The sequence below is a fragment of the Rhodanobacter spathiphylli B39 genome, assembly GCF_000264295.1.
GTDB classification, from domain to species: Bacteria; Pseudomonadota; Gammaproteobacteria; order Xanthomonadales; family Rhodanobacteraceae; genus Rhodanobacter; species Rhodanobacter spathiphylli.
This window is the reverse complement of record NZ_AJXT01000015.1, coordinates 57,672-99,465: the sequence shown is the minus strand read 5'-3', so window position 1 is coordinate 99,465 and position 41,794 is coordinate 57,672. Positions and strand designations below refer to the sequence as shown.

The 41,794-nt window shown below is 68.0% G+C and carries 40 protein-coding genes (1 of these 40 running past the window's edge); 12 read left to right on the top strand and 28 right to left on the bottom strand.

Annotation, left to right across the window (positions count from 1 at the left end; genetic code table 11):
* The 3 genes from UU7_RS07900 to UU7_RS07890 all read right to left on the bottom strand — a co-directional run.
* On the bottom strand, positions 1-878 hold an 878-nt coding region (locus UU7_RS07900), incomplete at its 3' end, for an ESPR-type extended signal peptide-containing protein (protein ID WP_007807103.1).
* Positions 879-1,112: 234 nt separating this feature from the next.
* Positions 1,113-3,131 (bottom strand): PA domain-containing protein, encoded by a 2,019-nt coding sequence (locus tag UU7_RS07895; RefSeq protein ID WP_007807101.1) that lies wholly within the window; start codon positions 3,129-3,131, stop codon positions 1,113-1,115.
* On the bottom strand, positions 3,128-3,580 hold the full coding sequence (locus UU7_RS07890) for a post-PEP-CTERM-1 domain-containing protein (protein WP_007807098.1): 453 nt from the start codon (positions 3,578-3,580) through the stop codon (positions 3,128-3,130). The genes UU7_RS07895 and UU7_RS07890 overlap by 4 nt, the downstream gene beginning before the upstream one ends.
* 389 nt (positions 3,581-3,969) lie before the next feature.
* On the opposite strand from UU7_RS07890, the gene UU7_RS07885 reads away from it, so the two are divergent.
* Positions 3,970-4,767, top strand: coding sequence for a TatD family hydrolase (locus tag UU7_RS07885; protein ID WP_007807096.1), 798 nt, complete (start codon positions 3,970-3,972; stop codon positions 4,765-4,767).
* A 25-nt stretch (positions 4,768-4,792) separates the two neighbouring features.
* On the opposite strand, the gene UU7_RS07880 is transcribed toward UU7_RS07885, so the two are convergent.
* From UU7_RS07880 to UU7_RS07860, 5 genes are all read right to left on the bottom strand, one after another.
* On the bottom strand, positions 4,793-5,329 hold the full coding sequence (locus tag UU7_RS07880) for a pseudouridine synthase (RefSeq protein ID WP_007807094.1): 537 nt from the start codon (positions 5,327-5,329) through the stop codon (positions 4,793-4,795).
* Positions 5,330-5,362: 33 nt separating this feature from the next.
* Positions 5,363-6,316, bottom strand: a complete 954-nt coding sequence (locus UU7_RS07875) for a class I SAM-dependent methyltransferase (RefSeq protein ID WP_007807092.1) — start codon at positions 6,314-6,316, stop codon at positions 5,363-5,365.
* Between the two features lie 76 nt (positions 6,317-6,392).
* Entirely contained in the window at positions 6,393-7,055 is a 663-nt protein-coding gene (locus tag UU7_RS07870) for an NYN domain-containing protein (RefSeq protein ID WP_007807090.1), read from the bottom strand.
* Between the two features lie 82 nt (positions 7,056-7,137).
* A complete protein-coding gene (locus tag UU7_RS07865) occupies positions 7,138-8,250 on the bottom strand; it encodes an S-(hydroxymethyl)glutathione dehydrogenase/class III alcohol dehydrogenase (RefSeq protein WP_007807088.1) in 1,113 nt (370 codons plus the stop codon).
* A gap of 221 nt (positions 8,251-8,471) precedes the next feature.
* Entirely contained in the window at positions 8,472-9,392 is a 921-nt protein-coding gene (locus UU7_RS07860; protein WP_007807085.1) for a LysR substrate-binding domain-containing protein, read from the bottom strand.
* Between the two features lie 107 nt (positions 9,393-9,499).
* On the opposite strand from UU7_RS07860, the gene UU7_RS07855 reads away from it, so the two are divergent.
* Both UU7_RS07855 and UU7_RS07850 read left to right on the top strand, forming a co-directional pair.
* Positions 9,500-9,682: a hypothetical protein gene (locus UU7_RS07855; protein ID WP_007807083.1), complete on the top strand. Its 183-nt coding sequence runs from the start codon at positions 9,500-9,502 to the stop codon at positions 9,680-9,682.
* Positions 9,683-9,790: 108 nt separating this feature from the next.
* On the top strand, positions 9,791-10,735 hold the full coding sequence (locus UU7_RS07850; RefSeq protein ID WP_007807079.1) for an aldo/keto reductase: 945 nt from the start codon (positions 9,791-9,793) through the stop codon (positions 10,733-10,735).
* 13 nt (positions 10,736-10,748) lie between these two features.
* Here the strand turns inward: UU7_RS07850 and UU7_RS07845 are convergent, their stop codons facing one another.
* Both UU7_RS07845 and UU7_RS07840 read right to left on the bottom strand, forming a co-directional pair.
* A complete protein-coding gene (locus UU7_RS07845) occupies positions 10,749-11,768 on the bottom strand; it encodes a TraB/GumN family protein (RefSeq protein WP_007807077.1) in 1,020 nt (339 codons plus the stop codon).
* A gap of 122 nt (positions 11,769-11,890) precedes the next feature.
* Positions 11,891-14,116, bottom strand: coding sequence for an NADP-dependent isocitrate dehydrogenase (locus tag UU7_RS07840; RefSeq protein WP_007807076.1), 2,226 nt, complete (start codon positions 14,114-14,116; stop codon positions 11,891-11,893).
* Between the two features lie 199 nt (positions 14,117-14,315).
* Between UU7_RS07840 and UU7_RS07835 the strand changes: the two genes are divergently transcribed.
* The gene (locus tag UU7_RS07835) at positions 14,316-14,684 is read left to right on the top strand and encodes a hypothetical protein (protein ID WP_040673067.1); all 369 of its coding nucleotides are present in this window, start codon (positions 14,316-14,318) and stop codon (positions 14,682-14,684) included.
* 58 nt (positions 14,685-14,742) lie between these two features.
* Here the strand turns inward: UU7_RS07835 and UU7_RS07830 are convergent, their stop codons facing one another.
* From UU7_RS07830 to UU7_RS07810, 5 genes are all read right to left on the bottom strand, one after another.
* On the bottom strand, positions 14,743-15,264 hold the full coding sequence (locus UU7_RS07830; RefSeq protein ID WP_007807073.1) for a hypothetical protein: 522 nt from the start codon (positions 15,262-15,264) through the stop codon (positions 14,743-14,745).
* Between the two features lie 37 nt (positions 15,265-15,301).
* On the bottom strand, positions 15,302-15,604 hold the full coding sequence (locus UU7_RS07825; RefSeq protein ID WP_007807071.1) for a LysM peptidoglycan-binding domain-containing protein: 303 nt from the start codon (positions 15,602-15,604) through the stop codon (positions 15,302-15,304).
* Positions 15,605-15,773: 169 nt separating this feature from the next.
* Entirely contained in the window at positions 15,774-18,914 is a 3,141-nt protein-coding gene (locus UU7_RS07820; RefSeq protein WP_007807069.1) for an efflux RND transporter permease subunit, read from the bottom strand.
* A 227-nt stretch (positions 18,915-19,141) separates the two neighbouring features.
* Positions 19,142-22,381, bottom strand: coding sequence for an efflux RND transporter permease subunit (locus tag UU7_RS07815; protein WP_007807067.1), 3,240 nt, complete (start codon positions 22,379-22,381; stop codon positions 19,142-19,144).
* A gap of 101 nt (positions 22,382-22,482) precedes the next feature.
* Positions 22,483-23,736, bottom strand: a complete 1,254-nt coding sequence (locus UU7_RS07810) for an efflux RND transporter periplasmic adaptor subunit (protein ID WP_007807066.1) — start codon at positions 23,734-23,736, stop codon at positions 22,483-22,485.
* Between the two features lie 464 nt (positions 23,737-24,200).
* On the opposite strand from UU7_RS07810, the gene UU7_RS07805 reads away from it, so the two are divergent.
* The gene (locus tag UU7_RS07805) at positions 24,201-24,722 is read left to right on the top strand and encodes a c-type cytochrome (RefSeq protein WP_007807064.1); all 522 of its coding nucleotides are present in this window, start codon (positions 24,201-24,203) and stop codon (positions 24,720-24,722) included.
* Between the two features lie 285 nt (positions 24,723-25,007).
* Here the strand turns inward: UU7_RS07805 and UU7_RS07800 are convergent, their stop codons facing one another.
* The gene (locus tag UU7_RS07800) at positions 25,008-25,601 is read right to left on the bottom strand and encodes an acyl carrier protein phosphodiesterase (protein WP_007807062.1); all 594 of its coding nucleotides are present in this window, start codon (positions 25,599-25,601) and stop codon (positions 25,008-25,010) included.
* A 48-nt stretch (positions 25,602-25,649) separates the two neighbouring features.
* Between UU7_RS07800 and UU7_RS07795 the strand changes: the two genes are divergently transcribed.
* Entirely contained in the window at positions 25,650-26,339 is a 690-nt protein-coding gene (locus UU7_RS07795; protein ID WP_040673065.1) for an alpha/beta hydrolase, read from the top strand.
* Between the two features lie 35 nt (positions 26,340-26,374).
* Positions 26,375-27,496 (top strand): cell division protein ZapE, encoded by a 1,122-nt coding sequence (gene zapE, locus UU7_RS07790; RefSeq protein ID WP_007807059.1) that lies wholly within the window; start codon positions 26,375-26,377, stop codon positions 27,494-27,496.
* A gap of 15 nt (positions 27,497-27,511) precedes the next feature.
* Here the strand turns inward: zapE and UU7_RS07785 are convergent, their stop codons facing one another.
* The 3 genes from UU7_RS07785 to gpmA all read right to left on the bottom strand — a co-directional run bounded on the left by UU7_RS07785 (position 27,512) and on the right by gpmA (position 29,268).
* The gene (locus UU7_RS07785; protein ID WP_007807058.1) at positions 27,512-28,054 is read right to left on the bottom strand and encodes a CcdC protein domain-containing protein; all 543 of its coding nucleotides are present in this window, start codon (positions 28,052-28,054) and stop codon (positions 27,512-27,514) included.
* Positions 28,055-28,150: 96 nt separating this feature from the next.
* On the bottom strand, positions 28,151-28,522 hold the full coding sequence (locus UU7_RS07780; protein ID WP_007807057.1) for a cupin domain-containing protein: 372 nt from the start codon (positions 28,520-28,522) through the stop codon (positions 28,151-28,153).
* Between the two features lie 2 nt (positions 28,523-28,524).
* A complete protein-coding gene (gene gpmA, locus UU7_RS07775; RefSeq protein WP_007807056.1) occupies positions 28,525-29,268 on the bottom strand; it encodes a 2,3-diphosphoglycerate-dependent phosphoglycerate mutase in 744 nt (247 codons plus the stop codon).
* Positions 29,269-29,414: 146 nt separating this feature from the next.
* Here gpmA and UU7_RS07770 point away from each other — a divergent pair, with 146 nt between their 5' ends.
* On the top strand, positions 29,415-30,074 hold the full coding sequence (locus UU7_RS07770; RefSeq protein WP_007807055.1) for a DUF4097 family beta strand repeat-containing protein: 660 nt from the start codon (positions 29,415-29,417) through the stop codon (positions 30,072-30,074).
* Positions 30,075-30,149: 75 nt separating this feature from the next.
* Here UU7_RS07770 and hemF read toward each other — a convergent pair whose 3' ends face one another.
* Complete coding sequence (gene hemF, locus UU7_RS07765) at positions 30,150-31,067, bottom strand: oxygen-dependent coproporphyrinogen oxidase (RefSeq protein ID WP_007807054.1); 918 nt, start codon at positions 31,065-31,067, stop codon at positions 30,150-30,152.
* A gap of 113 nt (positions 31,068-31,180) precedes the next feature.
* Entirely contained in the window at positions 31,181-31,885 is a 705-nt protein-coding gene (locus UU7_RS07760) for a YdcF family protein (protein ID WP_007807053.1), read from the bottom strand.
* 150 nt (positions 31,886-32,035) lie between these two features.
* Here UU7_RS07760 and UU7_RS07755 point away from each other — a divergent pair, with 150 nt between their 5' ends.
* Genes UU7_RS07755 through UU7_RS07740 form a run of 4 tightly spaced genes read left to right on the top strand, consistent with a single transcriptional unit; the run spans position 32,036 to position 36,382 of the window.
* Positions 32,036-33,229 carry a beta-ketoacyl-[acyl-carrier-protein] synthase family protein gene (locus tag UU7_RS07755; protein WP_040673076.1) on the top strand — a complete coding sequence of 398 codons (1,194 nt, stop codon included), beginning with the start codon at positions 32,036-32,038 and terminating at the stop codon, positions 33,227-33,229.
* On the top strand, positions 33,226-34,017 hold the full coding sequence (locus tag UU7_RS07750; RefSeq protein WP_007807051.1) for a beta-ketoacyl synthase chain length factor: 792 nt from the start codon (positions 33,226-33,228) through the stop codon (positions 34,015-34,017). Before UU7_RS07755 ends, UU7_RS07750 begins: the two co-directional genes overlap by 4 nt.
* Positions 34,014-34,772, top strand: coding sequence for a glycosyltransferase family 2 protein (locus UU7_RS07745; RefSeq protein ID WP_007807050.1), 759 nt, complete (start codon positions 34,014-34,016; stop codon positions 34,770-34,772). Before UU7_RS07750 ends, UU7_RS07745 begins: the two co-directional genes overlap by 4 nt.
* Positions 34,773-34,801: 29 nt before the next feature.
* Positions 34,802-36,382 carry an NAD(P)/FAD-dependent oxidoreductase gene (locus UU7_RS07740; RefSeq protein ID WP_007807048.1) on the top strand — a complete coding sequence of 527 codons (1,581 nt, stop codon included), beginning with the start codon at positions 34,802-34,804 and terminating at the stop codon, positions 36,380-36,382.
* 4 nt (positions 36,383-36,386) lie between these two features.
* Here the strand turns inward: UU7_RS07740 and fabG are convergent, their stop codons facing one another.
* The 7 genes in view from fabG to UU7_RS07705 are tightly spaced (at most 16 nt apart) and all read right to left on the bottom strand, a layout consistent with a single transcriptional unit that may run on beyond the window.
* Positions 36,387-37,124: a 3-oxoacyl-ACP reductase FabG gene (fabG, locus tag UU7_RS07735; RefSeq protein ID WP_007807046.1), complete on the bottom strand. Its 738-nt coding sequence runs from the start codon at positions 37,122-37,124 to the stop codon at positions 36,387-36,389.
* Positions 37,125-37,140: 16 nt separating this feature from the next.
* Entirely contained in the window at positions 37,141-37,575 is a 435-nt protein-coding gene (locus UU7_RS07730) for a hotdog family protein (protein WP_007807044.1), read from the bottom strand.
* On the bottom strand, positions 37,559-39,928 hold the full coding sequence (locus UU7_RS07725) for an MMPL family transporter (RefSeq protein WP_193385058.1): 2,370 nt from the start codon (positions 39,926-39,928) through the stop codon (positions 37,559-37,561). The genes UU7_RS07730 and UU7_RS07725 overlap by 17 nt, the downstream gene beginning before the upstream one ends.
* 2 nt (positions 39,929-39,930) lie before the next feature.
* Entirely contained in the window at positions 39,931-40,587 is a 657-nt protein-coding gene (locus UU7_RS07720; RefSeq protein WP_007807040.1) for a LolA-related protein, read from the bottom strand.
* Positions 40,514-41,467: a lysophospholipid acyltransferase family protein gene (locus UU7_RS07715; RefSeq protein WP_007807038.1), complete on the bottom strand. Its 954-nt coding sequence runs from the start codon at positions 41,465-41,467 to the stop codon at positions 40,514-40,516. Before UU7_RS07715 ends, UU7_RS07720 begins: the two co-directional genes overlap by 74 nt.
* Positions 41,464-41,769, bottom strand: coding sequence for an ApeI family dehydratase (locus tag UU7_RS07710; protein WP_007807036.1), 306 nt, complete (start codon positions 41,767-41,769; stop codon positions 41,464-41,466). The genes UU7_RS07715 and UU7_RS07710 overlap by 4 nt, the downstream gene beginning before the upstream one ends.
* Positions 41,766-41,794, bottom strand: partial view of a COG4648 family protein gene (locus UU7_RS07705; RefSeq protein ID WP_007807034.1) — the 3' portion only. It continues 688 nt past the right edge of the window; 29 of the gene's 717 nt are visible here — the last part of the coding sequence; its start codon lies off the right edge, out of view — the gene reads right to left on this strand; its stop codon occupies positions 41,766-41,768. The genes UU7_RS07710 and UU7_RS07705 overlap by 4 nt, the downstream gene beginning before the upstream one ends.

The window sequence follows — 41,794 nt, the reverse complement described above, 5'->3', positions numbered from 1 at the left end:
TTGTCACGGTCGGCGATCGAATTTGAGCCCAGCGCGACGGCCTCGTACGCACCGCTCTCCACGTGGGAGCCCGACCCCAGCGCGATGCCGTTGTAGCTGTCCGCCTGGGCCATGTAGCCCACCGCCGCGGCCTGCTGGCCGGAAGACTGGCTGGCCGTTCCCAGCGCCGTCGAACGCAAGCCGGTGGCCTGCGTTGCGACCGTGCCGTTTTCGCCAATGCCACCCAGGGCCACGCTCTCGCCACCCGACGCAACGCTGTAGCCGCCCACCGCCAGGCTGTTCGCGCTGGACGCCTGGGCACCCAGACCCAGCGCCATGGAGCCGGTACCCGATGCTTCGCTGTTCACGCCGAGCGCCAGCGACAGATCGCCCGTTGCCCTGCTTGAAGGACCCACGGCGATCGCCAGCGCGCCGGTCGCCTTGCTGTCGTTTCCGATCGCCGTCGCCACGCTGCCGCTGGCGTCACTCGCCGCACCCAGCGCCATGCTCGCGGCGCCTCCGGCCTGGCTGCCATTGCCGACCGCGACAGCCAGCATGCCCAGGCTCTGCGCGTTCGTACCCATCGCCAATGAATAGATGCCGGTGGCCTGCGCCTCGTAGCCGATTGCCGTGGCGAAATCGCCGGCTTCGGCCGACTGACCGCCTGCGGTGCCACCCATGCCGACAACCGGAGCAACCACCGGGTTGCCAGCCGGGTCTGCCTCGAACTGCGCCGCCGATACCTGGCCGGCGCCCAGCGCCAATGCCAGGCCAGCTGCTGCGACGCTGGCGCGCAGGCGCTTCGAGGCGCCGCCCTTGCCGCTCGCGCTGGCCAGCTCGGAAGCGACCACGAGCATGCCCAGCGACTTGTTCCATACCTTGCTGTAGATCTTGTTCACATCGTACCCCTGCGGTGGTGACAACCGGTCAGATGACTGGCGCCGGACATTTCTGCCGGTGCGTGAAGGTCCCCGCACCTCATGCGGGGGTGCATGCCGCACGTTGCGCGCGCTCATGCATGTCATGGACGTCCAGACGTCCATATGAATTCCTGGTTCCAGCATGGGCGGCGGGCTCCCATGCCGCGGGAGCCCGCTACCGCAACACGCGCCGGCAAGGCCGGCGCGTGCGACTTACTGCGGTGGCGCGACGAAACTGCCCTGCACGTTCACGCCGGCGTACGGCTTCACGCCGATCACCTTGATGAGGTACGTGCCCGCATTCGGCCTGGTCAGCACGACCGACTCGGTGTTGCCGGCATGGACCGACTTGTAGCCATAGTCGGCACTGGTCGGCTCGGCATCGACCGAAACGAACACCGAGACGTCGCCAGTGCCGCCGAAGGTGCGGATGCTCAGGCCGCGCGCACCTGCCGGAACATCCAGCGAGTACAGGGTTTCGCCACCGGCAGTGCCGGTCTGCCCACCCAGGGCCACGCCGTTGGTCAGCTTGATTGCGTCGGCATCACCACCCGGGCCGCCCGAGTTGTCCGGACCCCAGGCGTCATACTGCGCCTGGGTCTCGGCATCGCCCAGGCAAGCCGCCAGGCTGCTTGCCTGGCCACCCGTGATCAGGCCATCGCTGGCCAGCGCGGCGGCGTAGTTGCCCATCGCGGTGCGATAGTCACCCACGTTCGCGGCGGCGGCGGCGATGATCTTCGCGTTGGCCACCACGTTCGCGCCGACCACCAGGCCACCGGGTACCCAGGTCGGGATGCCGGTGTTGCAGGTCAGCAGCATCTGGCTGCCCTCATTGAGCTTCCAGCCCTCGTCCTTCAGCAGCGCCGGGGTGAGATCGAGATCGATCTGCCCTTCGAGATCCTGGTTGATCGCGTATTCCATGATCGCGTTCGGGGTCAGGCGCGTGTCGTAGTGCGAGAACGACGAACCCTGGGCCAGCACGGTGGGCGCGTACAGCTGCACGTTGCCTTCCGCATCGGTGCCGCCGAGGCGTGCCTGCGGGTCAGGCGTGAAAGCCACCATCAGGTTGGCCAGGTTGGCCTTGAACGTGTTGCCGTCGGCCTGGGTGATGCCGATGACCGGAATCGTGATCGAGGCGTCCTCGCCCGCCGGAATGATGGCACCGGCCGCGTTGTTGGCGATGATCACGCCGGTGGCCCCGGCGTTCTGCGCGTTCTTCACCTTGATCACGAACGAGCAGGTGCCCCGGTCGATCAGCGCGATCTTGCCGCTGACGCCGGCATCCACCGCGTTGCAGGCCAGCGGATCGGTCGGAGCCGCCACGCTGCCGGCGAAGTTCGCCGGGGTCGGCGCCGCGCCGAACGCCGCCGGGTTGTAGTCGTAGCTGCCGGCGATGCCTGCCGGCGCAGTGACATCGAAGGTCACCAGCGGAGCCAGCGACAGCGACGCCTCGCCCTTCACGTTGCTGCCGGTGAACACGACGTGGGTGTCATTGAGCGCGGCGGTCTTGCGCTCCGCGTCGGTCATCGCCGTCCACATCTTGCCCGTCGAGTTGTCCTTGACGAAGGTCGAGTAGATGTCCTGCTGGTCCTGGTTCTGCTTGCCGGTTGACAGGTTGTTGAACCCGGAGAAGCCCAGCCCGTGGGCCATTTCATGCAGCACCACGTTGAGGAAGTTGATCTGTCCGGCCGGCGTGTTGCCGTCCAGGCCGAAGTACCAGGCCGAGGTCTGCAGGCAGCCGGTGCTGCCCAGCTTGCTGTTGAAGCGGCTAACGATGTCCGGGGTATTCGCGGGCAGGTCGTTTTCCGTCGCCGCATCCGTGCCACTCAGCGCATCGGTGAGGGCGGAGTGGTACCAGGTGTCGGGAATCGCGCCGGCCGGCGCCGGGCTGTTGAAGGCGAAAATGTAGTTGGTGCCCGACGAACCCAGCACGCCCGAGGTGGCGTCGCAGCTCAGCGGAGTGAAGGTGACGGTGTTGATGACCGGCACGTTGCTCTGCAGCACCGCGCCCCACAGGTCACCGGCGAACTGGAACACGTTCAGCGCCTGCTGACCGCGCGTGGTGCCCGGGTTGCCGCCCACCGGCGAAACCGGCGTGGCGTCGTCCAGGCCCTGACCGGTGCCGGCATCGAGGTTGACGATCTTGATTTCGCCGGCAAACGCGGCGGTGCTGGCGAAACTGCACATGCCCAGGGCCAGCAGGGCGGCGAACAACTGCTTGCGGCGGATCATTGCAGCACCTCCTGCACGGGCTGGCTGCTGGTGGCAGCTTCGTCCTGGTGGTGAATGGCCACCGAACCGTCCGCCCGCGTCTGGGCGACCAGGCTGCTCACCAGGGTCTCGGGCACCTGCATCACGGCCGCGTACTTGCCGGTCTTGGTCCGCTTAAGGGTCTTCACCGCCTCCAGCTCGTTGCGCGGGCGTTGCGACAGCGCGTTGGCGGTTTTCAGGGGAGCCGCGTTGGCCTGCTTCAGCATGGCCGCGGACAATGCCGCGCGCTGGGCCGCCGACGGCGCGACCATCCTCCCGGTCGCCGGGTCGATCGCCACCTGCACGCCCTGGACGTTGACCGAGGTCACCTCCGGTTGCGCCACTTTCTGTTCGGCTGCGTTCGCCGCGCCCGCAACCAGCACGCCAGACAGCACCAGGCCGATTGCCCGTGCCACGACTTTCTTCTGCATGAAAACCCCTCCGTTGAGTGCCGCATCGTCAGCCGATGCCAAAATTTCGGGACGCTCCCCCGAGCGCCCCTGCACAGCAAGAATTTTTCGCGACGGAAGCGGGCCTGGGAGATCGACTTGCCGAAACCCGGTTAGCGCCCTGGGCAAGACCGGACGGCAACTTTCCACCGCGCAAAACCGACCACCAACCGCTATCGGGCGAACCCGCCCTAGCCGAACCGAGAATTCAATTCTGCGGACGACGTCATGGAAGCTATCAGCAAGTTCTTGCGAGCGTCAACGTAATTTCCTGTGGCCACGGAATGGCCTTTGCTGCCCTGCAAGATGTATCGGGCTTGCCTGTCCGCAGGGGTCTGCCAGAATGGTCCGCTCCATCGCGACCCGGACCCATGCGACTGCTCGATATCGGTGCCAACCTCACCCACGAGTCCTTTCACCACGATCTGGATGCTGTGATGCAGCGTGCGCAGGCGCACGGCGTGGACCGGATGATCGTCACCGGCGCGTCGCGCGACGGCAGCGCCAGCGCCCGCGTCCTGGCGGCCCGGCATCCGGCCCGACTGTTTGCCACGGCTGGCGTCCATCCCCATCACGCCGTTGAATACGACGATGCGACCGACGCGGCGCTGCGCGAGTTCGCGCAGGACCCCGCGGTGGTGGCCATCGGCGAAACCGGCTTGGACTACAACCGCAACTACTCGCCGCGCGGGGTGCAGCTGGAGGTGTTCGAACGGCAACTGCAGCTGGCGGTGGACGTGGGCAAGCCGCTGTTCCTGCACCAGCGCGACGCCCACAGCGACTTCGTCGCCCTGCTCGCCCGCTACCGCGACAAGGTTCCGGGGGCGGTGGTGCACTGCTTCACCGATACCGGCGAGGCGCTGCGTGACTACCTGGCGCTGGACTGCCACATCGGCATCACCGGCTGGATCTGCGATGAACGCCGGGGCACCCACCTGCGCGAGCTGGTGCGCGGGATTCCGGCGAACCGGCTGATGATCGAGACGGATGCACCCTACCTGCTGCCGCGCACGGTGCGCCCGCAGCCCGCGCACCGGCGCAACGAGCCAATGTACCTGAAGCACATCTGCGAGGAAATCGCCCGCGATCGCGGCGAGAGCGTGGCCGTTACGGCGGCGAACAGCACCGCGACCGCCGAGGCGTTCTTCGGCCTTCCGCCCGCCTCGTGACCGGCGTGCGCAACGGCGCGGCGGCTCAGTCCGCCAGCACGCGCGTCTCGCCCGGAGCGAGGCCGGCGAGCCGGTGTTCGCCGATCTGCACGCGGATCAGGCGCAGGGTCGGGAACCCGACCGCGGCGGTCATCCGGCGCACCTGCCGGTTGCGTCCTTCGCGCAGCGTGAGGCTGATCCAGCTGGTCGGGATCGCCTTGCGAAAACGCACCGGCGGCTTGCGCGGCCACAGCCATGCCGGCTCGTCGACCAGTTTCGCCTCGGCCGGCAGGGTCGGGCCATCGCTCAGCACCAGGCCTCGCGCAAGCGCCTGCAGCGCCGCCTCATCGATGCTGCCGTCGAGCTGCGCCAGATAGGTCTTGGCCTGCTTGTGGCGGGGATCGGTGAGTCGATGGGCGAGGCGGCCGTCGTCGGTCAGCAGCAGCAGGCCTTCGCTGTCCTGATCCAGCCGTCCAGCGGCATAGACGTCCTTTTGCACGACAAGATCCGCCAGCGTCGGACGACCGCGATCATCGGTGAACTGGCAGAGCACGCCGTAAGGCTTGTTGAGGGCGATCAGCATGGGGGCGGGACAGCGCAGCGCATCAGGCCATGCTCAATGCGCTTCATGTCCGGCGGGCGCCGTCGGCTTGACGAACTTCAGCGTCATCCGGTCCGATTCGCCGATCGCCTGGTACTTCGCCTTGTCCCGGTCGCCCAGGGTCAGGGTCGGCGGCAGGGTCCAGACGCCCTTCGGATAGTCTCTGGTGTCTTTCGGATTCGCGTTGACCTCGCTGCTTTCCTCCAGCACGAAGCCGGCATCGGTGGCCAGCTTCACCACGTACGACGTGGGCAGGTAGCCGCTGCCTTTCACCGCATCGATCGCGGCGCCTTCGCCGGCGCGGTGATCGACCACGCCGAGCACGCCGCCGGGCTTGAGTACGTCGAAGAAGGCCTTGAACATGGTCGGGCCGGTACCGGCCGTGCCTTTATCGGCAGCAATCCAGTTGTGCACGTTGCGGAAGGTCAGCACCACGTCGGCCGAGCCGGGCGCCCCGAACTTCGGCGCGGCAGCATCGAATTCGACGATGCGGGCATTGCCGTAATGCGCCGAGTCCGCGGCGAATTTCCGGCGCAACGCGCTGTCGTCGCTGCGCGCCTCGCTGTCGGCGGACGGGGCTTTCTCCGCGGCGATGTAATGGCCGTTGTCGTTCAGCAGCGGCGCCAGGATTTCCGCGTACCAGCCACCGCCGGGGGTGATCTCGATCACCGTCTGGTCGGGCCGCACGCCGAAGAACTGCAGGGTGGCCTTGGGATGGCGGTAGGCGTCGCGCGCGCGGTTGGCGGGCGAACGCCAGCTGCCGGCCAGCACGCCGTCCAGCTGCGAAGCGGTGAAATCGCTGGCGCTGGTGGGCGGCACCAGCTCATCCACCGGCTGATCCGACTCCACCGATCCGGCCGACGCGGCCTGTGCGCGGGAGGGCCCGGGCAGCAGCAGCGCGAATGCCAGCAGCAAGGCTGCCGCGATGCCGATCCCGGCAGGTTTCGCCGCTGCGGTTGCACGAATCATGGTCAACTCCCTGGCGTGTGGCGGAACGTTCGAACTTCCAATATCACGAAAACCATGTGCAATCCCGGTGCAGGCCTCAGGACGGACGCGGGCACACCGATTGCAGGCCGTCGATGTGTTCGTGCAGATCCGGCGCGATGCCCTGCCACATCGGGTCGAGGATGAAGTCGATGCCTTCGTAGCGGGCCAGCTTTGCGGCCGGGATGAAATCCGCGTCGCCGGCGATCAGGATGATCTGGTCGACCAGCTTCTTGTAGGTCAGCGCCGCGATGTCGATGCCGATCTTCATGTCGACTTGGGTCTGGCGCATGTCCGGCTCGAAGTGGCCGTCGTCCAGATCGTCCCAGCGCAGGCTGCCGTCGCGCAACTGCTGGTAGGCGCTGCGCTTCAGCTGCCACTCGCCGCGCTCGGACAGACGCCCAAGCCGCAGCGCCATCTTGCGCTGGCGACGCAGCTGGTCGTGCAGTTCGCGGCGAAACGCGGCCGCGCCGGTACGGCCGAAGTCGATGCTGTCGCCGCTGACCGGCTTGATGAAACTCTTTTCCAGCGGCGGGCAATCGTAGAAGAAGATCCGGTACAGCTGCTCGCGCGGGCGGTCGACCGCCTTCAGGTGCTCCAGCGCCATGCCGAACACGGTCTTGGCCACCGCCCGCGCATCACCGGCGTCGCGCTCGCCGTAGACCTTGCGATAGCGGGCAAGAAAGAAGGCACCGTCGATGAGGATGGCAGTGCGGCTCATGGAACGACCCTGGGCATGACGTGTGCAGACATGGAAACGGCGAACGCCGTCAGCGTGGCTGGCGGCGCCCGCACATTCTACGTCAGTAGTGGATCACCGAGCGGATCACCTTGCCCTCGTGCATCATGTCGAACGCCTCGTTGATGCGTTCCAGCGGCAGCACCTCGGTGATCATCTCGTCGATGCGGATATCGCCGGCCATGTAGCGGTCGACGTAGCCCGGCAGCTGCGAGCGGCCCTTCACCCCGCCGAACGCCGAACCGCGCCAGACCCGCCCGGTGACCAGCTGGAACGGCCGCGTGCTGATCTCCTGGCCGGCGCCGGCCACGCCGATGACGATCGACTCGCCCCAGCCCTTGTGGCAGCACTCCAGCGCCGAACGCATCACGTGGACGTTGCCGATGCACTCGAACGAATAGTCCACGCCGCCGTCGGTGAGCTCGACGATCACCTGCTGGATCGGCGTGTCCGGGTAGTCCTTCGGGTTGATGCAGTCGGTGGCGCCGAGCAACTTCGCCATCTCGAACTTGGCCGGGTTGGTGTCGACCACCACGATGCGGCCGGCTTTCGCCATCACCGCGCCTTGCACCACCGACAGGCCGATGCCGCCCAGGCCGAACACCGCCACCGACGCGCCCGGCTCGACCTTCGCCGTGTTCAGTACCGCGCCGATGCCGGTGGTGATGCCGCAACCGAGCAGGCAGACCTTCTCCAGCGGTGCCGCCTTGTCGATCTTCGCCAGCGAGATCTCCGGCAGCACGGTGTATTCGCTGAACGTGCTGGTGCCCATGTAGTGCAGCAGCGGCTTGCCGTCCAGCGAGAAGCGCGACGTGCCGTCGGGCATCAGGCCCTGGCCCTGGGTCACGCGGATCTTCTGGCACAGGTTGGTCTTGCCGGACAGGCAGAATTTGCACTCGCCGCATTCGGGCGTGTACAGCGGAATCACGTGGTCGCCGACCTTCAGCGAGGTGACACCCTCGCCCACTTCCTCGACGATGCCGCCGCCCTCGTGACCCAGGATCACCGGAAAGCGGCCCTCCGGATCGGTGCCGGACAGGGTGAACGCATCGGTGTGGCAGACGCCGGTGGCCACGATGCGCACCAGCACCTCGCCGGCTTTCGGCCCGGCCACGTCGACCTGTTCGATGCTGAGTGGCTTGCCTGCTTCCCAGGCGACGGCGGCGCGTGACTTCATGGTTCAACTCCTGACGGCGGTCGACAACGACCCACGATGATGACGTGTCCGGGCAGATTGCGAAACCGCTTCAAGCCTGTGAAGAAAACCACTTCCTGTGGTTTTCTTCTATCGCGAGTCCGGTACATGCCCGGGCTCGCTCACATGAAACAGTCACTTGCGTGACTGCTTCATGCCCGGCCCTCCTGGCCGGCCTGAGAGGTTGAAAAACTCACAACCTCTCAGTCCATCGCCGTGTCCCCGGGCCGGAACGCCGACATCTGCCGCCGGTAATCCTCCGCCTCGGACAGCAGCCACTCGCGGAACAGTTGCAGGCCGCGATGTTCCAGCGAGCGTGGCGGATACACCAGCCAGTACGCCTCCTTGACTGCCATGTAGCGCTCGCCCAGCACCTGCAGCCGGCCGGCATCGATCAGCGACTTCGACGTCACCATCCGTCCCAGCGCCACGCCAAGACCCTCCAGCGCCGCATGGCGCAGCGCATCGAGGCTGTCGAACTGGGCCACGTAACGCTGCGGCCGGGCGCCGCCGCTGCGCTTGAACCAGTCGTCCCAGCGCGTCGACGGCGCCGGCTCGCCGAGCAGCGGCCAGCGCGACAGGTCGCGCGGATCCGTCTCGCCCATCCGCGCCACCAGCTCGGGCGCGGCCACCGGCGCGATCCATTCGCCGAACAGCCGCTCGCTGTGCAGGCCGGGCCACTCGCCGCGGCCGTAGCGCAGGCCGACATCCACCGGTTCGCGCTCGAAATTCACCAGGGTCGACCCCGACTGCAGGCTGAGCTCCAGCTCCGGATGCGCGACCACCAGCCGCGGCAGCCGGGGCACCAGCCAGCTCGACATGATGCCGGGGCTGGCGCTGAGCGTGAGTGCGTCATGGCGGCGCGTGCGATATGCCGCCAGCGCGTGCTCGATGCCGTCGACGTGGCCGCCGACCGCCTCCAGCAGGCTGCAGCCTTCGACGGTCAGCGTCACGCCGCGCGGACCGCGTTCGAACAGGCGCCGTTCCAGGCGTTCTTCCAGCTGGCGCATCTGGTGGCTGAGCGCGCTGACGGTGAGGTTCGCCTGCGCTGCGGCGCGCGACAGGTTGCCCAGTCGGGCGACCAGCACGAACTGCTGCAGCAGGCCCAGCGGCAACTTTCCCATCTTGAATTTCCTTCAAGCCTGACTTGCGAATATATCGCTTTCTGGCGGCCTGGCGCGTGCGTATCTTGAGCGCTCCCCAAGTCGCAGCCCTCCCAAGGAGGCTCCCCATGAACTCGCTGTGGAAAGACCTGTTGTTCCTGCACGGCCACCTGGTGCGCAAGGAAGACCTGGACTGGCGTACCGACGCTCCGCTCAAGCCCGCCCGGGACGACAAGCAGGCCAGCCTGGCCAAACGCACCGTGATGGCTTGCTGCGCCCATGTGTGGCCGCGCCTCGCCGGCCCGCGCTGAACCTGGCGCGGGCTTGAATACTGCGGATATGCAGCCACTTCGACGAGATGGCGCGCCGCCGGCCGGGCCGCGCGCGGTTCCTTCGCCTGCCACCATCCGGGGTATTCCATGCACCAGCGCCCACTCGGCAACTCGCCGCTTTCCATCGCCCCGCTCGCCTTCGGCGGCAACGTGTTCGGCTGGAGCGCCGACGAGAAGCGTTCGTTCGAACTGCTCGATGCCTTCGTCGATGCCGGCGGCAACCTGATCGACACCGCGGACGTCTATCCGGCGTGGGTGCCGGGCAACCGCGGCGGTGAATCGGAAACCATCATCGGCAAGTGGCTGAAGCGGAGCGGCAGGCGCGACCGCGTGGTGATCTCGACCAAGGTGGCCAAGTGGGCCGAGCAGCCGGGCCTGTCGCCGGTGAACATCCGACAGGCGGTGGACGGCTCGCTGCAACGCCTGCAGGTCGACTGCATCGACCTGTACCAGGCGCACGAGGACGACGCCAGCGTGCCGATGGAGGAAACCCTGGGCGCCTTCGCCCGCCTGATCGAGGCGGGCAAGGTGCGCGTGATCGGTGCGTCCAACTTCAGCGCCAACCGCTTCGCCGACGCGCTGGCGATGTCGCAGCGGCACGGCCTGCCCCGCTACGAAAGCCTGCAGCCGGAGTACAACCTGGTCAGCCGCGCCGGCTACGAGCAGGCACTGGAGCCGCTGATCCGCCGCGAAAACATCGGCGTGATCAGCTACTACGCCCTGGCCAGCGGCTTTCTCAGCGGCAAGTACCGCAGCGCCGCCGACCTGGCCAAGAGCTCGGCACGCGGTGGCGCGGTGAAGAAATTCCTGAACCCGCACGGCCTGCAGGTGCTGGCCGCGCTGGACGCGGTGGCCGCCGCCCACCACGCCACCCCGGCCCAGGTCGCGCTGGCCTGGCTGATCGCCCGCCCCGGCCTCACCGCACCGATCGTCAGCGCCACCAGCGTGGAGCAATTGCGCGAATTGCTCGGGGCTACCGAACTGCAGCTGGATGGCAACGAGATCGCCCGACTGGATCTCGCCAGCGCCTGACCATCCGCGGGGATCATTCCGGCGCGTCGACCTGGTAACCCTCGGCGCGCAATGTGGCCAGGTAGCCGTCCTGGTCCAGCAGCCCGTCCATCGGCAACAAGGCGAAGGTCTGCGCGTTGGTCGCCAGCGCCTTGCGCGCGGCCGCCAGCCAGGTGGCACGCAGGCGCGCCGGCACGTCGTCGAGGCCCAGTGTCTGCGCGAAGCCGGCGCCGGTCACCGCCGCCACGCACGCGTCGCGGCGATCGCTGTCGGGCAGTTCGCGCAGGGCCTGCAGGTCGCCGATGGCCCAGGCATTCGCCCGTGCGGTCATCTCCGGCATGTCGTGCTCGACGCTGTCCAGGGTGCGGATGAAGCAGGTGGTGTCGTGCGGCGCCGCCTGCCTGAAGGCCTTGATCGCCTCGCGCGGATGCTCGATCACCACCCGATATTCCACCGGCACCTCGGCCACGCCGTGCTGCTTGGCCAGACCGTCGATGCTGGCCTGGATACCCCCGGAACGGCTCAGGCCGTTCGCCTTCAGCGCCTTGTGGTAGAGCTCCTCCGACGCGAACAGCGGTCGCCAGCGCTCGACGCCGCGATCGCGACCAATGTATTTCTGCTTCAACACCTGCCAGCGTGCATACACCTGTGGCGGCAGCACGTCCTGCAGGCTGCGACCGTCGTCGTTCTTGCGCGCGCCGTACGCCGAGGGCAGCAGGAAAAGCTTGCCGAAGAAACCCACCTTGGCCTCGAGCCTGACCGCAGGCGCCAGCAGCACCTGCTGCGAGGCGGCGATCACCTGCGCCACCTCCTGCGATTGCCACTGCATGTCGCGGGGCAGCGGCGACAGCGTGCCCAGCACCCACATCACGTGATCCCCCTTGCTGACCTTCCACAGACCCGGCCCGGGCTGTACGCCGCTGACCATCACCATCGGCAGGTCGGCGACCCGGGTCGAGACGGATGACGATGTCGCCGGCGCGGACGCCGATTGCGCGAACAGCGGCAGGGTGACGATCAGCAGCAGCGGACACAGCCCTTGCCTAACTTGCATCGCGAAAACTCCCTCTCCAGATGATGACCGTCGATGCCGCGCGATACGAAGGCCGGCGCGACTGCAAAGAAAAACGGGGCGCCGATCGGCGCCCCGTTCCCGGCACGGGCCGGCTCAGTGCGTCACTTCGACAGCTGCGCCAGCGCCGCGTTCAATGTCGCACTCGGACGCATCGCCTGGCCGACCCTGGTCATGTCGGGGTGGTAGTAGCCACCGATCTCGACGCCATGACCCTGCACAGCGGCCAACTCGGCAACGATCTTCTGCTCGTTCTCGGTCAGCAGCTTCGCCAGCGGCGCGAACTTCGCCTTCAGCCCGGCATTCACGTCCTGGGCGGCCAGTGCCTGGGCCCAGTACAGCGCCAGGTAGAAGTGGCTGCCGCGGTTGTCGATGCCGCCGACCTTGCGCGAGGGCGACTTGTCGGTGTCGAGGAACTTGCCATTGGCCTGATCCAGGGTCTTCGCCAGCACGTCCACTTCGGCGCTGCCGTAGCGGCTGCCCAGATGTTCCAGCGAGGCGGCCAGCGCCAGGAATTCACCCAGCGAATCCCAGCGCAGGTAGTTCTCTTCGAGGAACTGCTGCACATGCTTGGGCGCGGAGCCACCGGCGCCGGTCTCGAACAGGCCGCCACCGTTCATCAGCGGCACGATCGACAGCATCTTCGCGCTGGTGCCCAGCTCCATGATCGGGAACAGGTCGGTGAGGTAGTCGCGCAGCACGTTGCCGGTGACCGAGATGGTGTCCAGGCCCTGGCGGATGCGCTCCAGCGAAAACCTGGTGGCGGCCACCGGGTCCATGATGCGGATGTCCAGCCCGCTGATGTCGTAATCCTTGAGGTAACGCTCGACCTTGGCAATCACCTGGGCATCATGTGCGCGCTGCGGATCGAGCCAGAACACCGCCGGCGTGTGCCGGGCGCGGCCCACCGCCAGCTTCACCCAGTCGCGGATCGGCGCATCCTTGGTCTGGCACATGCGCCAGATGTCGCCCGCTTCCACGTCGTGCTGCAGCAGCACGCTGCCCGCCTCGTCGATCACCTTGACCACGCCGTCGCCGGCGATCTGGAAAGTCTTGTCGTGCGAGCCGTATTCCTCGGCCGCCTGCGCCATCAGGCCCACGTTCGGCACGCTGCCCATGGTGGCCGGGTCGAATGCACCGTGCGCCTTGCAGTCCTCGATGGTGGCCTGATAGACACCGGCGTAGCTGCGGTCGGGGATCACCGCGACGATGTCCTGCAACTCGCCCTTCGCGTTCCACATCTTGCCGGAGTCGCGGATCATCGCCGGCATCGAGGCGTCGATGATCACGTCGCTGGGCACGTGCAGGTTGGTGATGCCCTTGTCGGAATTGACCATCGCCACGCCGGGACGCTGCGCGTACTCGGCGTCGAGGTCGGCCCTGATCGCCGCCTGGGTTGCTTCCGGCAGCGAGCCGAGGCGCGCGTACAGGTCGCCGATGCCGTTGTTCGGATTGAAGCCGGCCTGCCTCAGCACGTCGGCATGTTTCGCCAGCACGTCCTTGTAGAACTCTCCCACCACCACGCCGAACATGATCGGGTCGGAGACCTTCATCATGGTGGCCTTCAGGTGCAGCGAGAACAGCACGCCGCGCTTCTTCGCATCGGCGATCTGCGCATCGATGAAGCTGGCCAGCGCCTTGCGGCTCATCACCGACGCGTCGATGATCTCGTCGGCAAGCAGCGCGGTCTTCGGCTTCAGCACGCTGTGGCTGCCGTCCTTGCCGAACCATTCGATGCTGACGTTGCCGGCCTTTGCGACCACGACGGACTTTTCGCTGCCGTAGAAATCGCCGCCATCCATGTGCGCCACGCGGGTCTGCGAATCGCCGCTCCACGCACCCATCCTGTGCGGATGCTTGCGCGCGTAATTCTTCACCGAGACCGGCGCGCGGCGATCGGAATTGCCCTCGCGCAGCACCGGGTTCACCGCGCTGCCCTTGACCCGGTCGTAGCGCGCCTTGATGTCCTTCTCGGCATCGTCCTTCGGCGCATCCGGGTAATCCGGCAGTGCGTAACCCTGATCCTGCAATTCCCTGATCGCGGCCTTCAACTGCGGCATCGAGGCGCTGATGTTGGGCAGCTTGATGATGTTCGCTTCCGGCGTGGTGGCCAGCTGGCCCAGCTCGGCGAGGTCGTCGGCGATGCGCTGGTCTTCCTTCAGCATTTCCGGAAACAGCGCGATGATGCGCCCGGCCAGCGAGATGTCGCGCGTCTCCAGCCGGATGCCCGCGGTGCCGGCGAACGCGCTGACGATCGGCAGCAGCGACTGGGTGGCCAGGAATGGCGCTTCATCGGTGAGGGTGTAGATGATCTTCGGGGTCTGGGACATGGCGAGCGGGGATTCCCTGGCAAGGGCGGCATAACCGCGACAGATGACTGCCCATTGTCGCGCGAATGCCCGCCCCCGGCCACCGCAGACCACGCGCGGGCGTGTGGCCATGTCAGAATGCGCCGGCTGGCGCGGGTCGTGCCGGCCGCTTGCGCCATCAGGCGCAGCGCGTGACCCATGCCGATGACAAGGAAGGAATATGAGTCAGTTGAGCCAGTCCATCGTCGACTTCATCGCCGGCCTGCAACCGCTGTACACCTGCCAGCACGCCGACGGCCGCGAATGCGCGCTGTCGCTGCTGGACGGCTCGCTGATCCTGCCGGTGGACGAAACCCACTCGGCCGAACCGGAGGGCTGGGTCGCGGTGTACTGGCAGGGCGACAGCCGCCGCCATTCCGAAGTGCCCGGTGCGCAACTGGCCAGCGTGGCGGTATGGCGCCATGTGGAACTGCATGGGGCCGGACGCGATGCGGACGAGCGCCTTGCATTGCGCGACCAGCTGGCCAGGCGCTTCGAGCGGGAAACCGGCTTGTCGCTGCAGCACGCGGCCGCGGGTTTGCCCGCGTGATCTGTCGGGCGGCCGACGGCGCGTTGCGCCGCATGCCGCCCGACACGGACCCGGTGGATCACTTGACCGAGAAGTCCTTGCTGGCCACCGGTTTGCCATCCAGCGAGATCTCCACCTTGTAGTTCCCGGCGGGGAAGCCGCTGGGCTTGCTGATCATGAACACGGTGGTCTCCGGCCCGTTCGCTTCCAGCGTCTTGCTGTCCTCGTGCACGGTCTGGCCATCCTGGTAGGTCCACTTCGCGGCCAGCGTGCCGTTTCCACTGCCGGCCGTGTCGACCGACGCGTAGATGCTGTCCTTCGGCGCGAACGTGTCGCCGCTGGCCGCGATCCGGTTGTTCGCGTCCACGCTGGAGCCCAGCTGGACCGAGCTGAAGCTGATCGCCGGCGCATTGCCGGTGTTGTCCATGCCGGCGGTGCCGGCGGGGGCGGGCGCCATGGTGGCGGGCGGCGGCACCGTGGCCGCGGGCGGTGGCGTGGCGGGGATCTGCGAGCTCGAGTCGTCGGTCTTGCCGCAGCCGCCCAGCGCCAGCGCGGCGGCCAGGGAAGCGGCGAGGATCAGGGGTTGGCGAGTCGTCTTCATGGCATGTCTCCTGTTTCGGGGCTTGCGGTGTGGTTGCTCAGGGCTTCGCCGGAATCTTCAGCATCTGGCCGGCCTTGATGCGATCCGGGTCGGTGAGCTGGTCGCGGTTCGCGTCGAAGATCGGCTTCCACGCATTGCCGTCGCCATAGAAGTGCCTGGCGATCTTCGACAGGCTGTCGCCTGCCACCACTTCGTAGATCGTGGTTTCGTCGGCCGTCGAACTCACATGCGACTGCACGTCGCTGAAATCGGCCTTCGCCGCCGGCGGCATCTGCGCGGCCTGGCTGCGCACCTCGCTGCGCACATCGGAGAAGTCCGGCTTGCCGGTTTCGTTGCCCATGGCGTGGTCTCCGTCTCCAAGAGTGGGAGCCATAGGTAACGGGCGTCCGGTTAACGCCTTGTGAGTGCGTTGCCGGAACGTTCAGCTGGAAACAGGCGCCGGAAAGGGCACGTCATCCCGCCACGACCGGTGGCCCAGGCGGTGGCCCGACGTTCCACGCCTGCCGTCGTCACGCCCCTGCCAGCTGACGGCGGCGGCGCGCCAACTGGCGCTCGCGGCGGCGCGCGGACCATGCCCGGCGGCGCTGGGCCAGGCAGGAGAAGATCACGTACAGTGCCGGGGTGCTCAGCAGGGTGAGGCTTTGCGAGATCAGCAAGCCGCCGATCAGGGCGATGCCCAGCGGACGACGCAGTTCGCTGCCTTCGCCCAGTCCGATCGCGATGGGCAGCGCAGCGAGGATCGCCACCATGGTGGTCATCATGATCGGGCGGAAGCGCACGGTGCACGCCTCGCGCGCGGCTTCGAGCGGACTCTTGCCGTGCTCGCGTTCGGCGACCAGGGCGAAGTCGATCATCATGATCGCGTTCTTCTTGACGATGCCGATCAACAGCACCAGCGCGATCTGCGCCACCACCGACAATTCGGTGCCGGTCAGCCACAACGCCAGCAGCGCGCCGACCCCGGCGGCCGGCAGGGTGGACAGGATGGTGACCGGATGGATCAGGTTTTCGTACAGCATGCCCAGCACGATGTAGACGGTCAGCACGGCGGCCAGGATCAGCCAGCCCATGCCGCTCTGCGATTGCTGGAAGCGACGGAAGTTGCTGCCCATCTGCACCTTGATGTCACCAGGCATGCGCATGTCCTGCACGGTGCCCTGGATGATCGCCATCGCCTCGCCCATGCTGACGCCGGGGGCGAGGTTGAAGCTGAGGTCCATCGTGCTGTACTGGTTTTCGTGGACGATCTGCGATGGCGAAAGTCCTGGCTCCTGCCGGGTGAAGGCGGTGATCGGGATCATCTTGCCGCTGCTGGAGGCCACGTAGATGCGGTTCAACGCATCCGGCGTGGCGGTCTGGTCGGGCAGCGCGTTGACCACCACCTTGTACTGGTTGATGTCGGAGTAGATCGTGCTGACCTGGCGCTGGCCGAAGGCGTCGTAGAGCGCGCCGTCGATCGCGCCGATCGACACGCCCAGGCGCGCGGCCTTGTCGCGGTCGATCACCATGTTCTGGCGCAGGCCCGCTTCGTCGACGTCGGTGCCCACGTCGCTGAGCTTGGGATTCTTCTTCAGCTCGGCCTGCAGCTTCGGCAGCCATTCCTGCAGGCTGGCCTGGTCGTTGCCCTGCAGTGAAACCTGGTACTGGGCGCCCTGGCTGGTGCCGCCACCGCCGCCGCTGGGCAGGTCCTGCACCGGGCGCAGGCGCAGGTTGAGGTCGGGATACTTGGCCGCCTTGGCGCTGAGTCGCGCCAGCACGGTGAAGGTGTCGTCCTTGCGCCCCTGCGCCCGGGTCTTCAGGTCGATGTTGAACGAGCCACTGGTGCCCTGCCGGCTGCTGCCCAGGCGCGAGCCCACGGTGGCCACGTCGGGGTCGGCCATCAGCATCGCGGTGAGGCGTTCCAGGCGCTGCTTGCTCTCGGCGAAGGAGACCGTGGCGCTGGAGCTGGCGCGCCCCCAGATCAGTCCGGTGTCCTGCTGGGGGAACAGTCCCGTCTTGACCACGCCGAACAGGAAGAAGGTGGCCACGATCAGCACCAGCGGCGTCAGCGCGAACAGCAACGCGTGCCGCAGCGAGAAATTCAGGGCGCGGGTGTAGAGCCGCAGCATGCCGGCGTGGAAACCGTCCAGCGCGCGCGCCAGGCGCGAAGGTGCCGCCGCCCTGTGCGCGTCATGCCCACTGAGGAAGCGACCGCACAACGCCGGCGTGAGAGTCAGCGAGACCAGCGCGGAAACCACGATCGCCGACACCAGGGTCACCGCGAATTCGTGCATGAACATGCCGGTGACGCCACCGGCGAACAGCAGCGGGATGAACACCGCGATCAGCGAGGCGGTGATCGACACGATGGTGAAGCCGATCTCGCGGGCGCCGGCGAGGGTCGCCTGCATCCGCGTCATGCCGTTGTCGATGTGCCGGATGATGTTCTCGATCACCACGATCGCGTCGTCGACCACGAAGCCGATCGCGATCACCAGCGCCAGCAGGGTGAGGTTGTTCAGCGTGTAGCCGAGCACGTACATCAGCACGAACGCACCGGCCAGCGACAGCGGCACGGCGACGGCGGCGATCAGCGTGGGCGCCAGCCGGCGCAGGAACAGCGCCATCGTGAGGATCACCATCGCCAGCGAGATCAGCAAGGTGGCCTGCACCTCGTGCAGCGAGGCGCGGATGGTCGGCGTGCCGTCGAAGAACGGGATCAGTTCGGTGCCAGGCTGCAGATAGGCGCGCAGGGTCGGCAGCTGGTCCTTGACCAGGTCCACCGTGGCGATCACGTTGGCGTCGGCCTTCTTGTAGACGTACATCAGCACCGCCGGCTTGCCGCGGAACCAGGCCGCCTGGTACGCGTCCTGCTGGCCGGCGTAGACCTTGGCCACGTCGGACAGCCGCACCGGCGTGCCATTGCGGTTGGCGATGACCAGCCGGGCGAACTCGTCGGCGCTGTGCATCTGGGTGGTGGCGCTGATCGCCATGGTGGTCTTGCCGTTGGACAAGAAGCCCTCCGGCGAGGTGACGTTGGCCGCGCTCAGCGCGTTGCGCAGCTGGTCCGGCGACAAGCCCATCGCGTTCAGCGCGCGCAGGTTCACGTCCACGCGGATCGCCGGCGTGGCGGCGCCGGCGATCTCCACCGACGACACGCCGGGCAGCTGGCGCAGCCGCTGGGCCAGCAGCGAGTCGGCCGCGTTGTAGAGGTCGGCGGCGGACTGGGTGTCGGAGGTCATCGCCAGTGCGATGATCGGATCGTCGTTCGGGTTGGCCTTCTGGTAGCTGGGTGCGCCGTTGAGACCGCTGGGCAGGTCGGGCGCCGCCGAATTGATCGCCGCCTGCACGTCGCGCGCGGCCGCGTCCAGGTCGGTGCCGTTCTGGAACATCATGAAGACGAACGTGCTGCCTTCGGAGCTGGACGAGCGCATCGTCTCGATGCCGGGCACCTGGCCCAGGTGGCGCTCCAGCGGTGCGGCCACGGTGGATGCCATGGTGCTGGCGTCCGCGCCGGCCTGGCTGGCCTGCACGAAGATCGCGGGGAACTGCATGTTCGGCAGCGCCGCCACGCCGAGCAGGAAGTAACAGATCATCCCGCCCACGAACAGGCCGATCGCCAGCAGCGAAGTGCCGATCGGGCGGCGGATGAAGGTGCCGGAGAGGTTCATGGGATCAACGTGGGCAGGGGATGGGCGGGGTTTCGCAGATGACGGGTGAACGCATCATCCCACCCTCAACGTGCGAGCCGCCGAAAGGTTGATCGAAACGACTCCCGGCGAAGGGCGACCCCGGGCCAACCCTTTCTGCGACCGAAGGAAGTCCCTTTGGGGGCGAGCAGGGAAGGAAGCACGGCGCTGGGCTCCCTCCTGCCTTGCGCAGGAGGGATATTGAAAGATCACGCCGCGTGGCTGGCCCGCGCGCGGGCCAGTGCACGCTGCTCGCGACGGGCAGCGAGCCAGTCGGAGAAGCGCTCCATGTACAGGTAGATCACCGGCGTGGTGTACAGCGTGACCAGCTGCGACAGCAGCAGGCCGCCCACGATGGCCACGCCCAGCGGCCGGCGCAGCTCGGAACCGATGCCGTTGCCCAGCGCCAGCGGCAGCGCACCCAGCATGGCCGCGGCGGTGGTCATCATGATCGGGCGGAAACGCAGCAGGCAGGCGCGACGGATCGCCTCGCGGGCGTTGAGGCCGGTTCGACGCGCCTCGATCGCGAAGTCGATCATCATGATCGCGTTCTTCTTGACGATGCCGATCAGCAGCACGATGCCGACGATGCCGTCCACCGACAGGCTCATGCCGCACAGGATCAGCGCCAGCAGCGCACCCACGCCGGCCGGCGGCAGGGTGGAGATGATCGTCAGCGGGTGGATGTAGCTCTCGTACAGCACGCCCAGCACGATGTAGATCACCACGATCGCGGCCAGCAGCAGCAACACCTCGTCACCCAGCGAGGAGGTGAATTCGGCGGCCTTGCCGACGAACTCGCCGCGCACCTGGGGCGGGAAGTTCAGTTGCGCCTCGACCTGGTGGATCGCCGCCACGGCGTCGGAGAGCGAGTAGCCCGGCGCCACGTTGAAGGCCAGCGTCACCGCCGGCAGCTGCTGCTGGTGGCTGACCACCAGCGGTGCGCTGGTGACTTCGGCGGTGACCAGCGAGGACAGCGGAATGCTGCCGCCAGCGCCGATCTGGAAGCCCACGTTGCCGGTGTTGCCGATGCCCGAGGGCGTGGCCGAATTGCTGGATTTCAGCTGGCCGAAGCTGGTCGCGGTGCTGCCGACGAGCGCGCCGCTGCCGTTGCCGCGCACGGTCAGCTTGGTCAGCAGGTCGTCGCTGGTGCGGAACTCCGGCGCCACTTCCAGCACCACGCGGTACTGGTTCAGCTGGGTGAAGATGGTCGAGATCTGGCGTTGGCCGAACGCGTCGTACAGGGTGTCGTCGATGCTCTGCACCGGCACCCCCAGGCGGCTGGCCTTCTCGCGATCGATGGTGAGCTTCAGCGCGTTGCCATTGTCGGCGAGGTTGTTGTCGACGTCGGCCAGTTCCGGCCGCTGACGCATCGCCTCGGTCATCTGGTTGGCATAGCCGGCCAGTTCGGACGCGCTCACGTCGGACATCGAATACTGGTATTCGGTAGCCGCCACGCGGCTGTCCAGGGTCACGTCCTGCACCGGCTTCAGGTACAGCGCCACGCCCGGGATGCCCGCCACTGCCTGCTGCAGCCGCGGCAACAGCTTGTCCAGACCATCGCGGTCGCCGCGATCCTTCAGCACGATGCTGAGCTGGCCCTGGTTGAGCGTGGGGTTGATCGTGCCGGCGCCGATGAAGGCGGCCACGCCGGCCACGGCCGGGTCCTTGCGCAGCGCCTCGGCGACCGCCCTGGTGCGGTCTTCCATCTGCGGGAAGGCGATGTTGTCGTCCGCCTGCACCACGCCGGTGATCAGGCCGGTGTCCTGCTCGGGCAGCAGGCCCTTGGGAATGGCGACGTACAGGAACACGGTGAGCACCACCGCGGCGCCGGCCACCAGCATGGTCATGCGCTGGTGATCGAGCACCCAGTCCAGCGAGCTTTCGTACACCGCCACGGTGCGCGACCACACGGTGCGCTTGCCGGCCGCGGCATGCTGCTCGTGGGCGTCGTCGCCCTCGGGCAGCTGATCGGGCTTGAGCAGGTAGGCGCACATCATCGGGGTCAGCGTCAGCGACACCAGCATCGATATGGTGACCGCGATGGTGAGCACCCAGGCGAACTCGTGGAACAGCCGGCCGGTGACGCCCGGCATCAGCAGCAGCGGCAGGAACACCGCCACCAGCGAGACGGTCAGCGACAGCACGGTGAAGCCGATCTCCTTCGCGCCGATCTCGGCTGCTTCCTTGCCGCTCTTGCCCTTCTCGATGTAGCGCACGATGTTCTCGATCATCACGATCGCATCGTCCACCACGAAACCGGTGGCCACGGTAAGCGCCATCAGCGACAGGTTGTCCAGCGACATGCCGGTGAACGCCATCACGCCGAACGTGCCCATCAGCGACAGCGGCACCGCCGTGGCGGGGATGATGGTCGCCCACAGCCGGCGCAGGAACACGAAGATCACGCCGATCACCAGGAATACGGTGAGGATCAGGGTGAACTCGACGTCGTGCACCGAGGCGCGGATGGTCACGGTGCGGTCGGCGAAAACGTCCAGGTGCACGTCGGCCGGCAGCGCGCTGCGCAGTTCGGGCAACACGTTGCGGATCTGCTGCACCGTCTGCACGATGTTGGCGCCGGGCTGGCGGCGCACGTCCAGCAACACCGCCGGCTTGCCGTTGGCCCACGCGGCAAGCTGGTCGTTCTCGACGCCGTCGACCACCTTGGCCACGTCGGACAGCCGCACCGGCGAGTTGTTCTTGTAGCTGATGATGGTGTTCTTGTACTCGGCGGCATCACTCAACTGGTCGTTGGTGCCGATGGAGTAGCTCTGCGTCTTGCCGTTCAAGGTGCCCTTGGGCGCATTGACGTTGGCCTGGGTCAACGCGCTGCGCACGTCTTCCATGGTCAGGCCGAGGTTGGACAGCTGCGCCGGGTTCACCTGCACGCGCACGGCCGGCCGCACGTTGCCGGCGATCGAGACCAGGCCCACGCCCTGCACCTGCGACAGCTTCTGCGCGATGATCGAGTCGGCCAGGTCGTTCACGTCGCGCAGCTGGCGGCTGTCGGAGGTGAGCTTCAGGGTCAGGATCGGCGCGTCGGCCGGGTTGACCCGGTTGTACACCGGCGGATACGGCAGGTTGCCCGGCAGGGTGCCCTTGGCCTGGTTGATCGCCGCCTGCACGTCCTGGGCGGCGATGTCGATGTCGCGACCCATCGAAAACTGCAGGATGATCGTGGACAACCCGGCGGACGAGTCCGAGCTCATCATGGTCAGGCCGGAGATCTGCCCCAGGTTGCGCTCCAGCGGCGTGGTGATCAGCGAGGCCATGGTGTTGGCGCTGGCGCCCGGATACTGCGTGCTGACCACCAGGCTCGGCGCCTCGATTTCCGGCAGCGCCGACACCGGCAGCTGGCGGTAGCCCAGGATGCCGAGCAGCAGCACCGCCACCATCAGCAGCGAGGTGGCGATCGGTCGGCGAATGAAGAGGGTCGAGAATCCCATGGCTATCCGTAACGTCTAAAGTGCGGTTTCAGCCGCGATCATGGCTGGCGCGCGGCCGCAGCCGCGCAACTTCGGGTGTCGCGGCGACGCAGGCTGGCTGCTCAGCCGTGACGGCGACCACCACCCTTGCTGTTCTGCCGGGCCTTTTCCATTTCGGTCGCGGTCGGCACCGCCGGCACTTCGCCCGGCTTCAGCGCGTTGACCTTGCTGCCGGGCTTCAGCCGGAACTGGCCCTCGGTGACGACGCGGTCGCCGGCCTTGAGGCCGCTGCCGATCATCACGTGGCTGTCGCCCACTTCGCCGGCCACCACCACCGCCTGCATCTTGACCGTGCTGTCGCCCTGCACCTGATAGACGTAATCGCCGTCCGGCCCGCGCTGCACTGCCTGCGCCGGGATCACCAGGCCGCCGTCGACGGTGCTGACCAGCAGCTGCACGTTGACGAACTGGCCCGGCCAGAGTTCGTTCTTCGCGTTCGGGAATTCGGACTTCAGGCGGAACGTGCCGGTGGTGGTATCGATCTGGTTGTCGATCACCTTGAGCACGCCGCCGCTGGCGATCGGATGGGCATCGGTGCGATCCAGCGCGGTCACCTGCAGCGCGGCGGCGTCCTTCCCGGCGGCGCTGCGCACCATGTCGAGGTTCTGCTCGGGCAGGGTGAACATCACGTTGATCGGGTGCAGCTGGGTCAGCGTCACGATCGTGCTCGAAGTGCTCACCACGTTGCCCGGATCCACGCCACGGATGCCGGCCAGGCCATCGATCGGCGAAATCACCTTGGTGTAGTTCAACTGCACTTGGGCATCACGCAGGCTGGCCGCATCGGCAGACACGGCGGCCTGGTACTGGGCGGCGGTGTTGCGCAAGGTGTCCAGATCCTGCTTGGAGATGTAGCCCTTGGCAGCCAGGTCCTGGCTGCGTGCCAGGTTGCTCTTGGCCGTGTCGAGCATGGCCTGGTCCTGGCGCTGTCGCGCCACGGCCTGGTCATAGGCCGCCTGATAGGTGCGCGGGTCGATCTGTGCGAGCACCTGGCCCTTCTTCACCGGCTGGCCCTCGGTGAACTCGAGGCTCAGCAACTGGCCGCCGACCTGCGGGCTCACGCTGACCGTGTTGAGCGCCTGCACCGTGCCCAGTGCGGTCAGGTAGACCGGCACGTTCTGCTTGACCACGGGCACCACGGTCACCGGCACCGGCGGCGTCTCGTTCTTGCCATCCTTGCCGCCACGGTCCTTGCCGGCCGCCTGGGCCGAGGACGCGGAGCCGGCCGGGGCCGGCTTGTGCAGCAGGCGGAACCCCAGCGCCGCCACCACGATCACGGCGATGACGATCAACGCGATCTTCCAAAAACGCGACATGTAAAACTCCTGGATTGAACGGTGCGGCCATGCGACACGCAGCCGCGTGACACGCATCTGCCTGCTGTCGGATGGCGCCGACGGACGACTCTCGGGGTGAAAGCATAGGGGCAGTTCAACGAAAATGAACAATGCCGGTTGACATGGGTACGCCATGACCGATGGCAGGGTAATGGCTTTCGCGCAGGGTTGCGTCGGTTTTCGCCGGCGCCGTTCACGCAGTCCGTCGTCAGCGGAGCCTGAAACTTGCCGCGCGCTTCGTTTATAATCTCCGACTGGTTGCCTGTCCGATCCCCGAATCCGGGCCGGGGGCAAGCTTGATCAGCGTCGCGCACTCATGGACCACGCCCCAGGGGAGGTGTTCATGATCCGGTGCGACAGCAACAGGCAATCGAGGCAGGTCGGGGCCGCCATGGTGGCGTTCCGCCGTGCCCACTGAAAGGAGTACGTGCGTGAGCGGTTCCATGAGCAAGGCGGACCACAGCGTCCTGCGCCAGTTTTCGATCATGATCGGCGGCCTCGCCGTGCTGACGGTCGTGCTGATCTTCTCGGCACTGGCCATCCATGAGCACGAGCCGAAGGAAACCAATCCGGATCAGCCGGCCCAGGTGACCGCACGGATCGCTCCGGCTGGCGCGGTATACGCCGGCAATACCGGCCGCGCCGCGATGCAGGCTGCCGCCGATGCCGCCGCCAAGGCCGCTGCCTCGCAGGTGGCTTACGGCGGCACCACCGACGGCAAGGCGATCTTCGATCACCTGTGCACCAGCTGCCACACCTCCGGCGTCGCCGGCGCACCCAAGGTGGGCGACAAGGGCGCCTGGGGTCCGCGCCTGGCCCAGGGCATCGACGTGCTGGTCAAGCACGCGATCGAGGGCTACCACGGCCCCGACGGCAACTTCATGCCGCCCAAGGGTGGCAACCCGGCTCTCACCGACGAGCAGGTGACCAACGCCGTGCACTGGATCGCCGATCAGGCGAAGTAAAACTTCGCCTGATCCAACAAGCCGTCTAAAAACGCCGCCCTCGGGCGGCGTTTTCGTTCGCCCCTTCCCCTGCAAAGCAGGGGAGGTTGGGAGGGGGTCGCTTTTGAGTTAGGCGACTTCGCCTGATCCAACAAGCCGTCTAAAAACGCCGCCCTCGGGCGGCGTTTTCGTTTGCCCCTTCCCCCCCATGGGGGAAGGTTGGGATGGGGAGCCCCGGAGTGCGGGGAAGATCAAAAGCACCCCACCCCAGCCCTCCCCTGCTGCGCAGGGGAGGGAGCAAGGGCCTCAGTCAGTGTGCCTCTCGACCCATTCCCGCGCGAACCTTCGCAATTCGGGAAAGAACGCCTCGAAGTGCTGCTGCAGTTCCGCCTCCCGCGCCAGCAGCACCGGCAGTGCCGAATCCAGCGGGTTGGCCCGGCTCAGGCGCTGCCCGATGCCGGCCAGCGCGTGGCCCAGCACCGCGCGGTCAGCATAGCGAGCCGGCAACTGGTGGTAGTCCATGTAGCCCCGGAAGCGTCGCAGGCCCGGAGGCAGCAGCGCGTCATGCCGCCACAGCAACGCCCGCAATGCGTCGGAATACGGCTGCAGCGGCTGCCCGCTCCAGCGCGGGAAGTCGCGCGCCAGGCAATGGTCGAACCACATGTCGAGCAGGATGCCCGCGTAACGGCGATGGGGCGATGGCAGCAAGGCCTTCGCCGCCAGCACCTCCGGGTGGGCGTCGGTATGGACGTCGATCGCGCGATGCAGGCGGATTCCGGCGATTACCCGGGGCGGATACAGCGCCGGGTCGGGCTGTCCGTGGACGAAATCGCCGAGCATGCCGCCCAGTTGCAGGTCTTCGTCGTCACCGGCCAGCAGAGCGTGCGCCAGATGGTTCACCGGCAGCTTCCGCGGCAGGCGATCCGATCGGCGGTTATCATCGTGCGCATGAATCCCACCGAACTCCCCGCCGAACCGGCCACCTTTCCCGATGTCGCCGCCAGTTTCATGCTCGACGGCCCGGTCGGCAAGCTGGAAACCATCAGCGATGTCGCCGAGCCGGCCTGCGCGCGCCGCGGCGTGGCGGTGGTCTGCCATCCGCTGACGGTGGAAGGCGGCACGATGCACAACAAGGTGGTGACCATGGCCGAGCGCGCCTTGCGCGAATCGGGGCTGGACACGGTGCGCTTCAATTTCCGCGGCGCGGGCAATTCGGCCGGCGAGTTCGACCGCGGCGATGGCGAAAGCGAGGACCTGGCCGCCGTGGTGGATTGGGTGCGCCAGCGGCGACCGCACGATGCCTTGTGGTTGTGCGGCTTCTCGTTCGGCAGCTACGTGACCATCCGCAACGCGGTGCGTCTGCATGCCGACGTGTTGGTGAGCATCGCCCCGCCGGTGGGCCGGCGGGAATTCGGCCCGGTCACGCTGCCCGAATGCCCCTGGCTGGTGGTGCAGGGCGAGGCCGACGAGGTGGTCGATCCGCAGGCGGTGTTCGACTGGATCGACGCGCTGGAGCACAAGCCCGAGCTGGTGCGCATGCCCGACACCAGCCACTTCTTCCACCGCCGCCTGATGGACCTGCGCGGTGCGATCAAGCACGCCGTGCTGGGCTGGCTGCCACCGCCGCGCAACGACTGAAACCTGCTCCCCCCACTTCACGACCTGTCCGCTCCATGAGTGAAAACCCCTCGCTCGCGCCCAGCGCGCGCTATCACGAAGGCGTCGCCGCGCACCGCTGGGAGTCCGACCCGGCCCAGCTGGCGCTGCTGTCCGAATTCGACCGCATGCACGCGGCGCTGTGCGTGCCACCCGCCAGCGAAAGCGGCCTGTTCAGCCGGCTGAAATCCCTGCTTGGCAACGACGAAGCCGCCGCGCCGGTGCCGGGCCTGTACCTGTGGGGCACGGTGGGCCGCGGCAAGACCTTCCTGATGGACCTGTTCGCCGCCAGCCTGCCGCATGGCGTGGTGCTGCGGCGGCACTTCCATCGCTTCATGGGCGAAGTGCACGACGGCCTGCGCCAGCTCGGCGAGCGGCAGAGCCCGCTGGTCGAGGTCGCCGCCGGCATCGCCGCGCGCTGCCGGGTGCTGTGCCTGGACGAATTCCTGGTCAACGACATCGGCGACGCGATGATCCTGGCCAACCTGCTCGATGCCCTGTTCGAGCGGGGTGTCACCCTGGTCACCACCTCCAATACCGCACCGAAGAACCTCTACCGGGACGGCCTGCAGCGCTCCCGTTTCCTGCCCGCGATCGCGCTGCTCGAACGGCAATGCCACGTGGTGGAGATGGCCTCCTCGCGCGACTGGCGCCTGCGCGCACTGACCCAGGCCTCGGTCTACCTGACCCCGCCGGGCGCCGAGGCGCACCGCAGGCTGGAAAAGATCTTCGCCAGCCAGGCCGGTGAAGAGGTGGAGCAGGATGGCCAGCTGCACGTCAACGGTCGCGACATCCCGTTCCGCAAGCGCGCCGACGGAGTGCTGTGGTTCGAGTTCGGCGCGCTGTGCGAAGGCCCGCGGGCAGTGGCCGACTACATCGCACTGGCCAAGGCCGGCCCCGCGATCATCATCTCCAACGTGCCGCAATTCACCGTGTACAGCGAGGACGCGGCGAAGCGCTTCGTGCAATTGGTGGACGAGTTCTACGACCGCCACGTGAAGCTGGTGCTGTCCGCCGCCGCACCGATCACCGAGCTGTACGACGGCGAGCGGCTGCGCGCGGAATTCGGCCGCACCGAGTCGCGCCTGATCGAGATGCAGAGCGAGGAATACCTGGCCCTGCCGCACCGGCCGGAATGAACCGGCAGGCCCGGGCTACAGCGGGGTCGCGATGCCCGGATGGCTGTTCTGGAAACGCCGGTGATGGATCAGCAGGCCGGTGAAGTACACGATGTAGTAGCCCACCAGCAGGCCGATCAGCAACAGCGTCATCGGGGTCAGCGCCTGGCCCATCGGCTGCATCGCCGCCGCGTCGCCCGCCGCCGCCTGCAACTGCCACATCTCGAACAGGCGCCAGGCCAGCCGGCCGAGCAGCAGGGCGGTGAGCAGGGCGCCGATCCAGGGATTGGGCACGTAGCAGTCGCCCTTGGCCGGGTCGATCTCGAAGCGGGTCAGGCGCAGGCCGACCAGGCCCACCGCGCCGCCGATCAGGATGCCGCCCAACAGGCCTTCGGCCAGCGCCAGGCGCTGCAGTCCGCTGAGCGCCATCAGGCCGCCGAGGATCACGAAGATCACGATGCGGGCGATCATCCGCTTGCGCCGGATCGGCTGGCGGCCGAACTGTCGGCTCACGCGCTTGTAGACCATCCAGGCCAGCAGCGGCAGCATGATCAGGTAACTGGTCAGATGGACAGGCATCGGCATTCCGTTGGCTGGTAGTGGCGGCAGCTTAATTCAGCCGCAGCCCGCCTGACGACTGACGAATGTCATCCATCGGACAGGCCGTGGCGCGGATCAGGCACCGCCCAGTTGCTGGGCGATCGAGCGCGTACGCCCGGTGACCTGGTTGCCGGTATGCAGGGTCGACTTGCGTTCGATCAGCAGGATCAGGCATTCGGCCGCGGCCACCGGATTGTGGCGCGTGCCCCTGGGCACCACGAACAGCTCGCCCGGGTCCAGTTCCACCGCGCCGGTTTCCAGCTCGATGCGCAGGTGACCGTCGAGGACCAGGAACAGCTCGTCCTCGTCGTCATGGCTGTGCCAGCCGAAGGTGCCGAGCACCTTGGCCACCTTCAGATAGCTGTCGTCCAGTTCGCCGATGACGCGCGGCGACCAGTAGTCGACCAGTGCGGCCGCGGCAGCCTTCGGCGAAATGGCGGACGGCATGGCTATTTCGCCTTGCCCTGGTTGGCCACCGCGGCCATCTTTGCGGCGATCGCCTCGGCATCGCCGAGGTAGTAATGGCGCAGCGGCTTCAGCTCGTCGTCGAATTCATAGACCAGCGGCACGCCGTTGGGGATGTTCAACTCGACGATCGCCTCGTCGGAGATGCCGTCCAGGTACTTCACCAGCGCCCGCAGCGAATTGCCGTGCGCGGCCACCAGCACGCGCTGGCCGGCGCGGATCGCCGGCGCCAGCACCTGGTGCCAGTACGGCAGCACCCGCTCCACGGTGTCCTTCAGGCACTCGGTGTCGGGGATGTCCTTCGGGTCGAGCTTCGCGTAGCGCGGATCGTGCACCGACTCGTTGGCGGCGCGATCCAGCGGCGGCGGCGGGATGTCGTAGCTGCGGCGCCAGATCTTCACCTGTTCCTCGCCGTACTTCTGCGCGGTCTCGGCCTTGTTGAGGCCGGTGAGGCCACCGTAGTGGCGCTCGTTGAGGCGCCAGTCGGTGACCACCGGCAGCCACATCAGGCCCATCTCGTCCTGTACGCCCCACAGCGTGCGCACCGCGCGCTTGAGCACCGAGGTGTGCGCCACGTCGAAGCTGTAGCCGCCTTCGGTCAGCAGCCGGCCCGCCTCGCGCGCCTCGGCCATGCCCTGCCCGGTGAGATCGACGTCGGCCCAACCGCTGAAGCGGTTGTCGAGGTTCCACTGCGATTGGCCGTGGCGGATCAGGACGAGCTTGTGCATGGGATGCTCAACAGAAGGGAATAGAGCGGGAATGGTGCAGGCCGACCCCGCCGTCGTCAAACGCGGCCCCTGCCACAGGTCATGCTAAACCTGCCGACCGCGCGGGGCATCCCAATGTCGATACCCACCCACTCAAGGAGATTGTCATGCGTCGATTCCCCACCCTTCTGATGTTCGGCACGCTGGCGCTGGGCCTGCCGCTGCTGGCGGCCGCGCACGACGGCGACATCGACAAGGTCAACGGCGCGGTGCGCGTGGAAGCCGGCCAGCAGGCGGGTGACGTCAGCACGGTCAACGGCGCGGTCCACGTCGGCGACAACGCCGTGGTGAAGGAAGCCAGCACGGTCAACGGCGCGGTCGAACTGGGCGCGAAGGCGCAGGCCACCGAGTTGGGCACCGTCAATGGCTCGATCAGCCTGGCCAGCGGCAGCCGGGTCAGCGGCAAGGTGGACGCGGTCAACGGCGCGATCCATCTGGATCAGGGCGCCGATGTCGGCGGCCGGGTGGAGAACGTCAACGGCGCGATCGTGCTGGACGCTGCCCACGTCGGCGGCGGCATCGGCACCGTTTCGGGCGACATCACCGTGGGCGCGAACTCGCGCGTCGAGGGCGGCATCCTGGTCGACAAGAGCCACAGCTGGTTCAGCGGCAACAGCCACACGCCGGTGGTGGTGATCGGCCCGCGCGCGGTGGTGCAGGGCACGCTGGAGTTCAAGCGCGAAGTGGTGCTGAAGGTCAGCGACAGCGCCCAGATCGGCCCGGTGAAAGGCGCCACCGTCGTGAAGTTCAGCGGCGCCACGCCGTAGAGGCAGGAGTGAGTGGAGAGAAGTGAGAAACGAGAGAGCCAAACGTGGCCATTCTCACCTCCCACTCCTCCTCACTCACTTCTCGCTACTCAGCCAGTCACGCGGCTTCAGGTAGGCGGCCAGTTCCGCTTCGGCGGAACCGGCCTCCGGTTGATACGCATACTCGAAACGCACCCGCGGCGGCAGGCTCATCAGGATCGATTCGGTGCGCCCGCCGGACTGCAGGCCGAACAGGGTGCCGCGGTCGTAGACCAGGTTGAACTCCACGTAGCGGCCGCGCCGGTACAACTGGAATTCGCGCTCGCGCTCGCCGTACGGCGTGGCCTTGCGGCGTTCCACGATCGGCAGGTAGGCGTCGAGGAAGCCCTGGCCCACGTCCCTGGTGAAGTCGAGGCAGCGCTCGAAGCCGCCTTCGTTGAGATCGTCGTAGAACAGCCCGCCCACGCCGCGGGTCTCGTCGCGATGCTTCAGGTAGAAATACTCGTCGCACCACTGCTTGTAGCGCGGATAGACGTCCGCGCCGTAGGGCTGGCACAGGTCGCGCGCCACCGTGTGCCAGTGGCGCACGTCTTCGTCCACGGGATAGAACGGGGTGAGGTCGAAGCCGCCGCCGAACCACCACACCGGCTCCACGCCGTCCTTGCTGGCCTCGAAATAGCGCACGTTGGCGTGGGTGGTCGGCACGTGCGGGTTCTTCGGATGCAGCACCAGCGACACGCCGGTGGCGATGAAGCTGCCGCCGGCCAGCTCCGGCCGATGCGCGGTGGCGCTGGGCGGCAACTTGTGCCCCGACACGCGCGAGAAATTCACCCCGGCCTGCTCGAACACCGCGCCATCGCGCAGCACGCGGGTGCGCCCGCCACCGCCTTCGGCGCGGGTCCACGCGTCTTCCTCGAAACGTGCGCCGCCATCGACCTGTTCGATCGCGCGGCAGATGCGGTCCTGCAGTTCGCGCAGGAAGGTTTCGGCGCGGTCGGCTTGCTGGCTGCTCATCTCGGGACTCGTTGCGGTAAGGCGATCAGCTTAGCAAGTGCGATCCGCGCGGGCGCTGCGACGCGGCGCCGCGGACGCCTGCGCTGGATCAGGGCGCGCGCGGCGCGCGCATGTCAGCTCAGCCGCTCGGCCATCCGCCGGTTGCCGGTCAGCGCGGCCCAGCGCGCACCGACGTCGATCCACATCAGGTAGCTGGCCTCGATCAGCAGGCGGCCCAGCGTGCGTGGCCGCAGCGAAAGCGTGGACTCGGCGGCGACCGGCTGTCCGTCGAAGCCCAGCCGCCTGGCCAGCATGCCGCAGCGCGCAAGGTGGTAGCGACTGGTCAGCAGGGCCACCGGCGGCAGCTCGCCGGTGGCCGAGTCGATCCGCAACAGCTGGCGCGCGTGGCGCAGGTTCTCCAGCGAGTCCACCGAATCCTGTTCCAGTTCCATGCGCACGGCGCCGGCCAGGCCATGCTGCTGCAGCCAGGCCTGGCCGGCCGCGGCCTCGCTCTGGGCGCCGCCGCTATAGCCGCCCAGCAGCAGCAGATGGTCGGTATGCCGCTGCTCGACCAGCGCCAGCGCGCGGCGCAGGCGTTGCCGGTAGTCCGGGCCCGGCGCGTCGCGCACCAGCTGGCGACCGAACACCAGCACGATCATCCGCCGCGGCGGCTGCAGCGGGCTGCGTGCGGCGACCCGGCACACGTGGACCAGATAGCCCAGCCAGACCAGCCCCGCGCTCAGCAGCAGGGTCAGCAAGGTGACCAGCGCCGCGTGCTGCACGTCGCGATCGCGCAGGTAGCGCCAGGGACTTCGGGAGGTCGGCGGATGGGCTTGCACGGGAGACCGGGGCGGCGGGAACGATGCGGCCTAGTTTCGCACGCCTGTTCGCGACATCTTCATGCCGTCGCGGTCACTCTCTGCGCTCGCGCATCCACAGGCTAGGCATTCCGCCGGGTCACCGTTAGGCTTTCCAAGATGCCCACCAAGATGACCCCTCTCGCCGTCACTGCCCATACCGCCACGTCGGCGCTGGGCAGCGGACTGGCCGCCCAGCTCGCCGCACTGGAAAGTGCCCGCAGTGGCCTGCGTCCGAACGACATCAGCAGCGCGCCGCTGGCGTGCTGGATCGGCCGCGTGGACGGCGTGGAAGCGGTGCGCCTGCCGGCCAGCCTGCAGGTGTGGGATTGCCGCAACAACCGGCTGGCCTGGCTGGGCCTGAACCAGGACGGTTTCATGCCGAAGGTCGAGGCGGCCCGCGCCCGTTACGGGGCGGCGCGCGTGGCCCTGCTGCTGGGCACCTCCACCGCCAGCATCGGCGCCACCGAGGAGGCCTATCGCCAGCTCGACGCCGACGGCGGCTTCAGCGACGACCGGCTCTATCCGCCCCTGCACGCGCCGCATTCGCTGACCGCCTTCGTGGCAGCGGCGTTGCAGCTCGAGGGCCCCTGCCTCACCGTCTCCACCGCCTGCTCGTCCAGCGCCAAGGTGTTTGCCAGCGCCGAGCGGCTGATCCGCCTGGGCCTGGCCGACGCGGCCGTGGTCGGTGGCGTGGACAGCCTTTGCGACAGCGTGCTGTTCGGCTTCAACGCGCTGGAGCTGGTCTCGCACGAACCGTGCCGACCGTTCGACGCCGCCCGCAACGGCATCTCGATCGGCGAGGCTGCCGGCTTCGCCCTGCTCGAACGTGCCGCCGCTGCGCCCGATGCCATCCAGCTGCTCGGTTATGGCGAAGCCAGCGACGCCCACCACATGTCCACTCCGCACCCGCAAGGCCTCGGCGCCGAACTGGCGCTGGACGATGCGCTGGCCCGCGCCGGCCTGTCCGCGGGCCAGGTCGACTACATCAACCTGCACGGCACCGCCAGCCAGAAGAACGACGAGGTGGAAGCGGCACTGGTGAGCCGCGCGTTCCCGGCGCGCACGCGGGCCAGCTCGACCAAGGGCTACACCGGTCACACGCTGGGCGCCGCCGGCATCGTCGAGGCCACCGTCGCGATGCAGGCGATCGAACATGGCCTGATTCCCGGCAACCTCGGCGGCGACACGCCCGATCCCGGCTGCGGCGCGCAGTTCGCCTGGCGCAACGAACGACAGACCGTCGACGTGGCGCTCAGCAATTCGTTCGGCTTCGGCGGCAACAACGCCTGCCTCGCCTTTGCCCGCGCAGGATTCGGCGCGTGAGCGGGCTGGATGTCTGGGTCGACGGCGTCGGCCTGTGGTCGTCGCAGCTGGCCGACTTCGCCGCCCTGCGCGAAGTGCTCGCCGGCCGCCCGCCGCAACCGCCGCCGCGCCGACCCGCGGCCGCCACCCTGCCCGCCAATGAACGCCGTCGCGCCCCGGAAAGCGTGCTGCTGGCGGTGGAAGTCGCCGGCCAGGCGGTGGCGATGAGCGGCCAGGATGCGGCCGGCGTCGCCTGCGTGTTCGCCTCCTCCCACGGCGACCAGGCGATCACCGACTACATGTGCGCCACGCTGGCCCAGGTGCCGACCGAGCTGTCGCCGATCCGCTTCCACAACTCGGTGCATAACGCCGCGGTGGGCTACTGGACCATCGCCACCGGCTGCCATGCGCCCTCCACCGCGATCGCGGCGCAACGCGCCAGCTTCGGCGCCGGCCTGCTCGAGGCGGCCAGCCAGGTGTGCAGTGAACAGCGCCCGGTGCTGCTGGTGTGCAGCGATTACCTCGGCAACGGCCCGCTGCTCGAAGTGACCGCCTGCACGCAGCCGTTCGGCTGCGCCCTGCTGCTGATGCCGACCCGCAGCCCGCGCAGCCTGGCCCGGCTGCGATTGACGCTGACAACCACGGCGGCTTCGAGCACACTCGACGAACCGCTGGCCAGCTGGCGCCAGGCCAACCCCTCCGCCACCGCGTTGCCGTTGCTGGCACGGCTGGCGCAGGGCGATGGCAGCTGCCACATCGCGGCGGCCGCGCAACTGGGATTGCAGATCGACATGGAGAGCGTCGCTTGAACACCGTCAACCCGCGCTGGTGCGTGCTGATTCCCTGCCTCAACGAGGAGGCGGCGATCCAGTCGGTGGTCGAGTCCGTGCTGGCGCTCGGTGCACCGGTGATCGTGATCGACGACGGCTCCGACGACCGCACGCCGGAGATCGTCGCCACGCTGCCGGTGACCCTGCTGCGCCACGAGCAGCGCAAGGGCAAGGGCGAGGCGCTGCGCCACGGCTTCCGCGAGGCGATGAAGCTCGGCTACGACGCCGTGCTGACCATGGACGGCGACGGCCAGCACCTGGCCGCCGACATCCCGCACATCGTGGCCGCGGCGGCGAAGTACCCGCAACACATCGTGATCGGCGCACGCCTGCTGGACAAGGAGCAGCAGCCGAAGGGCCGCCGCCGCGCCAACGCAGTGGCCGACTGGGGCATCTCCTGGGCCTGCGCGCAACCGATCGCCGACACCCAGAGCGGTCAGCGCTGGTATCCCCGCGCCGCGCTGGACCTGGTCGACCTGCCGGCGGAGAACTTCGTGTTCGAGGCGGCGATCCTGATCGCCGCCTCCCGCGAGAAGCAGCTCGGCGTGGTCTCGGTGCCGATCGCCTCGCGCTATCACGGCAGTTTCCGGCCCAGCCACCTGAAGCCGGTGCGCGACGTCACCCGCATCACCACCTACACGATCGGCCGCGTGGTCCATTACGGCAGGATCGTGGCCAGCTATCGTCGTTCGCGCGCCGCGCCGATCCTTTTCGAAGTCGGCACGACGCACTGAGTTTCCGCGCCACCCACGGAGTGCATCGCATGAGTCGGACGGAGCACGAAGCGGTCATCCTCGGTGGCGGCCTGGCCGGCCTGTGCCTGGCGCTGCAACTGCGCGGCGAATTCCCGGACATGGACATCCTGGTGCTGGAGCGCAACCGTCATCCGCTGCCGGTGGCCGCGCACAAGGTCGGCGAATCCACGGTGGAGATCGGCGCGCATTACTTCGACCACACGCTGGGCCTGCGCGAACACCTCGATGCGGCGCACATCCGCAAGTTCGGCCTGCGCTACTTCTTTTCCGAAGGGCGCGACGACATCCAGAACACCACCGAACTGGGCGTGAGCCGGGTGCTGCCGGTTCCCAGCTACCAGCTCGACCGGGGCATCTTCGAGAATTTCCTGGGCGAAGAGGCGCGCCGACGCGGCATCGACTTTCGCGACGGCGCCACGGTCAGGGGTTTCAGCCTGGGCGAACACGGCGATGCGCACGAGGTGCGCTTCACCGACGACAAGGGCGAACACACAGTCGCCGCACGCTGGCTGCTCGACGCCTCCGGCCGCGCCGGCCTGCTGCGTCGCCGGCTGGAACTGACCGCGGACAACGGCCACCACGCCAACGCGGTGTGGTTCCGCATGGATGCGCGACTGCACATCGATCGCTGGAGCGACGATGCCGAATGGGGCGCGCGCTGCACGCCAGCCGAGCGCTGGCGTTCGACCAACCACCTGATGGGCGCGGGCTACTGGGCGTGGCTGATCCCGCTGGGCTCGGGCGCGCACTCGGTGGGCATCGTCTGCGACGCGGCGATGCATCCGCTGGACGGCATGCGCGATTTCGAGCACGCGCTGCGATGGCTGCAGGAAAAGCAGCCGGCGATGGGCCGCGCGATCGCCGCCGAGCGCGACAGCCTGCTCGACTTCCGCTTCCTGCGCGACTACTCGTTCAGCAGCCGACGGCTGTTCAGCGCCGACCGCTGGGCACTCACCGGCGAGGCGGGCAGCTTCCTCGATCCGTTCTACTCGCCCGGCAGCGACTTCATCGCGATCAGCAACACCTACATCACCGGACTGATCGGCCACGACCGCGCCGGTCACAACCTCGCGCCCTACGCCCACTTCTACGAAAAGCTGTACCTCTCGTTCTACGACAGCACGCTGACCCTGTTCCGCAACCAGTACCCGCTGTTCGGCAACGCCGAAGTGCTGTCGGCCAAGGTGATCTGGGATTACGCGTACTACTGGAGCGTGCTGTGCCAGCTGGTGTTCCAGCAACGGCTCACCGACCTGGCGTTCCTGGGCGAAATGCGTGCCGAGCTGGAACGGGCGCAGGCCCTGAACAGCCGCATGCAGTCGCTGTTCCGCCACTGGCACGCCGCGGGCGGCGGCCACAGCCGGCGCGAGATGCTCGACCAGTGTGCGCTGGCGTGGTTCGGCGAACTCAATGCGACCCTGCACGATCCGCTCGACGAGGCCGGAGTCCGTGCCCGCCTGCGCCACAACGTGCGCATGCTCGACGGCGTGGCCGATGCGCTGGTGCTGCAGGCCAGCGCCAGCGACCCGCGCCTGCACGTACCGATGTCGGGCCAGCCGCGCCCGCCGCTGTTCAGGGCGGTGGCGTAACCGGTCAGCCCATCCCGCCGTTGACGCCGATCACTTGGCCGTTGATGTAGGCGGCCGCGTCCGAGCACAGGAAGGCGACCAGGGCGGCGACTTCTTCCGGCTTGCCCGCGCGCTGCGCCGGCACCACCTCGCGGATGCGCTCGGGTGGAAACGCCGCGTCGGCCATGCGGCCCTCGATCACGCCGGGCGCCACCACGTTGACGGTGATGCCGCGCGAGGCCATCTCGCGCGCCAGCGACTTGCTGGCGCCGTGCAGCGCGGCCTTCGCGGCCGCGTAGTTGGTCTGTCCCCGATTGCCCAGCTGGGCGGCCACCGAGCTGACCGACACGATGCGACCGAAGCGCTGCCGCGCCATCGGCAGCAGCAGCGGCTGGGTGACGTGGAAGAAGCCGTGCAGCGAGACATCGATCACCCGATGCCACTGCTCGTCGCTCATGCCGGCCATCGGCGCGTCGTCATGGATGCCGGCGTTGTTGATCACCGCGTGGATCGGCCCTTCGGCCAGCAGCGTGTCGAGCGCGGCGCGGGTCACCTCGGCGTCGGCGACGTTGAACGCCAGCGCCTGCGCACGGCCGCCCCCGGCGACGATCGCGGCTGCGGTGTGCTCGGCCCGGGTCAGGCTGTGGTGGCCATGCACGATCACCTGCCAGCCGGCCGCGGCCAGTGCCTGGCAGATCGCGCCACCGAGTTCGCCGCTGCCGCCGGTGACCAGGGCGCGGCGGAGTTTGCCGGTTTCGGACATGGGATGACGCTCCTGATCAGCGGGCCGGATGGATCACGGCGGCACGGCCAGAGGCCAGCAGCCGACCGCGATGTTCGACGCGGAACGCATATTGTGCGCCGCCATCATCGGCATAAAGGCATTCGCCGTGCACATCGAGTTTGCCATCCAGCCGATCGACGTACTCCTCGAACAGCTGCACCTCGCGCAGGCTGACCAGCATGCCCGGCCGCACCTGTTCGTCGCCGCGCGCGCGGGCCAGCAGCGCGCCGTGCACGGCCATCGCCTGCGCGCCGTATTCGGCCAGATGCACCGCATGCAGGCCGTGTTCGCCGCGCAACGGATTGTCGACGCGCGCGTGGCCGGCGCTGGTCGCGTGGATCGTGCGTTGATCCCAGCCGAGCACGGCGTCGAGCAGGCACATCGTGCCTGCATGGGGAATCAGTTTTTCCCAATCACTCTTCGGCAGCATGCGGCGCCATCAGGATCGACAGGCAGAAATGGAAGGCCACGCCCAAGCTCACGGTGAGGCCGATCGCGCGCAGCACCGGGATCGTGGCCCACGCCAGCATGCCGAACACCAGCAGCGCGGACAGCACGCAGACGATGGTGGCGTGCAGGGTGCGTCGCTGTTCGGCGGGATCGCCGGTGTCGCGCTCGAAGAACAGCGCGTAGTGCAGGCCCAGCCCGCCGGCCAGGATCAGCGCCACCAGGTGGAACAGCGAGATCTCGATGCCGACCACCCGCTCCACCGCCAGCACCAGGAAGGTGGCCAGGGTCATCGGTGCCAGCACATGCCAGGCGCGACGCACGCTGCGCAGCGCAAAGCTGATCGTCAGCACCAGCAGCAGGCTGGCCGCCAGCAGCGCCTGCAGGATGCGCGTGCGGTAGTCCACCACCAGCGATTCGGAGGCGGCCTTCAGATCCAGCAGGCGCACGCTGCCGTGGCTGCCGGCGCCCAGCGACTGCAGCGCGGCCACGTCGTGCACGCCGCTGACCGTGCCCAGGCCCAGCCAGTGTCCGTCGCGCTCGACCAGCATCGCGGCCAGGCGCTGGCCCAGCGGGGTCTGCGCGTAGCGCTCGGGCGTCAGCAGCGGCAGGTTGCGTGCGGTTTCCACGTCGTCGACGAAGGGCTGGAACAGGTCGGCGCGGAAGGGCAGGCCATGCAACGCTTCATCCAGTGCCTGCTGCAGCGTGGCGCGATCAGGCAGTTTCGCCTGCCGCTCGCGTTGCACCGCGATGCTGGGCAGGTAACGCGATGGCAGTTCCAGCGCATCGGCGGCATGCCTTGCCACCAGTGCATCGACCCGGGGCTGCAGCTGCTCCGACAACGCCAGCACGCCCTGCTCGGTCGGCGCCTGCAGCACCAGCAGGTAACGCACGTCGGGCGCGCCCAGCGCCTCGCGCAGGCGCGCGTCGTGTTGCAGCAGGTCCTGCGGCAACGGGGTCAGCGCGGCCAGGTTGTTCTGCCAGAACGAACCGCGCGCCAAGGCCAGCATCGCCACGATCGCGACGGCGACCAGCAACGGAATCCAGCGCGGCCGCGGTAACCGGTCCACGAAGCGCCGCGCCCGCGCCAGCCAGGCCATGTCGGCCACATCGCGCACGCGGCGCGGCAGCAGGTGCGGCAGCAGGTAACGGGTGCTGAAGCCGGCTACCAGCAGGCCGACGATGGTGAACACCGCCAGCTGCTTCAGGCCATTGACGCCGGACGCATAGAAGGCCAGATAGGCGATGCATGCCGACGCGATGGCAGTCAGCAACAACGGCCACAGCGCGCGCACGCTCTGCACCGCATCCTCGCCGGCGCGGCGATGGCTGAGCACCCGGATCGGGTACTCCTGCGCCACACCGAGCAGGGTGAAACCGAATGCCAGGGTGATCCCGTGCACGTCAGGAAACGCCAGCGTCAGCGCCGCGATCCCGGCAAGCGCTGCGCTGGCGATCGGCAACGCGCCCAGCAGCAGTGAACTGAAACTGCGATAGGCCAGCAGCAGCAGCGCGATGAAACCCACGGTGGAGATGCGCCCGATCCAGTCGGCCTGGTGCCGCGTCTGCGCGCCGACGACCACGCTGAAGTAGCCCGGACCGCTCAGCTCGAGCTTCGCCGCCGCGCTGCCCGGCAGCGTGGCGAAGGCCTGGCGGATGCCAGCGATCGATTGTTCCTGTGCGCCCGGATCGAAGCCCGCGGCCACCGTCTGCACCAGCAGCAGCGCCTCGTCCTGCGGCGAGAACCACACCCCTTCCCGCACTTCGGGCGACTTCGCCGGCGCCCACGACTCGGCCAGCTTCAGCACTTCCAGCGTGGGATCGCGGGGCAGCAGGCCTTTCAGCAGACTGGCCGCGGGCGAGGACAGGTCGTCCAGGCGCTGCTGCAGCTGATCGGCCAGATACGCCTCGTCCAGCGGCTGCGTGTCCAGCGTGGGCGAGAGCAGGAAGCGATACGGCAGCAGGCTGCCGTCCAGCGCGCCGAGATCGAAGCTGCCGTTGACCACCTGGCTGTAGCGCGGATCCTTCTTCAACGCGGCGAGCAGGCCCTGGCTCAACGCTGCCAGCCTTTCGTCGGGGGCACCGCCGCCGGCCATGGATGGCCCAGTGCCGCGAGCGCAGGACGCGCATGAGCGGCTGATCGACAGCAGCAGCAATCGCGAACCCGGGCCCTCGCCGACCTGCTCCATCAGCAGGCGCTGGTCGGGCGTGGTCGGCGCGGGCATGAAGCTGCGCAGGTCGGTGCTGATCTTCAGCCGTTGCGCCACCATCCAGCCCAAGGCGGCCAACGCCAGCAACCACACGACCAGCAAGGTCGCACGGGCGCCCCGACGCATGCTCAGGGTGCGCCCTGGCACAGCGCCTGCAGCGCCTCGCGGGTTGGATCGGCGGGCATCTTCGCGGCCAGCGGCCCGAGCAGGTCGACGGCAAGATCACCGTCGGCCTCCTGCATGTGCATGCAGCGCGACTGCTTGCCGACGCCATCGATGCGGATGCTGGCCACCGTCTTCGCCACGCGCGCGTCGCGCGGCACCAGGGTCAGGACCCAGGCGCCGTCGGCCGTGCCCGTCTGGGTGATCTCGAAGGACTTCTGCAGGCGCGCCGCGTCGCCGCTGAGCAGGGCCACGAAGCTGTCCAGCAGCACCTGGAGTTGCGGCGCGCGCTTCAGCGAAAAGTGCCGCGCGCTCCTGCCCTCGCGCTGCTGGGTGACCTCGCCGTTGGCGATGGTGGAAGTCTCGTGCTGTGGCTGGTCGACGCGCCGCTGCAACTGGTCGCCGCCCAGCCACGACAGCTCGCCGGATACCACCAGCGGCTGCTGCAACACCTGCAGGAAACGCGCTTCGGCGAACGCCGCATGGGCGGGCGCCGGCTGTCCCAGCGCGGCGATCAGCGCTTGCGCCGGGGGAGACGAGGGCGCCGGCTCAGACGCCGACGCGCTCGCGCAAAACGTCAGCAGCAGGCTCGGCAGCAGGAGGTGCGTCTTGCCAGAAATCATAGAAATTGAACCAGTTGTAGGGGGCTACGCGGATGTAGTGTTCCAGTCGCTGGGCGTAGCGGGCAATCAGCGCATCGAGCGCGGGACCCCGATCATGCCGCGGAATCTCCACCCGTTCGCTGAACGGTTCGAACACCAGTCGATAGCGGTTGCCACCCAGATACAGGCCGAAGCACAACACGACCGGCACCTGCAGCGTATGCGCCAGCAGCCACGGGCTGATCGGAAACGGTGCCGACGAACCGAGGAAACCGGTGCGACGCAGCGTTTCGTGGCCGCGGCCACGATCGGCCAGCATCGCCACCAGTGCGCCGCTGCGGCAGGCCTCGGCCATCGCCAACGCGATGCTGGTACCGTCCTGCGCCGCATCGATCACGCAAGCGCCGATCTCCGGCGCCAGCTCCTCCAGCAGCTCGGTCATCGCCGGCGTCTTCTGCTTGTCCAGCACCACCCGCAGCGGCATGTCGGGCCTGCGCGCACCCACCGCGCGAAGGGCTTCGAAACTGCCCTGGTGGGAACCGAACAGCAGCACGCCACGACCGCGTGCATAGCGTTCGTCGAGCAACTCCAGGCCTTCGGTCTCGATCTGGAACGGCTGCTCGCCATGCGCCAGCAGGAAGATCCGATCGAGGATCGTGGCGGCGAAGCAATGGATGTGCTTCAACACCTGCCACGACGACACCGGCCCGTCCAGCACGCGTTCCAGATACTGCCGCGAGGCGAGCCGTTCCGGCCCCCGACGCACGTAGAAATACAGCGTGATCGGATACAGGCACAACCGGCCCAGCCGGCGGCCACCGTACAGCGCGATGCTGCGGATCAGCCAGATCGCGAAGCGGCCACCGCCTTCGGGCCGGCTCTGCCAGTGTTCGTTGCTCATGTCGCTCCCTCGACCACGCCACGCGCCAGCAAGTGGCCCTCGCGCCGGATCTCGAATCGGGCCCGCGTGCCTTCCGGCACGGCCCCGGTCAGGCACAAAGCGGCCGTTTCGCCCGGCAGCAGCGATGCCACGAATTTCGCCTCGAGCACCCGCGCCAGACGTTGTCCGCGCCAGTGACGCAGTGCCAGCGCAACCTGTTCCAGCAGGACCACGCCGGGAACCAACGGATGCCCGGGAAAGTGTCCCGGCAACGCCGGGTGGGTGGCATCGATGCGCAGGCTCTGCTCGAAGCAGTCGCTCATGAGGGCATCACCGGTTTGCCGCGCA

What these genes read in the sequence shown, in the direction of transcription:
- UU7_RS07895 (WP_007807101.1), bottom strand. Translation starts at nt 3,131, where the DNA reads ATGATCCGCCGCAAGCAGTTGTTCGCCGCCCTGCTGGCCCTGGGCATG.
- UU7_RS07890 (WP_007807098.1), bottom strand. Translation starts at nt 3,580, where the DNA reads ATGCAGAAGAAAGTCGTGGCACGGGCAATCGGCCTGGTGCTGTCTGGC.
- UU7_RS07885 (WP_007807096.1), top strand. Translation starts at nt 3,970, where the DNA reads ATGCGACTGCTCGATATCGGTGCCAACCTCACCCACGAGTCCTTTCAC.
- UU7_RS07880 (WP_007807094.1), bottom strand. Translation starts at nt 5,329, where the DNA reads ATGCTGATCGCCCTCAACAAGCCTTACGGCGTGCTCTGCCAGTTCACC.
- UU7_RS07875 (WP_007807092.1), bottom strand. Translation starts at nt 6,316, where the DNA reads ATGATTCGTGCAACCGCAGCGGCGAAACCTGCCGGGATCGGCATCGCG.
- UU7_RS07870 (WP_007807090.1), bottom strand. Translation starts at nt 7,055, where the DNA reads ATGAGCCGCACTGCCATCCTCATCGACGGTGCCTTCTTTCTTGCCCGC.
- UU7_RS07865 (WP_007807088.1), bottom strand. Translation starts at nt 8,250, where the DNA reads ATGAAGTCACGCGCCGCCGTCGCCTGGGAAGCAGGCAAGCCACTCAGC.
- UU7_RS07860 (WP_007807085.1), bottom strand. Translation starts at nt 9,392, where the DNA reads ATGGGAAAGTTGCCGCTGGGCCTGCTGCAGCAGTTCGTGCTGGTCGCC.
- UU7_RS07855 (WP_007807083.1), top strand. Translation starts at nt 9,500, where the DNA reads ATGAACTCGCTGTGGAAAGACCTGTTGTTCCTGCACGGCCACCTGGTG.
- UU7_RS07850 (WP_007807079.1), top strand. Translation starts at nt 9,791, where the DNA reads ATGCACCAGCGCCCACTCGGCAACTCGCCGCTTTCCATCGCCCCGCTC.
- UU7_RS07845 (WP_007807077.1), bottom strand. Translation starts at nt 11,768, where the DNA reads ATGCAAGTTAGGCAAGGGCTGTGTCCGCTGCTGCTGATCGTCACCCTG.
- UU7_RS07840 (WP_007807076.1), bottom strand. Translation starts at nt 14,116, where the DNA reads ATGTCCCAGACCCCGAAGATCATCTACACCCTCACCGATGAAGCGCCA.
- UU7_RS07835 (WP_040673067.1), top strand. Translation starts at nt 14,316, where the DNA reads ATGAGTCAGTTGAGCCAGTCCATCGTCGACTTCATCGCCGGCCTGCAA.
- UU7_RS07830 (WP_007807073.1), bottom strand. Translation starts at nt 15,264, where the DNA reads ATGAAGACGACTCGCCAACCCCTGATCCTCGCCGCTTCCCTGGCCGCC.
- UU7_RS07825 (WP_007807071.1), bottom strand. Translation starts at nt 15,604, where the DNA reads ATGGGCAACGAAACCGGCAAGCCGGACTTCTCCGATGTGCGCAGCGAG.
- UU7_RS07820 (WP_007807069.1), bottom strand. Translation starts at nt 18,914, where the DNA reads ATGAACCTCTCCGGCACCTTCATCCGCCGCCCGATCGGCACTTCGCTG.
- UU7_RS07815 (WP_007807067.1), bottom strand. Translation starts at nt 22,381, where the DNA reads ATGGGATTCTCGACCCTCTTCATTCGCCGACCGATCGCCACCTCGCTG.
- UU7_RS07810 (WP_007807066.1), bottom strand. Translation starts at nt 23,736, where the DNA reads ATGTCGCGTTTTTGGAAGATCGCGTTGATCGTCATCGCCGTGATCGTG.
- UU7_RS07805 (WP_007807064.1), top strand. Translation starts at nt 24,201, where the DNA reads ATGAGCAAGGCGGACCACAGCGTCCTGCGCCAGTTTTCGATCATGATC.
- UU7_RS07795 (WP_040673065.1), top strand. Translation starts at nt 25,650, where the DNA reads ATGAATCCCACCGAACTCCCCGCCGAACCGGCCACCTTTCCCGATGTC.
- zapE (WP_007807059.1), top strand. Translation starts at nt 26,375, where the DNA reads ATGAGTGAAAACCCCTCGCTCGCGCCCAGCGCGCGCTATCACGAAGGC.
- UU7_RS07785 (WP_007807058.1), bottom strand. Translation starts at nt 28,054, where the DNA reads ATGCCTGTCCATCTGACCAGTTACCTGATCATGCTGCCGCTGCTGGCC.
- UU7_RS07780 (WP_007807057.1), bottom strand. Translation starts at nt 28,522, where the DNA reads ATGCCGTCCGCCATTTCGCCGAAGGCTGCCGCGGCCGCACTGGTCGAC.
- gpmA (WP_007807056.1), bottom strand. Translation starts at nt 29,268, where the DNA reads ATGCACAAGCTCGTCCTGATCCGCCACGGCCAATCGCAGTGGAACCTC.
- UU7_RS07770 (WP_007807055.1), top strand. Translation starts at nt 29,415, where the DNA reads ATGCGTCGATTCCCCACCCTTCTGATGTTCGGCACGCTGGCGCTGGGC.
- hemF (WP_007807054.1), bottom strand. Translation starts at nt 31,067, where the DNA reads ATGAGCAGCCAGCAAGCCGACCGCGCCGAAACCTTCCTGCGCGAACTG.
- UU7_RS07755 (WP_040673076.1), top strand. Translation starts at nt 32,036, where the DNA reads ATGACCCCTCTCGCCGTCACTGCCCATACCGCCACGTCGGCGCTGGGC.
- UU7_RS07740 (WP_007807048.1), top strand. Translation starts at nt 34,802, where the DNA reads ATGAGTCGGACGGAGCACGAAGCGGTCATCCTCGGTGGCGGCCTGGCC.
- fabG (WP_007807046.1), bottom strand. Translation starts at nt 37,124, where the DNA reads ATGTCCGAAACCGGCAAACTCCGCCGCGCCCTGGTCACCGGCGGCAGC.
- UU7_RS07730 (WP_007807044.1), bottom strand. Translation starts at nt 37,575, where the DNA reads ATGCTGCCGAAGAGTGATTGGGAAAAACTGATTCCCCATGCAGGCACG.
- UU7_RS07725 (WP_193385058.1), bottom strand. Translation starts at nt 39,928, where the DNA reads ATGCGTCGGGGCGCCCGTGCGACCTTGCTGGTCGTGTGGTTGCTGGCG.
- UU7_RS07720 (WP_007807040.1), bottom strand. Translation starts at nt 40,587, where the DNA reads ATGATTTCTGGCAAGACGCACCTCCTGCTGCCGAGCCTGCTGCTGACG.
- UU7_RS07715 (WP_007807038.1), bottom strand. Translation starts at nt 41,467, where the DNA reads ATGAGCAACGAACACTGGCAGAGCCGGCCCGAAGGCGGTGGCCGCTTC.
- UU7_RS07710 (WP_007807036.1), bottom strand. Translation starts at nt 41,769, where the DNA reads ATGAGCGACTGCTTCGAGCAGAGCCTGCGCATCGATGCCACCCACCCG.